This window comes from Devosia sp. 63-57 (assembly GCF_001899045.1).
GTDB lineage: Bacteria > Pseudomonadota > Alphaproteobacteria > Rhizobiales > Devosiaceae > Devosia > Devosia equisanguinis.
Map to the genome: position 1 here is coordinate 1 of NZ_MKUY01000005.1, position 57671 is coordinate 57671.

The following is a 57671-nucleotide window of genomic DNA, read 5'->3' on the forward strand; positions in this document are numbered from 1 at the left end:
ATTTCAGTGGCTTGCTTCGTAACCCGCCGCCGTCTGGCGCCGCGCTCTTCAGCGATGAGCGGGTTATAGGGCCACCCCCCGAACCTGTAAACCCCCATCATGACAAATTCGACAAATTCGCTTCGTCCGGCAGGGTGCAACTGTGGGAAACTCGACTGAAACGCCCGAGATTTAAGGTGGTTCCGGCTGCCTCCACAAATGGGGACGAGGATGCGTTTTTTCAAGCCGCCAGCGTGAACACGGCCTGCCCTGGCGAACTATCTCGGCGAATCTCCCACAATTGCCGCATTTTTCTCCGATCAGCCTCTCTTGCGATGCTATAGAGTCGCCGCGACAGAGCCCTGCACCACGCCGTGCCGGCCTCTGTCACTCTATAATGGTCAAGGATGGCACGTTGAATTCAACGCAGAGACGTCGTCAGGTCGCCATGTTGCGCGCCGCCGGCTTTGAAGACAGCCCGGCTCTGACGGTTCAATCCACGGATGGCGAGATCCCCCAGGGCCGCGAACTCAGTTTCGCCTGGCTCAGCGGCACCGTGATGACTGGCCTGACCTCTGTTCTTCTTATGGGCGCCGCGCTTTATGTGTCCTTCCAGGGGCAAGACACCTTCTCGACCGCCTATGCCGCACTACAACTGGCTGCCCCCCGCATCGAACAGCCGACCGCCACCGACATAATGGCGAAGTCCTCGCGCCTGCGTCCCATCGCGGCCACCCGTTCCGACCTCGAAATCATCGAGGCCGCGATCCGGCAGAATGTCGATGGTCGCGAAATCATCCGCAACCAGCCCTTCACCCGCATCCGTGCCACGCTGGCCACCACGGCCACTTCGCTCTCCGCCGATGCGCCGGCTTATGATCCCGTAGCCATTCTCAACAAGACGCAGCCACTCAAGGTCGCAAGCCTCGATATTGCGACCGATGTCTATGGCACTGATGTCGATGGCGAGGTGGCGGTGCGTCAGGCGGCGATGCCGGCCAATTTCGTGCCGACACGCTCGATCTCGGATCAGTCGGCCGCCGAATTCGTGCGCGGTGTCGCCGAAGCCACTTTCTTCACGGACGGTCCGCCCCAGGCACTGGCTTATGCATCCTTTGGCCTGAGCAATAACAGCCCCACCCCCGGGGTCGCCGACAATCTTCTGACCGGTATTGCCGAAAACGTCACGGTGATGCCGAAGTCGACGCTTGGCGCCGACAAGGGCCAGGGCCGTACCGAGCGTTTCCTGACCGTGCGGGAGGTCGGGCCGCTGGCCGACACCCTGGTGCGCAACGGCTTTACCTCGGCCCAGGTGGTCATGGTGGAGAATACCCTCGCCAATCTCATTCCAGCCGGCGGCCTGCCGGCCGGGATCCGGCTACGTATCCTTTACGGCCCGCTGACCAGCGACCCGAACAGCCTCGTGCCCTATCGCATGTCGATCTACCGACCCGACGGCACGCAAGGCGACCGCCATATCGCCACCGTCGCCCTGTCGGACACGGGTCAATATGTGGTGGGCCTGCAGCCGGACTGGGTGGAGTTTCCCGAGGAAGATGTCGAGCAGATCAATGTGGGCAATCTGCCCACCGTCTATCGCTCCATCTGGGAGACCGGGCGCAAGCACGATCTCGACAATGACACCATCGAGCGCATCATCGGCATGTTCGCCTATGACGTGGACATGACCAAACGCATTACTGCCGGCGACACCATCGAGATCCTCGAGACCGCAGCGACGCCCGATGCCGAGCCGGAACTGCTTTATGTCGGCCTCAATCTGGGCGGCACCAAGCGGCAGCTCTACCGCTTCACCACCCCGGACGGCACCGTCGATTTCTTCGACCCCGATGGCGAGACGGGCAAGCGCTTCCTCAATCGTCGGCCGCTGGAAGGTGGAGGCACGTTGCGCTCGCGCTTCGGCTACCGCATCCACCCGATCTTCAAGACCCGGCGCCTGCATACCGGCGTCGATCTGGCCGCGCCAACCGGCACGCCCATCTATGCAGCGGGTGACGGCGTCATCACCTATTACAAATGGCAGTCCGGCTACGGCAACAAGGTCGAGATCCAGCACGTCAACGGCTACGAGACCGCCTATGGCCATATGTCTCGCTATGCCGATGGGTTGGGCGTGGGGTCGAAGGTCCGGCAGGGCCAGGTGATCGGCTATGTCGGTTCAACCGGCCAGTCGACCGGCCCGCACCTGCATTTCGAAGTCCTCATCAATGGCAATCTCGTCGATCCGCTCAGCGTCAAGCTGCCCAAGGACAATGTGCTGGCCCAGCAATATCGCGGCGAGTTCGAGCAGACCATGGCTCAGATCAACGACTTGTTGGCACGCGATCCCGCCCCTGTCAGCGTCGCTCAGGCCAATTAGGGCCGCGGCAAGCAAAGGCAATGGTCGGGCCCTGTCGTAACCAGGCCCGATCCCGCCGACCTATTCGTCCCTTGGCACATAGACGGCCATTTCATTGCCGCCCGGCTCGCGGAAATGAAACCGCCTTCCGCCCGGATAGTCGAACTGGCTGCGGGTCAGCACGCCACCTGCAGCAATAACGCGGGCCTCGGCGGCGTCGAGATCGTCGGTCCGCACCACCGCCATGGTCACAGCAACGCGCTCCTCTCCCTGATCGATGCCACCATCGATTCCAGCGCCATCCAAGGCGTCGTAATCGGGACCATAGCTGATCATTGCCCAGCCAAAAGCGTCGCGGAAAAAGTCGCTGGTCTTCGCCCGGTTGGTCGAGGGAAATTCTATATAGTCGAGTTTATCGGCCATGCCGGGTCTCCATAACGGGGCGCCGTGTCGGCGCCGTGCGTTGTTCCCGTTATGTTCTAGTCGAGTCTTGCGCGCACGGGAATAGCCGGCGCATAGATTTTCCGCATGGAAGGAAATGGGGCCAGTCTTTCGACCGGCCCCATTGCGGATCAGGCTGCCTCGCTTGCCGCGGCGCCCCCGCCGGGCAGTAACACAATGCCTTCTTCATCGGCATCGACCCGCACCCGCGTGCCGTCGGTGACCTTGCCCGAGAGAATCTCTTCGGCAAGTTCGTCCTGCACCTCGCGCTGAATGACGCGTTTCAGCGGACGGGCACCATAGGCGGGATCATATCCTTCATTGGCGAGCCATTCGCGTGCCCGCGGCGTCAGTTCGAGGGCGATATCGCGATCTTTGAGCAGCTTTTCGAGCCGTCCGAACTGGATATCGACAATCGAGCCCATATGCTCGCGACCGAGACGATGGAACAGCAGGATTTCATCGATGCGGTTGAGGAATTCCGGCCGGAAGGCCGCCTTGACCATATCGAGCACCTTGCCGCGCACCAGCTCCACCGATTCCCCGTCCTTGAGGTCGACGAGATATTCGGCGCCCAGGTTCGAGGTGAGAATGATGACCGTATTGCGGAAATCGACCGTGCGCCCCTGCCCGTCCGTCAGCCGCCCATCGTCGAGCACCTGCAGGAGGACATTGAACACATCCGGATGCGCCTTTTCGATCTCGTCGAACAGGATCACCTGGTAGGGCCGACGCCGCACGGCTTCGGTGAGCACCCCGCCCTCGTCATAGCCGACATAGCCCGGAGGAGCCCCGATCAGCCGGGCCACCGAGTGCTTTTCCATGAACTCGCTCATGTCGAGCCGCACCATGGCGGTCTCGTCATCGAAGAGGAACTGGGCCAGCGCCTTGGTCAGCTCGGTCTTGCCGACACCGGTGGGCCCGAGGAACATGAACGAGCCGATCGGCCGGTTGGGATCCTGCAGGCCTGCCCGGGACCGCCGCACTGCCTTGGCGACGGCAGCGACGGCCTCGGACTGACCGATAACGCGGGCGCCAAGCGAGCCTTCCATGTGCAGAAGCTTCTCGCGTTCGCCTTCCATCATGCGGTCGACCGGAATGCCGGTCCAGCGCGACACCACTTGCGCAATGTCGGTGGGCTCGACGGTTTCCTTGGCCATGAGCGGATCCGGCTTGCCATCGCCATCCGGATCGTCGGCGGTCTTCAAGCGCTTTTCGAGTTCGGGAATGACGCCATAAGCCAGCTCACCCGCCTTGGCGAGATCGCCCTGGCGCTGTGCGATTTCCAGCTGCGAGCGGGCCGCGTCGAGCTCTTCCTTGATCTTGGTCGAACCTTGCAGGCGCTCCTTTTCGGCCATCCACTTGGCCGACAGCACCTGGGCCTGCTCTTCAAGACCCGAGAGATCGTGTTCGAGCCGTTCGAGCCGCGTGCGGGACCCGTCGTCATTTTCCTTCTTCAGCGCCTCGCGCTCAATCTTGAGCTGCATGATCTTGCGATCCAGCTCATCGAGGGCTTCGGGCTTGGAATCCACGGCCATGCGTAGACGCGCTGCCGCCTCGTCCATCAAGTCGATGGCCTTGTCGGGCAGGAAGCGGTCGGTGATGTAGCGGTTGGACAAGGTCGCGGCTGCCACCAGCGCCGAGTCGGCGATGCGGATGCCGTGATGCAGCTCATACTTTTCCTTGAGGCCGCGCAGGATCGAGATCGTATCCTCCACGGTCGGTTCGGGTACAAAGACAGGCTGGAAGCGACGGGCGAGCGCCGGGTCCTTTTCGACATGCTTGCGGTATTCGTCGAGCGTGGTCGCGCCGACGCAATGCAATTCGCCGCGCGCCAGAGCGGGCTTGAGCAGGTTGGAAGCATCCATCGCCCCATCCGCCTTGCCGGCACCGACCAGCGTATGCATCTCGTCGATGAACAGAATGATCTGCCCCTCCGCCGAGGTCACTTCGTTAAGCACCGCCTTGAGCCGCTCTTCAAACTCGCCGCGATATTTCGCGCCGGCAATCAGCGCCCCCATGTCGAGCGCCAGAAGGCTCTTGTTCTTGAGCGATTCGGGCACGTCGCCATTGACGATGCGGATGGCCAGGCCTTCGGCGATGGCGGTCTTGCCGACGCCGGGTTCACCGATCAGCACGGGATTGTTCTTGGTGCGCCGGCTCAGCACCTGGATGGTCCGACGAATTTCCTCGTCGCGGCCGATCACCGGATCGAGCTTTCCCTGGCGCACGTCTTCGGTGAGATCGCGCGCGTATTTTTTGAGCGCATCATAGGCGTTCTCGGCCGAAGCAGAATCGGCGGTGCGGCCCTTGCGGATCGCCTCGATGGCCGCATTGAGGCCCTGGGCCGTCACGCCGGCCGAAGCCAGGATCTTGCCGGCATCGCTGTCCTTTTCGATGACCAGCGCCAGGAGCAAGCGCTCCACCGCGACGAAGCTGTCGCCGGCCTTTTGCGCTGCCTGCTCGGCAGTATCGAAGACCTTGGCCAGCTCGCGGCTCAAATAGAGTTGGCCGGCATCGCCTGAGACTTTGGGAATCTTGTTGAGGGCGGCTTCGACACCGGCCCGCACGGCTTTGGGATCGCCACCGGCCCGTTCGATCAGCCCACTTGCCATGCCCTGGTCGTCATCCATCAACACCTTCAAGAGGTGGACGGGCGCGAACTGCTGGTGGCCCTTGCCGAGGGCGCCGGTTTGCGCGCTCTGAATGAAGCCGCGGGCCCGCTCGGTATATTTCTCGATATTCATGCAACTCTCCTTGTCTCGCCCGCCAGCCGGCCCATCAAGGCACCGTCACGGCGTCGGAAGCGTCGTTGGCAACAACGCCTGACCAAGCAGCGCGCGTTCCCACTGACCGATATATGGGGCGGCACGCGATGAGTTGAAGGGTACGTGACCCAAAAATGCGAAGGCCGGGCACTGGGCCCGGCCTTGAAGATTTGCCTTACTCGGCGGCGTTGGCATTGCTGCCAGCCGTGAGAAATGCCGGTAGTTCGCCGACATCTGGCTGCGGCGCATTGGCAGGGTCGGCAGCGCCTTCCCCACCGGCCGGGCGACGGCGGCGCGGGCGGCGTTCACGCGGCTTGCGCGGCGCAGCTTCACCATCGGCGGGGGCTGCAGCAGCCTCTTCACCAGCGGCGGCGGGCGCAGACGTCGTCTCGGCTGCCACGGGCTGCGGCGCGGGCTGGCTTGCATCGTCTTCGGCTTCATGGGCCTGGACTTGCTGCACCGGCTGCGGCGAGGAGAACCGCGAGTTCAGCTCGGACACGTCATCGTCGAAATCATTATCGTCCTGGCTCTGGCCTTCACGCTGGCCGTTCATGGCCTGCTGGGCAGAGGAGACGATGCGGAAATAGTGCTCGGCATGCTGGAGATAGTTCTCCGCCATCACCGAATCCCCGGACGATTGCGCGTCGCGGGCCAGCTGCAGATATTTCTCGGCGATATGAGCGGCATTGCCACGGACCTTCACGTCCGGGCCGTTGCTCTCATAGTTCCGCGACAGCGGATTAACATGCTTGCGCCCGCCATTGCGGCCACGCTGCCGGTTCTTATTCTGATTATTGGGTCTCATAGGGTCGCTTTGTCGAACTCTAGAAGTTAAGCGTGACATCTGGAGCGGGCCGGATCGTCAAATCCGGTCGGGCCCCGGCCCTGCGGACTGACACAGGCAGCCATACAGGGTGTAAACTGGCTTCATGAAGACCGTATGCGGTCGGCAACGACCTTGTCGGAAATATCCGCCCCACCCTACGCGTCGCTCCGGATCACCGCAGCCGCGCTGCCTCTGGCAGCCACTCAATCATCGGGTATGGTCGCTGCGGCGCCCATGATGCGCCGTTGACAGCGCCTGCAAACTAACCGCTTCGCAGGCTCTTGACCAGCACAAAGTGAAACGCGGCCCTATGGCCTGCTGATCTGGCTCTGCAGATGGTGCGCGCAAACCACACGATCAAGCCCGCCCAGGTCCTTGTGAACCACTATGTCGGCAAGGCCAGCATGCCCGAACAGCTCGGCGACCGATTGGCCCTGGTCATAGCCGATCTCGACCAGCACCTGCCCGCCGGGCCGCAGGAACCTGGGCGCCTCGGCGGCGATGATGCGATAGGGGACCAACCCATCTGGCCCGCCATCGAGCGCCAGCTTCGGATCGAACTGCTTCACCTCAGCGGCGAGCGTCTCGATGACGCCAGAGACGATATAGGGCGGATTGGAGACGATGAGATCGAACGGCGCTTCCCCCGGCGGCACCGCCCCGAACCAGTCACCGCGCGCAAAATCGAGCCGCCAGGCAACGCCATGCCGCTCGGCATTCTGCCGCGCCATGATCAACGCCTCGGGATTAATATCGGTCGCCAAGGCCGAAGCGTCGGACCGGTTGGCAAGGATCGAAATGGAAATGCAGCCCGTGCCGGTGCCCAGGTCGAGCAGCCGCCCGCCCGCCGGCAAGGCGGAGAGCGCCAGATCGACCAGCAATTCGGTGTCAGGACGCGGCTCGAGCGTCGCCGCATTGAGGCCGAAGGCCAGCCCATAGAATTCGCGCTCGCCAATGATACGGGCCACCGATTCACCGGTCATACGGCGCTGCATCAGTTCGGCAAGGCGCAGCGCGTCGGCCTCATCGACCGGCCGCTGTTCGTGGGTGGCGAGCGCCAGGCTATCCATCCCCAGAACATGGCCGGCAAGCAGTTTGGCGTCGAGCGCCGCGGTCTCGAAGCCGAGCCGGCCCAGAACGTCGCGCCAGCCGCGCCACAAGGCCCCGACGCTGATCGGCTCGCTCAGTTGATCGCCTCCATGGCGGCAAGCTGCGCCGCCTGGTTTTCGGTGATCAACGCTTCGATCAGCTCGTCGAGCGCTTCGCCCGAGATGACTTTATCGAGCTTGTAGAGCGTCAGGTTGATGCGGTGGTCGGTCACCCTTCCCTGCGGGAAGTTATAGGTGCGGATGCGCTCGGAGCGATCGCCGGAACCGACCTGGTTCTTGCGATCGGCGGAACGGGCACTGTCGCGCTCCTCGCGCTGGATTTCATAAAGCCGCGCCCGCAGCACCCGCATGGCTTCGGCGCGGTTCTGATGCTGGCTTTTCATGCTCGAGGTCACCACCAGACCGGTGGGCAGGTGGGTGATGCGCACGGCGGAATCGGTGGTATTGACGTGCTGCCCGCCGGCACCGGACGAGCGCATGGTATCGATGCGAATATCCTGGTCGCGGATTTCGATGTCGATGTCTTCGACCTCAGGCAACACCGCCACGGTGGCGGCAGAGGTGTGAATGCGCCCCGAACCCTCGGTGGCAGGTACGCGCTGCACCCGATGCACACCCGATTCGTATTTCATCCGCGCATAGACGCCCTTGCCGGTGACATTGGCGATGATTTCCTTGAAGCCCCCCATTTCGCCGGGGCTTTCTTCCATCACCGTTACCTTCCAGCCATGGCTGGCGGCATAGCGCTCATACATGCGGAAGAGGTCGCCGGCGAACAAAGCCGCCTCGTCGCCGCCCGTACCGCCGCGGATTTCAAGAATGATCGACTTTTCGTCGGCCTCGTCCTTGGGCAGCAGCAGGATGCGGATCGACTGGAACAGCGCTTCGATACGCTCGTCGAGCTCTTCGATTTCGGCGGCCGCCATTTCGGCCATTTCCTTGTCGCCACTCTTGAGCAGGGTTTCGGCCTCGGCGCGATCCTTCACGGCCTTCTTGTAGGCCGTGATCTCGCCCACGATCGGGGAGAGGTCGGAATGCTCCTTGGAGAGCTTGGCGAACTCGTCCTGGCTCGCACCCCCGGACAGGGCCGCTTCAATATATTGGAAGCGCATTTCCAGCGCGTCGAGCTTGTCCTGGGGCAGTGAGGGCATGATGCAGTCTTTCCGGCGGCTATGCGGCTGGCTGTAAAGACCGCGCGGAGCAAGTTCAAGTCTTGTCTGGCCGGCGCGACGCCTGACCGACCGCCGGCATCAACCCAGCGGCAGGTTCTGCTTGGCGGCCCATTGGGTCAGCAGGGCGCGTACGCTCTGGCCATTGGCCCCGGCGCCGAGCGCCTTGGCGATCTCGTCCTGAATGGGCTTGAGCTCGAGATTGAGGATCATTTCCTTGATCGGACCGATCGAGGCCGGCCCCATCGAGAGACGCGTCATGCCGATGGCCATCAATGCCAAGGCTTCCATCGGCTTGCCGGCCAGCTCACCGCACATGGTGACCGGCTTGCCGTGGCGCGCAGCGGCGTCGACGACGAGCCGAATGGCGCGCAGACGAGGCAGGGCGATGGGATCATAGGCCTTGGAGACGCGCGGATTGGCCCGGTCGGCCGCGGTCAGGAACTGCACGAGATCGTTGGAGCCGATGGAGACGAAATCGGCCTCCGGCATGATCTGGTCGAGCTCGAACAAGAGCGATGGTACTTCCACCATGGCGCCGACTTCGAGCTTGGAGGGCACGGGATGGCCAGCGCGCCTGAGGCGGTCGACTTCCTTAGAGATGACCTGCTTGGTCAGCAGGAACTCGAAGGTCTCGGTGACCATGGGCACCAATACCTTGAGCGGACGCCCCTGGGCCGCCTGCAGCAATGCGCGGATCTGGGTACGCAGTAGCCCCGGCCGATCCAGCCCCAGGCGGATCGAGCGATAGCCCATGGCCGGATTTTCCTCCGCCGTGGCGCGCAAATAGGGCAGCACCTTGTCGCCGCCGATATCGAGCAGGCGGAAAACGATGGGGCGATCACCGGCAATGCCCATGGCCTCGGCATAGAGCTCGGCCTGTTCCTTGAGCCGGGGCAAGCGGCTGGCGATCATGAACTGCAATTCGGTGCGGAACAGGCCAACGCCCTCTGCCCCGGTATCGTCCAGCATGGGCAGGTCGGCGACGAGGCCGGAATTATGCAGCAGGGTGATATCAACCCCGTCGCGGGTAACGCTGGGCTTTTCCCGCAGCGCTGCGTAATGCGCGCGCCGCTTGGCGGAGATACGCACCTTGTCGACATAGGTCTGCTCGACCTCTGGCGTCGGCCGCAAATGCACCTGGCCCGCCGAACCGTCGATGATGATGTCATCTCCGGTTTCGCACATGGAAACGATCGATTCGGCCTGGCCGACGGCGACCAGGCCCAGCGAGCGCGCGACAATGGCCACATGGGCGGTGGCACCGCCCTCCTCCAGCACCACGCCGCGCAGCTTCTTGCGGTCATATTCGAGCAGTTCCGCCGGGCCCATATTGCGGGCCACGAGAACAGCATTGTCGGGCAGCTCGCGCTGCGCCGGCTGATGAGTATTGGTCAGAACGCGCAACAGCCGATTGGCCAGATCGTCGAGATCGTGCAGCCGGTCGCGAATATAGGGGTCGGTCTGGCGCAGCATGCGCGCCCTTGTATCGTTCTGAACCCGCTCGACCGCAGCTTCCGCACTCAGCCCGTTGTCGATGGCCTCGGTCAGCCGGTTCACCCAGCCCCGATCATTGGCGAACATGCGATAGGTTTCGAGGATCTCGCGATGGTCCGAACTGGGCTGCATGTCGCCATGGTCGAGCATGGCATCGATGGAGACGCGCATCGAGGCCAGCGCCGCATCCAGCCGCAGCTTTTCCGCATCGGTATCGTCGGCGATGAAATTGGTCACGACCACGCGAGGATCGTGCAGCACCACTTTGCCCAGCGCGATTCCATCGGTGAAACTGACGCCGTTGAACATGCGGGGCCGCCTGAGATCGATATCCGATCCTGGCTTGATCAGATTGTCGAAATCGCTGGTAGCGATCATCTCGGCCAAAATCGTGGCCGTGGTCAGCATGGCCTCGGTTTCGTCCTCGCCATAATGACGCCGCTCGGCGTTCTGGACGGTGAGAACGCCCAGTGTCTGCCCGGCGCGCAATACCGGCACGCCGAGGAAGGAATTGAATTTTTCTTCGCCGGTTTCCGGGCGATAGGCAAAGCCGGGATGGCTGGGCGCATCATCGAGACTGAGCGGCTCTGCCTCGGCGGCGATGAGACCCACCAGCCCTTCGCCCAGACGCAGCGTGGTCAGATGCACCGATTCGGCCTTGAGGCCCTTGGTGGCGAAGAGTTCGAGCGCGCCGTCGTCGCGCAACACATAGAACGAGCAGACATCGGCCCGCATGTTCTCGGCGATGAGGGAGACGATCTTGTCGAGACGAGCCTGCGACGCCAGGGGCTCCGCCATCGTCTCGCGCAATTGCCGCAGGAGCACCCTCGGGCCGCCTATGGTCGTCACCATCGCCTCGTCAGGCAGCCCGCAAAGCCGCCCCCCTTGTCTGAGGACGCGGCCCCGGCTTGCGCGCGGGATCAGGCGTCCTGTCTGTCCAAACCGTAATAGGTGTGCAGAGCCCGAACCGCAAGCTCGGCATATTCTTCATCGATCAATACCGAGGTCTTGATTTCCGAAGTCGTGATCAGCTGGATGTTGATGCCCTTGTCAGCAAGCGCCTTGAACATCGAGGCGGCAACACCGGCATGGCTGCGCATGCCCACCCCCACGACGGAGACCTTGGCGCCGCCGCGCGAGCCGGAAAGGCGCGCATATTCGAAGCGCCCGCCATTGTCTTCCAGCGCCTTGACGGCCTTGTCATATTCGCTGTCCGGGACGGTGAAGGTGATATCGGTGGTGGCGCCATCATCGGCGATATTCTGCACGATCATGTCGACAATAATGCCCTTGTCGGCCAGCGTGCCGAAAATGGCAGCGGCGACGCCGGGGCTGTCCTTGACATCGCGCAGGGTGATCTTGGCCTCGGCCTTGGCGAGCGTCACGCCCGAAACGATCTGCTTTTCCATGATCTCATCCTCATCGCAGACAAGCGTGCCCGGAACGCCGGGGGTCCCATCGGGCGCGATCTGCGGCGCGTCCGGGTCATCGAAACTGGAGCGGACGGTCAGGCGCACCTTGTGCGCCATGGCCATCTCGACCGAGCGGATCATCAGCACCTTGGCGCCGAGCGAGGCCATTTCCAACATTTCCTCGAAGGAAACGCGGGTCATGCGCTGGGCCTTGGGCACGATGCGCGGATCGGTGGTGTAAACGCCGTCCACATCGGTATAGATATCGCAGCGATCCGCGCCCACGGCGGCGGCGACAGCGACCGCGGAGGTATCGGAACCACCCCGACCCAGCGTCGTGACGCGGCCCTGAGGCGAGATGCCTTGGAAGCCGGTGATGACAGGCACCCAGCCCGCCTTCATGCGCTTGTCGAGCTCGGTCGGGTCGATATCGACGATGCGCGCGGCGCCATGGGCGTCGTCGGTGTGGATCGGCACCTGCCAGCCGGCAAAGCTGCGCGACTGAATGCCCATTTCGCTGAGCACGATGGCCATGAGCCCGGCCGTCACCTGCTCGCCCGAAGCGACCACGGCGTCATATTCACGCGCATCGTGGAATTTGCTGGCCTCGTTGACCCAGCCGACCAGTTCATTGGTCTTGCCGCTCATGGCCGAAACCACGACGGCCACCTCATTGCCGGCCTCCACCTCGCGCTTGATGTGGCGGGCGGAATGGCGGATGCGTTCGACACTGGCCATCGAAGTGCCACCGAACTTGACGACGATACGGGCCACTTGCTTCCCCGGTCCTCCGCCGAACCCGGCGGTACGCTTTCAATCGGGCGGGGACATGCCATAAAGCGGCAGCGCAATCAATGGTCATTGCTGGCGCACCCCTCATATGCGGGGTGCCTGCTGGGAAAAGCTGCGGCAGGGTCTAAACTCTTCCGGAGATTAGCCGATGCTGCGTCGCCTCTGTCTTGCCCTGACCTCTTGTGTAGCCCTTGCGGCCCCTGCCGCGGCACAGGATGCCGCCGAACAAGCTTTCATCGATTATCACACAGCGCGCGCCATCGACGCGCAATGCCACTTCCTGCGCTATTTCGAACTCAGCACCATGCGCAATGTGGAACTCAATCTGCTGGCCCCCCTCTGGTTTACCGCGGCCCATGATAGCGGCAAGATCGATGACGGGGAGTATTTGGCTGCCTATGAGAAGCTCGCCGAAGCGGGGCGGGCGAAGGCGGCAGACATCGACTGCGCCGACCAAGCCAAGGCAGCGCCTTTCATCCTCAAGCTGCGCGAACTGACAGCCATCCTCATCTATTCGGATCTGATCATCGCCTTCGACGGCAACGGGTTGAGTGACGAACAGCGCCAGGCCGCGCAAATCTACGAGGCAATGATCTCGCCACTCTACGGCGAGACCTGGCCGCGCTTTGTCGACTATGCCCGTAGCCAGGCGCAGATCAGGTACAATCAGGCCGCCCAGAAGGACGACGACTCAAACCCCCTTGCCGGCATGTGGGATGACGACCCCGAGATGAAGGCAGAACTGGAGGCCTATGGCCTTAGTGACGACGGCGTCTACGTGGAAGCACTGCGCAAGGACGCAACTCGCATCATTGATGCCATGCTGTTCGACCTGACCGCCGGCGAAGCCGGCTACCGGGTGCGCTCGGCCTATCTGCCCAATGACACCGCCATTGACCTAATGGTCGATGGCAATGGTACGACCCGCTATGAACTCATCGACATTCCCGGCGCCTACGAGACGCTCGAGGGGACCGGACCGGTGAACCTGATCTTCGCCTCGACACCAGAGGGTGAATTGCTGGCCATGACCTGGGGAGAGAACGCCAGAACGCTGCTGGCCAGCGGTTCGCTGACAGTGCTCGCCAATCCCAATAAGCTCACCCCCGAGCAAACGACCAGCTTTTCCTACATTCGCAGCCAGGACTGGTTGGACGATGCGAGGGTTTTTACCGCGCAGGTTTCCGAGGAGACCTGCATCGGCGGGCCGTGTTTCGTCTTCCCCAAGGAAGCGCTCGACACCATATTGGCCGGCTCAGCCAACCAGTCCTATCGCTTCTTCGTTTCCAGCGCCGCCAATCCCGCCATGCCGATGCCGGACAACAACCAGATCCAGACCGGATTCACCTATATTCTCCACAACTGGATGACCTACAAGTCCAGCCAATAGGGCTGCGACACGGAGCGCCTTGCCCGCGAGGGGGTGGAGAGGTCATATGGGGACCGCAAGGAGCCTGCCCATGACCGCCACCACCGTCAACGATGCCGAAGTCGCCAAATTCACCGCGATGGCCGAGCAGTGGTGGGACCCCAAGGGCAAGTTCAAGCCGCTGCACAAGTTCAACCCGGTGCGGTTGAGCTATATTCGCGACAACCTCGTGCGCCATTTCGGCCGCGACCCGGCCTCGATCCGTCCCTTCGAGGGAATTTCAATCCTCGATGTCGGCTGTGGCGGCGGTCTGTTGTGCGAGCCACTGACCCGGTTGGGTGCCAAGGTGACCGGCATCGACGCGGCCGAGCGCAATATCCGGATCGCGCAAATCCATGCCGAACAGTCGGGGCTGAATGTCGACTATCGCGCCACCACCAGCGAGGCCCTGGTGGCCGCCGGCGAAAAATACGATGTAGTGCTCAACATGGAAGTGGTCGAGCATGTCGACAATGTCCCGCTCTACATGAAGTCCTGCGCCGACCTCGTGGCCCCCGGCGGATTGATGTTCACCGCCACGCTCAACCGAACTGCGCGGTCTTGGGCCCTGGCGGTGATCGGCGCCGAATACATCCTGCGCTGGCTGCCGCGTGGCACCCATGACTGGAAGAAATTCCTCACCCCCGAGGAGATCAACGCCCAGTTGCGTCGCAACGGGCTTTCGGTGATCGACGAGACCGGCGTGACCTTTAATCCCATTGCCGATAGCTGGGGCCTCTCGCCTGACATGGCGATCAATTACATGATTTTGGCCGAACGGCCTGCCGCCAAATAGGTGCCGGCCGCCACGGGCATGGCGGCCGGCGTCATGTGCCTGACTGGGCAGGTCAGAACACATAGACCATGAGCGTTCCACCCTGGCGCTGCACGCCCAGGACGTGGCCGGCCTGATATTTGGTCCGGCCCAGCGCTGCGTTGATCAGCGCATCGGACGCAACCTGGCTCACCATGCGGTGGTAATCGCCATTCGACGCCAGCCAGCTGGCGATCTGCTGGCGCACCTGGGCACAGACGCGGATCGGGATCAGCTGGATACTGCTGGCGCGGTTCCAGTTATTGAGATTGGACTGGCGGAACAGCGTCACCAACTGGTTGGGATTGCTGCCGGCGCAGGCGGCCGAGCCATTGCTGCTGAAGCCGCCGGAACCGGAGCCGACATGGCTGGAATTCCCGCCATTGCTGCCATTGCCCCCATTCCCTCCATTGCCGCCGCCGGACCCGCCACCGCCGCCATTTCCACCACCGCCATTGCCGCCACCGTTACCGCCGCCGCCATTGCCGCCGTTTCCACCATTGCCGCCATTTCCGCCGCCGCCATTATTGCCACCGCCGCCGGAATTGTTGCCGATATCGACATTGACCAGGCCGTTGGGGCCACCAACATTGACGTTGGCACCGAGCGAACCGAGATTGGCATTGACGTCGACAATGCCGTTGGAGCCGAGCACCGAGGCGTCGACCAGAGGCTTGGAGCCGCCGCCGACATTGGTGGTGACCAGGCCTTCACTGCCGCCGAGGCCGACATTGACCAGACCGCTGCTGCCGGCATTGCCGCTCCCCAGGGTCACCAGCGCGCCGCTATCCGAGCCACCGATGACGCCCAACAGGCTTGAGCTGCTGGAACTGCCACCATCGGAGCCGCCGCCCAGCAGGCCGCCCAAAAGGCCATCTGCGAATGCAGCGGACGGCATCAGTGCCGCCACTACAACAATGGCCGTCAAATTCTTCCGAGAAATCATGACTACCTCCACTTCCGGCGACCAAGCGCCTCCTATGGGGAAATCATTCCGGAGCAGGGCGGACAAAAATATCCGCGCCTCTACTTAGATTTTGGTACAACAGGGATTGGAGTTAATAGATTTTAATCTGGTTAATCTGAATAGAATTTTATCGGTTAACCGATTTTGACTTGCCGGACCGCACAATGATGAGCGTCAGGCGCCATGCAGCTTGGGGAAGGTTTCCGGCCAGTAGGCGTCCTGTTCGAGAACCACATAGAGATGATCGGGGCGGCGCTGCAGCAGCAGGGTGATCGTCGGAACTATACCGTCAAGCCCCGGCTTGGGGGCATCCGACAGAACCAGGCGACCATCGCAGCGATGTTCGATGATGCCGGCCGTGAGTTCGGCATCGGCAACAAACAGGCGCAGGGCGCATTCGCCCAGGGGGACCTGCTCGATATGAACGAGATCGCAGCGCATGAACCGCTCCAGGTTGTCCTGGACCCAGACTGGCCGATCAGCGTTTCGAGAGGCTTAGTCCGGCAATGCGGAATTGTACGGCCCCGCATTGCCGGTTGCTGGCGTCAGACCTTCAGCAGATCGTCCTTGCGCACGGACAGCACCAGGCTGTCGCCTTCGACGCGGTCGATATGCTCGGGAAAGATATAGCGGTCGGAGGCCAGGAAGCCGTCCGCGTCCAGCACGACGAAACCTTCGCGCAGGGCCCGTTCTTTCATCTCGGTGGGCAGCTCGTCATCGGGACGAAAGACATCGGCGATGAGATTGGGCAGGGTGCGCGGGTCGTCTTCGAGCACCGGGCTGACGCCGGCGGCGTCGACATCCGGATGGTCCGGCGCCTCGTCGGTGGCACGGAAACTCTCGACCGTACCAATGGCATGCATGGCGCTGTCATAGACCTTCATGCCTTCGCGAATGTTCTCGGGAATAGCGTGCATTTCGGTTCTCCTCGGTTCGATAGAGGCAGAACGGCAGGAGCAGAGGAGTGTTCCTTCACCTTTTTGTCGGTGCGCCAGCGGACGCAATTGTGATCGCCCTTGTCTGAACCTCGAGGCGTTTCGGGGCATTAGCCCTGGAAACAAATCGAGTGATTGAACATGAAATCGACTGCCTGCGCGCTGCTGGCGTTCGGGGCGGCAGCGCTTTTTGCCTCGCCTGCCCTGGCCCAATCCCAGGGGACCGAGCCGTTTTCCGAGAGCAATGTCTTCGTCATGGGCGGTCCCTTCACGACCGGCTATTTTGGCGATGCCTTCCTGTTCTGGCAGGATCACTATGAATCCAACTTCTTTGCAGGCGTTGGCTACCAGCATTTCATCTATGCCAATGATGCCGGCTTCAAGTTCGGCGTCGAGGCTGGTCTCGGCCTGCGCGCCGGCGACAGGACCTCGGCGGAGCTCTGGGCTGGTGGCGTCGCCCGGTTCGATATGTTCCAACTGGGCGACATCCGCATCACCCCATCCCTTACGGCAGGATTTTCTGTGGTGACCGACACGATCGGCATCGAGACCGAAAGGGCCGAGACCATCAATCGCGGCGTGCCGATCCTCTACTATCTCGGCCCCGAAATCGCCGTTTCGCATGTCGAACATGCGCAACTGGAGGCTTTTGCCCGTATCCAGCACCGCTCGGGCGGTTTTGGCTCGATTGCTCATATCGATGGGTCCAATGCGGCGACGCTGGGCGTGCGCTATAAATTCTAGTGAAGCGAGCCTGCATAGTGTTCTGCGCAAGCGAAATCTCCGCACGGCGCCTGGCGCCTGCGGGTACTGCGGGATGGGGCGAGCTTCGCCTCGGTGCCGGTCGTCCGGCGAAAAATAGATGGTGAGGAAAACCTCGCCCCATCACTGACGAAGACTCTTCGGGGTGGACCGTCCGTGGCTTAAGCGCGTGCCAAACGCTGGAGCCTTGCTCCCGGACCGGGCGCTCGAATCGGTCCCGGATCATCCAACCGCCGAAGGACCATGGGCGACCCCATGATCATCCGCCATTCCCGCACCGACCGTTCGTCGCGACCGCGCAGCATGTGCGGGAATGCTGCGAGTATGGTCCGGCAGTTGGGGAGGGTGGATAAGTTTTTGAAAGCGGCTGAACCCTCGGTAGCCTCAGGCTTGATTTGAGACAGGCGACCAATTCCGCCGAACCACCAGGTTTCATTCTGTGGAGGGGCGCGGAGGCATGACGTCTGGATCATTTCAAACGTGCAGGGATCGAGGCAGGGGTGTGTGGCCCCGGGTCGAGCCCGAGGGCGGTTCGGTGCAGACAGACTGCGTCAGCGCAACCTGGAGGGCTCGCAACTGCATAACCGTACCGTACGGTACGGTACGGAAAATTCTTGCCGCCGGGCTGGAATGGGTCTAAACAGGGCCATTATAGAACCGGCCCCACCGGCAGCTTTCGAGGACTTCGCCATGCCCGCCTATCGTTCACGCACCACCACCCATGGCCGCAACATGGCCGGCGCGCGCGGATTGTGGCGCGCCACGGGCATGAAGAACGAGGATTTCGGCAAGCCGATCATCGCCGTGGTGAACAGCTTCACCCAGTTCGTGCCCGGCCATGTGCACCTGAAAGATCTCGGCCAGCTCGTTGCCCGCGAGATTGAAGCGGCCGGCGGCGTCGCCAAGGAATTCAACACCATCGCGGTCGATGACGGCATCGCCATGGGCCACGATGGCATGCTCTATTCCCTGCCTAGCCGCGACATCATCGCGGACTCGGTGGAATATATGGTCAATGCGCACTGCGCCGACGCCATGGTTTGCATCTCCAATTGCGACAAGATCACTCCCGGCATGCTCAATGCCGCCATGCGCCTCAATATTCCGGTGGTCTTCGTCTCCGGCGGGCCGATGGAAGCCGGCAAGGCGATCGTCAAGGGCAAGCTGCAGGCGCTCGACCTGGTCGATGCCATGGTGATGGCCGCCGATGATCACTATACCGACGAGGAAGTGCAGGCCGTCGAGGAAAATGCCTGCCCCACCTGTGGCTCCTGCTCGGGCATGTTCACCGCCAATTCGATGAACTGCCTGACCGAAGCGCTGGGCCTCAGCCTGCCGGGCAATGGCTCGACGCTGGCCACCCACTCCGATCGCAAGCGCCTGTTCCAGGAGGCCGGGCACCTGATCGTCGATCTGGCGCGCCGCTATTACGAGCAGGAAGATGAGAGCGTTTTGCCGCGCTCCATCGCCACCAAGCAGGCTTTCGAGAACGCCATGGCGCTCGACATCGCCATGGGCGGTTCGACCAATACCGTGCTGCACATTCTGGCCGCTGCGCATGAGGGCGGCGTCGATTTCACCATGGACGATATCGATGCGCTGAGCCGTCGCGTCCCGGTGCTGTCCAAGGTCGCTCCGGCCAAGAATGACGTGCACATGGAAGACGTGCATCGCGCTGGCGGCATCTTTGCCATTCTTGGCCAGCTCGACCGCGCCGGGCTGATCAATCGCAAGGAACCCACCGTCCATGCCACGACCATGGGCGACGCCATCGACAAATGGGACATCTCCCGCACCAATTCGGAAAGCGTGCGCAATTTCTACATGGCCGCTCCAGGCGGCGTGCGCACAACGCAGGCTTTCTCCCAGTCCAATCGCTGGGCGGAGCTGGACACCGACCGCACCAATGGCGCCATCCGCTCGGCCGATAATCCCTTCTCCAAGGACGGCGGGCTCGCCGTGCTCAAGGGCAATATCGCGCTCGATGGCTGCATCGTGAAGACGGCGGGCGTCGACGATTCGATCCTGAAATTCACCGGCCCGGCTCGCGTGTTCGAAAGCCAGGACTCCACCGTCAAGGCCATTCTCAGCAACGAGATCAAGGAAGGCGACGTCATCGTCATCCGCTATGAAGGCCCGCGCGGCGGCCCCGGCATGCAGGAAATGCTCTATCCGACGAGCTACCTGAAATCCAAGGGCCTCGGCAAAGCCTGTGCGCTGCTGACCGATGGCCGCTTCTCGGGTGGTACGTCGGGCCTCTCCATCGGCCATGCTTCGCCCGAAGCGGCCGAAGGCGGCGCCATCGGGCTGGTGCGCGAAGGCGACATCATCGAAATCGACATCCCCAACCGCACCGTCAACGTGCTGGTGACCGATGCCGAACTGGCAGCGCGCCGCGCCGAGCAGGACAGGATCGGCTGGAAGCCAGCCCAGCCGCGCAAGCGTAAGGTGACCACCGCGCTCAAGGCCTATGCCGCCTTCGTCACCTCCGCCTCCAAGGGCGCAGTGCGCGACGTCGACGCCATCAACAAGATGATGGACTGATCCCAGACGTGATCGCCTATCGGATCGACCCGCATCCATCCGATCAGGAACTCGACAGCCTCTGGCGGCGCGCCTGGACCGCGCCGCTGGGACGATCCTATCAGCCGATCCTGGCGCGAAGCCTGGGTCACATCGGTGCCTATGAGGGCAAGCAGCTGCTGGGATTTGTCAACATCGCCTGGGATGGCGGCGTGCACGCCTTCATTCTCGATACCTGCACCGATCCAGATTTCCAGCGCCGTGGCATTGCGACCGAACTGGTGCGGCAGGCCGCGCTCCTCGCGCGCGAGCGCGGCGCCGAATGGCTGCATGTCGATTGCGAGCCGCATCTCGACGCCTTCTATCGCGGCTGTGGTTTTCGGCCCAGCGCCGCCGGCATCATGAAATTGTCGTGACAAGCCCGCCGACCGGTGCTAACACCCGGCTCAGCCACTCAGCGGTCTGCCAAGACAGCTGAACTGGTCAGGTTCGATAGCGGGGATTCCACCCTCCCTATCGAACCGACCCTAATCCCCCCGACATCGCCATCACTCAGAGACTGTCTTGCCGTCGACCACTTTGATCTGCCTTTTGCAGGCGGCAGCGATCTTTTCGTCATGGGTGGAGATGAGGAAGGTCGTCTTTTCCTGTTCATTGATCTCAGCGATCAGGCCCATGACCTGCTCGGCCGATTCGCGATCGAGATTGCCGGTAGGCTCGTCTGCCAAGACCAGTTCGGGCTGGTTCATCAGGGCCCTTGCGATGGCCACGCGCTGCTTCTGACCACCCGACAGGGCGGTGGCACGAAAATCCATGCGATGGGCGAGGCCCACGCGATCCAGCAATTGCTCGCCCCGCCGCCGCGCCCCGGCGGTTTCCCGCCCCTCGGCAATGGCGGTGGGGAAGATGACGTTTTCGAGCGCAGTGAAATCGGGCAGCAGATGGTGGAACTGGAAGACGAAGCCGATATGGCGATTGCGGAACTCGGTCAGCGCCGCATCCCGCGCCCGGGTCAGGTCCTCGCCCAGCATGATGTGCTGCCCGCTCGTCGGCTGCATCAGCGTGCCCAAAATGGTGAGGAGGGTAGACTTGCCCGAGCCGGAGGGACCAAGAAGCGCGGCCAGATCGCCCTCGGCCAATTCCATGTCCAGGCCCTTGAGCACGCGCGTTTCCGCCTCGCCCTCGCCATAGGTCTTGACCAGATCGCGCACGGTAACGAGCGCACTCATTGGCCGATCACCGAAACCGGGTCCACACGCGCCGCGGCGCGGGCAGGCAGGATGGAAGCGAGGATGGCGCCAATGGCGGTGAGCGCGATGGCAAGGCCATAGGCGCCCTGACGCACATCGACCGGCAAGCCGCCGGGCTGCGCATTTTCCGGCACCGGGAAGGGCGAGAGCGCAAGATAACCCAGCCCCGCGCCGATCAGCCCGCCCAGAATGCCGATCAGGGCGCCCTGAACCACGAAGACCAGCACCACGAAGCCGCGGCTGGCCCCGAAGGCGCGCATGATGCCGATCTCGGGCCGGCGCCGATAGGTGGAGAGCAGCAGCGCTGAGGCGACGCCAATGACGATGGTAATAAGCGCAAAGGCCTTGATGAGATTGCCCGAACTGGCCTGGGCCCGGAGCCCATCGAGCAATTGCGCATTGCCCTCGGTCCAGGGTGTCGCCTTGAGCCCGGTATCGGCGGCGATGCGACGGGCAAACTCGGCGGCGCGGTTGAGATCGTCGAGCTTGATTTCGACGCGGCTCAGCCCCTGCGGCAATTCGAACAGGGTTCGCGCGGTCGCGGTGCTGACAAAGGCAGCGCGGGCATCGAGGGCGTCGAGCCCGATGGAGAAGATGCCGGTGACCACCAGGGGCCGCTCGACATTGCGATCCGATTGCAGCCGAATGACCTGGCCGACGCCGATGCCGAGATCATCGGCCAGCGTCTTGCCGATGATGACGGTGGAATTGGTGAGCACGGTATCGCCGGCCACGATGCGCTTGCCCAGATCGGCAATGGCGGACACCTTGTCGGCCTCGACGCCGGTGACGCCGACCGGGGCACGGGACTGGCCGCGAATGACAAAGCCATTGCCCACGATCTGCGGCGACACGGCCTTGACCCCGGCCATGGCCTCGATGGAGGGCAGGAAGGCTTCGGCGGTGCGCAGCGTCTCGCGTTGCCCGCTCGCCCGCTGCTGCACCAAAAGCGTATCGGTTTCGGCCAGCAACAGGCCCGCCTCGCGGCTCGGCGCCTCGATGGTGACGTGGGAAATGTCGCCGACCGTGCGCTGCACCAGATAGCTCGCCAGCCCGCCGATCAGCGCGCTCATGAAGATGAAGACGAAAACCCCCACCGCCACGCCGGCAATCAGCAGGCCCGTTTGCGCCTTGTTGGAAGTGAGATAGCGCCAGGCGATCTTGAAGCCGTAGATCACCGCCCTACTCCGCCGCCGCCATGTCGCCCGCCTCGACGGCGGTGGGATCGAGAATGACCACGTCACCGGCCTTGAGGCCGGACGTGACGATGACACGCTCGGCCGGCCAGTCGTCGAAATCAATCGGTCGTGTGGTCGCGACGCCGTTTTCGATCACCAGGACATGGCTCTGCGTGCCCTCGGTCACGATGGCGCCGCGCGGGATGGACAGCGCGTCGGGCACTTCCTCGACGATGACATTGGCGTTGACCGTCAGCCCCACCGGTAGGGACACCTTGTCGTCAAAGGCGATCTTGATAGCACGGCCACCGGTGGATGCATCCACCGTAGGCGCTGCGAACACCACCGTGCCGTGCTGGGCGACGGTGGCACCGACTGGCTTCAGCAGGGCCTTGAGACCGCTGGTGACGCGGGAGGAATAGAGCTCGTCGACATCGGTTTCGACCACGAGGTCATTGGTGTCGGCGACGACGAAAAGCTGGGTCTGAGGATCGACCAATTGCCCCTGGTCGACGCCGCGCGACAGAACCACGCCCGAGATCGGCGCGGTGATGGTATATTGGGCGCGCTGCTGTTCTACCTGGTCCAGAGCGGCCTGCAGGCGCGCGGTCTCATTGGCGGCGGCAGCCAGCGCCAGCTCGGCATCCTGCAGGCTGGAACGGGTGGTATTGTCGCCCAGGGCCCGGGTGCGCTCGGCGGTGGCGGCGGCCTGGCTCTGCTTGACCTGCTGGGAATCGAGCGCCGCCTTGGCCTGCTGCCATTGCGCCTGCACCAAAGCCGTATCGAGTTCGACCAGCACCTGCCCCGCCGAGACCTCATCGCCCTCGGCAGCACCGATCAGCACCGCCTGCGAGGAGACCGCGGCGCGCACCGTCACCGAGGTGCGGGCGGCGATGCGCCCATTGACCGCGAGCACCTGCGATACCGGTCCTGCTGCCACGGTTTCGGTGGCGACCAGATTGGCCCTGGCCTCCCAGGGGCGTTCGAACCAGGCATAGGCGCCCCCGCCGCCGACCAGCAGCAGCGCAAGCACCAGCCAGCCCCAACGGCGCTTGCGCCGCTTGAGGACGGGACGGGAGGATTTTTCGGGAGTGGCCACAGCACACCAGCCTTTTGACGCTATTGGACCCTATACGGCCCGCGCGCGCCAGCGGATTTGCTGCGGCCAAATTTATGCGTCAGGCGCGGCCGATGGCATCGAGCGCGGCGAAGTCCTCGTCGCTGAGATCGATGGCGGCAGCGGCCACATTGTCTTCCAGATGCTTGACCTTGCTGGTGCCGGGAATGGGCAGCATGATGGGGGAGCGCTTGAGCAGCCACGCCAGGGCGATCTGGCTGCCGCTGGCGCCATGCTTTTCCATGACGGCGCGGGCCTTTTCATGACCCTCCACCAGATCACCGCCGGCCAGCGGGAACCAGGGGATGAAACCGATGCTGTGCTTTTCGCAATAGTCCAGCACCGCTTCGCTCTTGCGATTGGCGAAGTTGTAAAGGTTCTGCACCGTTGTGACCTTGAAATACTTGCTGGCCTCTTCGATGTCGGCCACGCTCACCTCGGAAAGGCCGGCATGGCGGATGAGCCCTTCCTTCTGCATCGCCGCAATCACCTCGAACTGCTCGGCGCGCGGCGTCTTGGCGTCGATGCGGTGCAATTGCCAGAGATCGAGGCGCTCGAGCTTGAGCCGGCGCAGGCTGGTCATGACACCCTGACGCAGGAATTCCGGACGCCCCAGCGGCGGCCATTGATTGGGACCGCTGCGGGTCAGCCCGCTCTTGGTGGCGATGATGGTGCCCTTGTCATAGGGCGCCAGCGCTTCCCCGATCAGCTCTTCGCTGACATAGGGGCCATAGCTCTCGGCGGTGTCGATGAAGTCGACCCCGATCTCGGGCAGGCGCTTGAGCACGCGAATGGCTTCGTCACGATCCTTGGGCGGACCCCAGATACCCTCGCCGGTGAGGCGCATGGCGCCAAAGCCGAGGCGGTTGACCGTGAGATCACCGCCAATGGAAAACCTCCCCGACAGGGATGCGTCGAGCTTGGTCATGTCAGTCTCCTTGAACGGAAGAATTCAGTTGTCTTCGCCCATATCGGGCAGGGGCAGGAAGTCGATGCCCTCTTCGAGCAGGCTCACCACCTCCTCGCGCGTCGCCTCGCCATAGATGCCGCGGGCCTCGACCTCGTCGAAATGCATCTTGCGCGCTTCATCGGCAAAGCGATCGCCGACATAATCGGCTTCGGTCATCACCTTCCTGCGATAGTCGCGCAGCATCTCGCGGAAGCGGGCGAAATCGGGGTGGGCAGCCGAGAGCGGCACCCGCTCTGCATCGCTGCGGGCAATGGCCGGGGCCATCAGTGCCTTTTCGACCGGACTCGCGCCGCACACGGCGCATTCGACCAGGCCCCGCGCCTGCTGTTCGTCAAAGGCAGCGGCGCTCTTGAACCAGGCGTCGAAGCGATGTCCCTTCGAGCACTGAAGCGAATACTGGATCACGGCTCTCGTCGTTCGGTTACGGCGCAGGACCGCGCCAATCGGTTCAGCATATAGGACCGCCGCTCAGCTCTGCAAACCCGGGGGCGAAAAATCCCGCGCATTGGCCAGGGCCGGCACGCGGCCGCGCGCTTCGGTGACTGCGGCGGGATCGATCTCGGCGACCAGCACGCCGGGCCGATCGTGGTCGAGCTCGGCGATAATCTTGCCCCAGGGATCGATGATGAGCGAATGGCCAAACGTGGCCCGGCCATTCTCATGCTGGCCGCCTTGGGCGGCGGCGATGACATAGGAGCCGGTTTCGATGGCGCGGGCACGCAGCAGCACATGCCAATGCGCCTGGCCCGTGGGCACGGTGAATGCCGCCGGCACGGCGATGAGATTGGCCCCGGCATTGGCAAGGCTGTTGTAGAGGCGCGGAAAGCGCATGTCGTAGCAGATAGAAAAACCCAGCACCATGGCGCCGAGCGGCGCTGTTACCGCCTGTTCGCCACCCCTATAGGTGGCGCTTTCGCGATAGGCATTGAGCCCGGCAATATCGGCATCGAAAAGGTGGATCTTGTCATAGGTGGCGCGCTGCGTGCCATCCGGGCCGAACAAGACCGAGCGATTGGCGAAGCGCCCGTCCTCGAGCGGAATGGGCAGCGAGCCGATCTGGACGAACATGGCGTGCTCTTTGGCGAGCCGCCCCACCGCTGCCAATTGCGGATGGTTCTCGAAGGGGGCCGCCACCGCGCGCAGCTGCTCGCGGTTTTCCGGGAAGATCAGCGTCACCTCGGGGGTCAGCGCATAGTCTGCCCCCTGCCCCTTGGCTTCTGCGAGAAGCGGCACGAGCGCAGCAAGATTGGCGTCCGGATCAAGACCGGACTGCATCTGGATGGCGGCGATCTTCATGATGCCTACTGGGCCAGCAAGGGGTCGAGGCCGCCCTGACGATCGAGCGCAGCCATGTCGTCATAACCGCCCACATGGGTGGTGCCGATAAAGATCTGCGGCACGGTGCGCCGGCCATTGGCACGCGCCGTCATCGCCTCGCGCAGGGCCGGATCGAGCACGGTGATCTCGGTATAGTCGACGCCCTTGTCCGCCAGGAGCGCCTTGGCGGCGTGGCAATAGGGGCAGGTTGGGGTGGTGTAGATTTCGACCTTGGCCATTTCGGGCTCCGCCATTGGTTCTCTGTGGTCTTATATGGTCACATCCTGCCCGATGACAACGCGGGCAAAGGTAAGCACATCGACTTGCGTGACGCCGGCTTTGCGCAAGGCGCGCGTCGCCGCCTTCACCGTCGCGCCGGTGGTATAGACATCGTCGACCAGCACAACCCGGCTTCCCCGCAACCGTTCCAGCAGCTGGGGATGGGCTTCGAACGCCCCCTGCACATTGCGCGCCCGGCCGTCTTCGGAAAGGCCGACCTGCTGTCGGGTCCGGCGCTTGCGGCGCACCAGATGCGGATCGACCCTCAGGCCCGCCAAGTGGGCGATCTCGCGCGCGAGAAGCATGGATTGGTTGTAGCGGCGAAAGCGCAGCCGGCTGGCATGCAGCGGCACCGGCACCAGCACCGGCTTGTCGGCCCAGAAATCGGCGCCTGCCCCGACCATCAACCTGGCGCAAAGCCGCGCCAGTTCGGGACGGTCGCCATATTTGAGCCGGCTGACCAGCGTGCCGGCCACCTCGCCATATTGAACGGCAGCCCGGGCCCGCTCGAAGGGTGGCGGGTCGGCCAGCGCTTCAGCCGAACGCGCCTCCGCACCAAGATCGACCTCGAAGGGCAGGCCCAGCACCGGACAATAGGGCGCGGTGATCGGGCGCAGCGCGACAAAGCAGCGGGCGCAGAGCCCATCATCGCCCATCAGCGGTACGCCGCAACCGGCACAGCAGGGCGGGTAGAGCTGGTCGAGAACCATGGTGCCGAGCCGGGCGAGACCCGCACCCAGCGCACCAGCTCCAAACCCGGCTTTGACTTCGCGCGCCCCGCTCTCCATAAGCACCATATTGCCACGTCCAGCCCCTTTGGCCAGCCCCGGCGAAAGCCCAACCATGTCTCAGCTGCCCCGCCTGTTCGACCCCGCCCAGATCGCCCGCAATCTCCAGCGCCGCCCGGCCAGCGACAATTTCGTGCTCGACCTCGTGCTCGACGACCTAGCCGACCGGTTGGGTGCGCATATGCGGGCCTTTTCGCGCGCAGTGCTGATCGGGCCGGATGCCGATCGCCTGCCGAAAACGCTCCATACCGGCACTGGGCCGGTCAACCTAAGCGTGGTCGAGGCCTTGTCCGGTACCGAATTTCCGGATGTGCCTGAGGGGCCGCACGATCTCATCATCTCACTGCTGCACCTGCAGGCGGTGGACGATGTGCCCGGCCATCTGGCGCGGCTGCGGGCGCAACTGGCGCCTGATGGGCTGTTGATGGCGGCCTTTATCGGCGGCGAAAGCCTCACCGAACTGCGCGAGGCCTTCCTGAGTGCCGACCTCGCCATATCGGGCGGCGCCTCGGCCCGCATCGCGCCCATGGTGCAAGTACGCGACGCCGGGGCTTTACTGCAGCGTGCCGGCTTTGCCTTGCCGGTGGCCGATGTCGAAACCCATGTGGTGCGCTATGGCAACCCGTTTGCGCTGATGGCCGAACTCAAGGCGCTGGGCGCCGCCAATCCGCTGGTCGACCGGCCACGGCGCTTTGCCACCCGCACTTTGCTCGCGGCGGCGGCGGAGGCCTATGCCCAGAAGGACGCCGATGCCGATGGGCGCATCCGCGCCACGCTGGAGATCGTCTGGATCGCCGGCTGGGTGCCGCATGAAAGCCAGCAGAAGCCGCTGCGGCCCGGCAGCGCCAAGGTCAGCATGACCCAGATGCTCGGCGACAAGTCCTAGCGCGCGCCGGCCGGCAGATGCGGCAATAGCAGGTCGCGAATGGTCTTGTAGGGCGCCAGCATCAGCACGGCGAGCACCAGCTTGACCAGGAAATCGCCCAGCGCCAGGGACTGCCAGAGCTGCACCTCGGGGCCAACGCCTAGAAGCTGCGCCGGGAACGGCAGGGAGGAATCCTCCATCCCGAAGAATGTGTCGATGCCGGCAAAGGCCGGGGCCATGGCGAGGGTGAAGAAGATGGCGGTATCAAGCGCCGAACTCACCAGCGAGGAAAACATCGGCGCATGCCACCAGGCGCCGTGGCGCAGGCGATGGAAGATCGACACATCGAGCAATTGCGCGACGAGAAAGGCCGTGCCGGAGGCGATGGCGATGCGCGGGGTGGCCAGCCAGATCGACAGCAGCACGGCGACGACGAAGCCGGCGACCACGACCAGACGGGCCTTGGCTGGACCAAAGGTGCGGTTGGAGAGGTCGGTGACGAGGAAGGCGACCGGATAGGTGAAGGCGCCCCAGGTGAGGATTTCGCCCACATGCACGCTGCCCAGGGTCACATCGACCGGAAACTGCACGAGAAAATTGGAAGCGGCGACAATGGCCACCATGGCGACCACGGCCGCGAGGAAACGAGACAGCATCAGACTGTACCTTCTATGAGCCGCGTTCCGGCAAAAGACCGGCGCGGATGATGTCGGGGCACGAAGCACCCCTTCAAAAAACAAAGGCCGCGCGGCACCGGGGCGCCACGCGGCCAAAACTTTAATCCGGAAAGGCTCAGCCGGCGAGGGCGGCGCGCACTTCCTTCTTGATGCCCAGAGCCAGGGGGCTCAGATCGGCGTCGTCCTGCTTGATCAGGAATGCATCGAGGCCACCGCGATGCTCGACCGAGCGCAGGGCAGCGGCGGAGATGCGCAGCTTGACCGGACGGTTCAGCGCGTCGGACAGCAGGGTGACGTTGACGAGGTTCGGGAGGAAACGACGACGGGTACGGTTGAGAGCGTGGGAAACATTGTTGCCCACCATAACGCCCTTGCCGGTCAGTTCGCAGCGACGTGCCATGTGAATATATCCTGTTTGTGTAAAGGTCCTGCGTGGCGGGTGATCCCGCAACGGGCCTCGGTTGTGTTGAATGGGGCGGTCTTTAGAGCCTTAGGCCCGTCCAGTCAAGCAAATGCGGCCTCAAAGGCCCGCGAGCGCCTTGCCAGCGCCTTTTGCTGTCGGCACCGTGGAGCCGATTGTCTGATTCGCCCCGCCCGGAAGCGTCACCGGTGGGTGTATAGCATATGAGCAGATTGCCTTGATCCGATCCACCCTTGCTACCGCCATCGCCTTTCTCGGCCTGGCCCATCCCGCACTGGCCCAGACCAAGGCCAGCGCCAATTATGTCCTGACGCTGGGCGGCATCAATGTGGCGCGCATGCAGGTCGATCTCAACGACACCGGGCGTCGCTACGATCTCGATGTGAATGCCAATGTCGCCGGCCTCGGAACACTGGTGGCCAGCGGCACCGCCAAGGCCAGTGCCAGCGGCAATTCGGCGGGCAATAGCCTGGTTGCCGATAGTTTCGATCTCCAGACCAAGGCCAATGGCGAAACTTTCGACGTCACCGTCAGCTTTGCCAACAAGTCAGTCTCCGCATTTAAGGTCGATCCCCCGGTGCTTGACAGCTGGGATCGGGTGGCGCTGGAGCGCAGCCATCTGACCGGGGTGGGCGACTTCGTCTCCGCCTTCGTCATCAAGGCCGGTGCGCTCGACAAGTCCATCTGCGAGCGGCGCATGAACATCTTTACCGGTGTCGAGCGTTTCAACCTGACCATGAGCTTCGTCAAGACCGACGAGGCCACCTCGCCGCGCACCGGCTATCAGGGTCCGGTGGTGCTGTGTTCAATCAAGTACCAGCCGATTTCGGGGCACTATGCCTCGTCCGAGATGACCACCTATCTTGCCGATACCAGCCGCATCCTGGTCTGGTTCGCCCCCCTGGGCGCAACCGGCTATTTCATCCCCTATCGCGTGCTGCTCGGCACTTCGGCCGGCGACCTTTCCATGGTGCTGGTCAGCGCCAACTCCTGACCCGGCTGTCCCGATTTCGGACGGTCAAAGCCTTTTTTGCCAATTTTATCTGCCCCGGGTCCCGCAAGACCTGGGGCAAATCGTTAGTGGGCACCGTACCCCGCCGGCCTGGAACCGAAAGTGCTTGGCAGGAAAGCCGCCTCGCGGTCCGAAATTTACCCTTTGTTGACGCTAATGAACGGGTTTTAGCCGGTTTTCGGCGCACTGCCGGCGCAGCGTCCGGCGCTTGTGGGTAAGGGTTCGGCACCACACCATATCTGGCGGTGAACAAAGCACGATTGCGCGCCTTGCCGCGATTCTGTCTCTGTTCGTTCCGGTTTTGATCGCTGCGTTAACGGCGCCGACGACCGCAGGTCGAAACTGTCCCGGATCGGGAAGATGTCAGCGCCAAAATCGTGATCGGCATGATCTTGAATGCGAGCCGCGCGGGGCCATTTATTGAGCATGATGAACAGGCTCCTTCCCCGCATTTTTCTCTTCCGCAAGGAAGTCGTGCAGCTCTGGACCGCTTTCTGGGCGCGCGAGACCCCGCTCTATCTCAAGGCGGCGACGCTGTTTGCCGCTTTCTATCTGGTCAATCCCTTCGACATCATCCCCGATGTCATTCCCCTGCTCGGCTGGGTGGACGATATCGTCCTCATCCCGCTGATGGTCAGCTGGATCGTCAGCCGCCTGCCGGTTCCGGCCCGCGCCTATGCCGGCAAGTATGGCAAGACCGTCGACGGTCAAGCGCGGCGGATGTAACCGCCGCTTCTGACACCGATAAGGAAAAGGCCCGGATCGCTCCGGGCCTTTGCTTTTAGGCGCTGGCTTGTACGGCCACGGGGTTGGAAATCAATCCAACCGCACCAGCAGATCTTTGGCGTCGATCTGGTCGCCGGGCTTGATCAGCAGTTCCGCCACGGTGCCATCGACTTCGGCATGGATGGCGGTTTCCATCTTCATGGCTTCGATCGAGCAGAGCACGTCGCCGGCAGAGACCTTCTGGCCTTCCTTGACGGCGAGGGTGGAGATGACGCCAGGCATGGGCGCACCCACCTGCTTGGGGTCGCCCGCAGCGGCCTTGGCACGCACCTTGACCTCGCCGGCCTTCAAACGATCCGGCACGGTAATGGTGCGCGGCTGGCCATTGAGGTCGAAGAAGACGCGAACTTCGCCCTTCTCATTGGTCTCGGCACGACCCTGATAGGTCACGACCAGCGTCTTGCCCTTTTCGATATCGACCAGCAGCTCGTCGCCTTCTTCGAGGCCGTAGAAATAGACCGGCGTCGGCAGCACTTCGGTCGGGCCGTAGCGATCCTGGGTCTTTTCGAAATCCGAATAGACCTTTGGATACATGAGGTAGGAAGCGAGGCGGAAATCGTCGACCGGCTGGCCGACTTCCTCGGCGATCTTCTTGCGTTCCGCTTCGAGATCAATGGGCTTGAGATAGGAACCGGGACGCTCGGTGAGCGCGGTCTTACCCTTCAAGACCTTCTTCTGCAGTTTTTCCGGGAAGCCGCCCGGAGGCTGGCCCAGGTCACCGGCAAAGAAACCGACGACCGAGTCGGGGAAGGCAATGTCCTTGTCCGGATTTTCGACATCGCTGCGGGTGATCCCGGCCGAAACCATGGCCAGGGCCATGTCGCCGACCACCTTGGAAGAGGGCGTCACCTTGACGATATCGCCGAACATCTGGTTGACGTCGGCATAGGTCTGGGCGACTTCGTGCCAGCGGGTTTCTAGACCCAGCGAGCGCGCCTGTTCCTTGAGATTGGTGAACTGGCCGCCCGGCATTTCGTGCAGATAGACTTCCGAAGCGCCGCCCTTGAGATTGCTCTCGAAGGCCGCATACTGGTTGCGCACGGCTTCCCAGTAGAACGAGATCTGCCGGATCGCCTTGGCGTCGAGCTCGGGATCATGGGCATCGCCCTCAAGCGCCGCGACCAGCGAGCCAAGGGTCGGCTGGCTGGTTGTGGAGGAGAGCGCATCCATGGCCGCGTCGACGGCATCGACCCCGGCCGCCACCGCCGCCAGCACCGTGGCAGCGGAGGCGCCAGAGGTGTCGTGGGTGTGCAGGTGGATGGGCAGGCCGACTTCCTGCTTGAGCACCTCGACCAGCTTCTTGGCGGCAGCAGGCTTCAAGAGCCCGGCCATGTCCTTGATGCCCAGGACATGGACACCAGCGGCTTCCAGTTCCTTGGCCAGGCCGACATAGTATTTGAGGTCGTATTTGCTGCGATCGGGATCGAAGAGATCGCCGGTATAGCAGATGGCGCCTTCGGCCACCTTGCCTTCGGCGGCGACCGCGTCGATGGAGACACGCATGTTTTCGACCCAGTTGAGGCAGTCGAAGATGCGGAAGATATCGACGCCGCCCTTGGCCGCCTGCTTGACGAAGAACTGCACCACATTGTCAGGGTAATTGGTGTAGCCCACGCCATTGGAGCCGCGCAGCAGCATCTGCGTCAGGATGTTGGGCGCGCCTTCGCGCACCTTGGCAAGACGCTCCCACGGATCCTCATTGAGGAAGCGCATGGAGACGTCGAAGGTCGCCCCGCCCCAGCATTCGAGCGAGAACAGGTTGGGCAGGCCTCTGCTATAGGCCTGAGCGATGCGGGTAATGTCGAAAGAACGCATGCGCGTCGCCAAGAGCGACTGATGCGCGTCGCGCATAGTGGTGTCGGTGAAGAGGACGCGGCTCTGTGCCTTCATCCAGTTGGCGAGGCCCGTCGGACCATCGCGGTCCAACACCTGGCGGCTGCCGTCGATAATCGTCAACGGCTCGAATTCCGGCACGATGGGGGCGGCAGCATCGGCAGGCGGACGCGGACGGTCGCGCACTTCGGGATGACCGTTCACGGTCACGTCGGCAATATAGGACAGCAGCTTGGTCGCCCGGTCCTTGCGCGGCTTGAAGTTGAACAGGTCCGGCGTCGTGTCGATGAAGCGCGTCGTATAGCGATTCTCGAGGAAGTCGGGATGGGTGATGATGTTTTCGAGGAAGGCGAGATTGGTCGCCACGCCACGAATACGGAATTCACGCAGGGCGCGATGCATGCGGGCAATCGCCTCGTCGGCGGTAGGGGCCCAGCAGGTGACCTTTTCCAAGAGCGGATCATAATAGCGGGTGATCACCGCACCCGAATAGGCGGTGCCGCCATCGAGACGCACGCCGAAGCCGGTGGCACCACGATATGCGGTGATGCGGCCATAGTCGGGAATGAAGTTCTGCTCGGGGTCTTCGGTGGTGACGCGGCACTGGATGGCATTGCCGTTGAGGCGGATGTTTTCCTGCAGCGGGACGCCGGATTCGGGGGTACCAATTACGGCGCCGTCGAGCAGATGGATCTGCGCCTTGACGATGTCGATGCCGGTCACCTCTTCGGTGACGGTGTGCTCGACCTGGATGCGCGGGTTCACTTCGATGAAGTAGAACTTGTCGGTGTCGGCATCCATGAGGAATTCGACGGTGCCGGCGCCGCGATAGTTGGCGGCCTTGCCCAGGCGCACGGCAGCGTCGGTGAGGTCCTTGCGCACCTTGTCATCGAGATAGGGCGCCGGCGCGCGCTCGACCACCTTCTGGTTGCGCCGCTGCACCGAGCAGTCACGCTCGAATAGATGCACGAGATTGCCGTGATCGTCGCCGATCAGCTGCACTTCGACATGGCGGGCCCGCTCGATCAGCTTTTCGAGATACATCTCGTCCTTGCCGAAAGCAGCCTTGGCCTCGCGCTTGCCTTCGGAAACCTCGGACAGCAGCGTCTTTTCGTCCATGATGCGGCGCATGCCGCGACCGCCGCCACCCCAGGAGGCTTTGAGCATCAGTGGATAACCGATCTCTGCGGCCAGCTTCTTGATGGTTTCCGGATCGTCGGGCAGCGCTTCGGTCGCGGGAACCACCGGCACATTGGAGGCCAGTGCCATGTTGCGGGCGGCGACCTTATTGCCGAGATCGCGCATGGTCTGGGCACGCGGGCCGATGAAGATAATGCCGGCATCCTCGCAGGCATCGACGAATTCGGGGCTTTCCGAGAGCAGGCCATAGCCGGGATGGATCGCATCGGCGCCGGAAATGCGGGCGATGCGGATATATTCGTCGATCTGCAGATAGGCTTCGACCGGGCCCTTGCCCTTGCCGATGAGATAGGCCTCGTCGGCCTTGAAGCGATGCAGCGCCAGCTTGTCTTCCTCGGCATAGGCCGCAACGGTCTTGAGACCGAGCTCGTTGGCGGCGCGGAACACGCGAATGGCGATTTCGCTGCGGTTGGCGACGAGGATCTTCTTGATGGGCATAAATTTACATTCCGAGCAGGAGGGGCGAATGGCCTGAAATCAGGCCAGGCTCAGCAAGGCTCGACGAAACGGACCGACGTCCGCCTGAACGCCGAATTCCCAGATCGTCAGTTCCGGCCGAGATACCCGGCCAGATGGCTCATTTCGTAGCCGGCTTCAGCGGCCTGGGCGATGATGTCCTCGGCCGATTGCTCGCCCGCCTGGCTCAAGGCCCAGAGCGTTGTCGAGCGGGTGCCGGACCGGCAGAAACACAGAACCGGACCATCGCTCCCCTCAAGCGCGGCCTTGGTCCTGGCGACGAGGTCTGGATTGACCCCTTCGCGTCCCAGCGGAATGGCGTGATAGGCAAGCCCGGCAGCCTTGGCGGCGGCCTCGATGTCTGTCCCTGCCGGTTGTTCGGGCGATTCCCCGTCCGGCCGATTATTGATGACGGCGACAAATCCCAGGGCTTTGAGCGTTGCCAGATCATCGGGCTCGATCTGCCCGGAAACACTGACGTGATCGTTGATCCGCTTCAAATCCAAAGCCTGCACTCCCTGCCGCCCATTGGCTTCCCGCGCCCGTTATAGCCAAGCGCTTGGCCATGACGCAACAGCCGGAATGCAAAGCTGTCATGAGACTGTCGTTCTACGACCTCAGGCGGCCTCAGCCGTGTGGCGACGGACCAGCGGTTCGGGACGGCCAAGCAGATAGCCTTGAAGACCGGTGCAGCCGGCCGAAGCCAGTTGCCGGCGCTGTTCCTCGGTCTCGACGCCCTCGGCAATCACATCGAGGCGCAGGCTGCGGGCAATGTCGCAGACCGCGGCCACCACCATGGCATTGACGGGATTGACGGCATAGTCGGCCACATAGGTGCGGTCGATCTTGATGATGTCGAAGACGAAGTCGCGCAGATAATGCAGGCTCGCATGCCCTGCCCCGAAATCATCGATGGCAACCCGCACGCCGATCGCCCGCAGCCGGGCAAGATTGTCCATTTCGACACTGCCCTTTGCCAGCGGCGCGTTCTCCGTGACCTCGACGATGATCATGGCCGGATTGGTGGCGGTGTCCTCGAGAATGGAGGTGAAGCGGGCGACGAAGTCCTGCCGCCGCAATTGCACGGGGGACACATTGACGCCCACCGGCGTGCCCAGACGGGGTTGATCGAGACAGGCCTGGCGCAAGACCCACTCACCCAACCGATCGATCAGATTGCTCTGTTCGGCGACCGGTATGAAGCTATTGGGGGCGATCATGCCGCGCACCTGATGGCGCCAGCGCAGCAATGCTTCATGCGACACCACCTGGCCGTCACGGGCGCCGACCACCGGCTGGTAGTGCAGTTCGAGCTCGTCCATCAGCAAGGCGGCGCGCAGCTCGCGCTCGACGAAGCGCCGATGCCGCTCCTCGCCCAGCATGTCGGGATCGAAGGGCACGACGCTGCCCCGCCCCGCCTGCTTGCCCTTGTAGAGGGCCAGGTCGGCAATGGCGATCAGCTCGTTGGGATCGTCGGTATCGAGCGGTGCAAGCGCCACGCCTATCGTCGCCGAAAGCCGGGTCATCCTGCCGCCAATGCTTCGCGGCTCGTCGAGCTGGCGCAGCAGGCGCTGCCCGACGCGGCACAAAGCCGGTTTGTTGTCATGGCCGGGCACCAGGACGCCAAACTCGTCGCCGCCCAGCCGCCCGATGATGGCATCGGGCATCAGCGCGCGGATCTCGCGCACCAGCGCCACCAGGGCCGCATCGCCCGCCCCATGGCCGACGCTGTCGTTGAGGACCTTGAGATTATCCATGTCGACCTGGAGATAACCCATGGCGCCCAGCGCGCCGGCCTGGGCATGACCCGACAGCTGATCGAGGAAGTAGGAGCGGGTAAAGGCACCGGTCAGCGCATCGCGATTGGCGCGGGCCAGCGCATCGGCCATGGCGAGCGCGGTCTCCCCCAGCCGCTGGCGCATCAGACGCTGCGTGATCGCCATCATCACCAGGATCAGTCCCGAAAGGCCCACAATGCCCCAGGCCACACCATCGAGATCGGGTCGGACGATATTGCTGATCCCCAGCACCATAACGGCAATGGCCATGGCGCCCACGATCACTCGCAGGCGGGCATAGGTGGCGTTGACGCGATCAAAAGCGGGACGAACCTTCATGACGCTACCGGCAGGAACAGATGCGCCAGCATTGACGAACAAGTCTGAAGGAATGCTAAATTACTGATATAGAAAGATAAATATGCGTTTCAGGAGAAAATTGGGGCACGACACTACCGCCTGGCCGTGACGCGTGCATGACAGCGCCGCACCCCATTTCAATCAGCCCTCATTGGCGCCCGGCGTATAGCGCGCCAGGGCCTTGATCACCCGCTTGGCAGTAACGCGGCCAATCTGGTGTCCGGTCTCGTCCACCACTCCGACCCACTGGTGCTCGGCGAAATAGGGCAATACGTCTTCGCAGCGCGCCGTTTCGGGCACGGTGAATTCGCAGGGCTCGAATTCGCCCCGCTCCATGATCGAGCGCACATGGATGGCGCGGGCCTTGTTCACCTCGCGCACGAACTCCTCGATATGGTCATTGGCAGGCTTGAGCACGATATCCTCGGGCTTGCCCTCTTGCTGCACCGCACCATCCTTGAGCACCGCGATCCGGTCGGCGATCTTGAGCGCCTCGTCGAAATCATGAGTGATGAACAGAATAGTCTTGCCCAGCGATTTCTGCAGCTCCATCAACTGATCCTGCATGCCCGAGCGGATCAGCGGGTCGAGGGCGGAGAAGGCCTCGTCCATGAGAATGATGTCGGTGTCGAGCGCCAGGGCACGGGCCAGGCCCACGCGCTGCTGCTGGCCACCCGACAATTGCCGCGGCCGGCTGTTCTCATAGCCGGAGAGCCCCACGGTCTCGATCCATTTGGCCGCGCGCTCCAGCCGTTCGGCCTTGGCGACGCCCTTGACCTCGAGGCCATAGGCCACGTTGTCGATCACGGAACGATGCGGCAAGAGGCCGAATTTCTGGAACACCATCGCCACGGTGTTGCGGCGGTAAGTCCGCAACTCGGGCAGGCTCATCTTGAGCACATCGCTGCCCTCGACGAAGATTTCGCCCGCCGTGGGATCGATAAGCCGGTTGACGTGGCGGATCAGCGTCGACTTGCCGGACCCCGACAAGCCCATGACCACGAAAATCTGGCCGCGGGCGATATCGAGCGAGACATTGTCGAGCCCCACCACATGGTTGGTTTCGGCCTGCACCTCGGACTTGGACTTGCCGCTGCGCAACAGCTCCAGCGCCGCTTGCGGATTGTCACCGAAAATCTTGGTGACGCCACGCATGGAAATGGCGAGGTCGGTGGTCGTATCAATGGCGTTCATGTCAACGCGCCTCCGCCAGGCCGATCTTGGCCTGTAGCTGTTTGCCGAAGGATTGGGTGATGCGGTCGAAGATGATGGCGAGAACCACGATGCCCAGACCGGCAAACAGGCCGCGACTGACCTCGAGCCGGCCAATGCCCTGCAGCACCTGATAGCCAAGGCCGCCGGCGCCGATCATCGAAGCGATCACCACCATGGCCAGCGCCATCATCGTGGTCTGGTTGACCCCGGCCAGGATAGTGGGCAGTGCCAGCGGAATCTGCACGCCGAACAGGCGCTGGCTCGGCGTGGTGCCGAAGGAGCGGCTGGCCTCCATCACCGCCGGATCGACCGAGCGCAGGCCCAGATCGGTGAGCCGGACCAGCGGCGGAGCCGCATAGACGATGGTCGCCAACAGCGCCGGGATCTTGCCGGGGCCGAAAATCATCACCGTCGGGATCAGATAGACGAAGCTGGGCAGGGTCTGCATCAGGTCGAGAATGGGCGTGATGATCTGTCGGACACGCAATGAACGGCTCATCCACACGCCGATGGGTATGGAGGCGACGATGACGGTAAGCGTGGCTGAGATCATCAGGGCCATGGTGGCCATGGCATCGCGCCAAAGACCCATGATGCCGAGGAACAGCAGCGAGACCAGCACCAGCGCCGGCAATTTCCAGCTGCGGGTAGCCAGCCAGGCAATACCGACCAGTATGGCCATGATCAGCCAGAAGGGGGTGGCGACAAGCAGGCGCTCGATGCCGTTGAGCAGCATGAGCAGCGGATAGGCGGCCGCTTCCAGTTCGCCGCCCCAGTTGCGCACGACCCAGTTGAGGCCATCGTCGATGGCCCGGCGCAGGGGGCGCGTATCAATCAATTCAGGAAACATGTTTGTTCTCATTGCTGCAGCCGATGAGCCGATAATGTCGGCGTCATCGCCCATGGAGGGCATGGGCTGCGTTGGGCAGGTGGAACGCAGAGCGGCCAGGTCGAGACCCGGCCGCACCGCTCATCACTGCAATGGGCTCAGCCCAGCTCTGCCAGAACCTTTTCGGCCACGGCATCGGGGACCCAGCTGGTCCACACATCCTGCTTGGTGCGCAGGAAGTTTTCCGCCGTCGCGGCAGCGTCGGCCTGGTTCTCGTCGCCATAGACCAGCAGTTCGCTGATTTCGGCATTGGTCAGGCCAACCTTGGAGAAGTAGTCCGCGACATGGGGCGCCTCGTCCCGCACCCAGGCGGCAGCACCCACCACGGCGGGGCTGGACGGATAGGCGGTCACGCCGGCCGGATCCGTGCAATCGGGATCGGTGTTGCAGGCATAAACGTCAGGCTTGGTTTCACCCTGATCGAGCTGCACCGCCGGATATTTTCCGAGAATTGCGGTCGGCCCCCAATAGTAGAACAGGATGGGCTCTTCACGGGTGAAAGCGCGCGCAATCGATGCGTCGAGCGCACCGCCCGAACCCGGCGAGAACAGGTTCCAGCTATCGGCCATGTCATAGGCCTCGTAGAGCGCGGACGTGGAGAGTTCACAGGCCCAGCCCGGCGGGCAGGAATAGAGACGGCCCTTGCTGCTGTCCTCGGGGTCGGGGAAAATATCGGGACGCGCGATCACCGCCTCGGCGGTGGTCAATTCGGGATACTCAGCCTGCGTATAATCGGGAATGAACCAGCCCTCGACCGTACCATCGGTGATGGCGTCGGCCAACTGCACCACTGTACCCTCTTCGATGCCCTTGGCCCAGGCGTCTTCGATAGCACTGGTCCAGAGTTCTGGCGCAACGGCAGGCGTGCCGCGGGTGAGCATGGAGGACGAGGTCGGCACGGTATCGCCAGTGACGATCTCGACGCTGCAGCCAAATCCCTTGTCCAGGATCGTCGCATGAATATGCGCCAGAGCAGCAGCGGAGGGCCAGGTCATCTCGGCAATGTCGATGGTGCGATCGGTACCGCACTGGGCGGCATCATCCTGGGCAGTGGCGGGAAGGCTGGTTGCCGCGAAAAAGGCAACAGCCATCGCGGCGGCAATGCCACCGGATTTGAAAATCATCAGGCTAACTCCTGCTGTTATGGAATGCAGCGGACCATAAACATGGCAGAATTGTGTGTCAAATTTGGCAATATTTGATCAACAACAGACAATCATGCCGTTCTTTTCTTGCATGACAGACTATTCGAACGCCGAATTAAACTGAACGCAACGCCCAGCAACTCGAGTGCCGCACTCGACATGCTGCTGCACAACTAAAAACCAAATCAAAAGAATTTCGAAAAATTCGCGGAACCTTTTTGGCCCTGCGCTTTCAGGGTGCGCTGTTACCCACCCAGCCCTGCCAGATCGACGTCTTTTCGGCGATGAACCGATCGGCAACGCTTTCGGGTGTGGCGCCGGCTTCATTGAGCTGGGCTAGCATGGCATCCATCTCCGCCAGCGGCAGGCTGGCGCGCTGGAAATAGCCGGCCACCACCGGAATATCGGCGAACACCCGCTCGGCCACCGCGATCACCACCATTTCGGTGGGGAAGGCCGAAATCTTGGGATCGGCGCAGTCGCGATCGGCAAGGCACTTGGCGGCATCGGGGTCATAGGCCCCCATGTCGAGCGCCACCACATCAACCTGCGCCAGCACGGCATTGGGTTGCCAGTAATAGAACAGAAACGGCTCGCGCCGACTGACCGCTTCGGCGATCAGCCGGTCCATCTCGAAACGGTTGGCCGGCTCGACGATCTCGACCAGGGCATCCAGCCCATGGGCCGCCAGCAGATTGCGATTGATCACCGAGCAGGCCCAATCCATCGGGCAGGAGATGAAGCGCACCTTGCCCTCTGGCTGCAGCACCGGCAGGTCCATCGTCAATCGCGCTGCGGCCGGCGCCGCGGGCAGGCCTGCAGCCGCATAGGCGGGCATGTACCAACCCTCGAAGCTGGTCTCGACATAGCTCGGGGCCGCACTGCGCACCAATTGGGCTTCGGTGGCGCCATTCCACACATCGGCAATGCGGGTCACCCACATTTCCGGAGCCATGGCCGGTTGCCCGGTCGAGCCCATGGACGAGGCCGTGGCCCCCAGATCGCCGGAGACAATGCGCACCTGGCACTGATAGGCCTGGGTGAGGATGCGGGCGTGGATTTCAGCCAGCAGCGCCGCCGACGGCCAGCTCATCCGGGCGATGCTGAAAGGCTGGCTGCCGCAGGGGCCGGCAGGCGCCGCGCCAGCGACCGGTGCCGGGTCCGCTGCGGCAGGGAGCGCCGGCTCAACACCTGAGCTGTCGGAGGGCGGCGTCAATTGAGACTGCGGGGTCCCGCCGTCCTGGGCCTGATCGAGCACCGTGAACTGAGCATGGGCCGTGCCGAAAGGCGCCGCCGCCATGGCGATCGCGATCAAGGGCGCTGCGAGCCGGCGAACCATCATGCATAATCCCCACCAAATCCGGGCCCAGTCTATGCCGAAAGGGCACCCGTTAAGCAACCGCGACGGCTTGCCGGATTGACGCGCAAATCCCGGTGACTTTTGATCGCAGAATATGCAACAGTCTGGCCCAGCGGGGCGCTCGTCGTGCCCCCTTTAGCCGTTGCGGCGCCGTAAGAATGAGGCTGGCAAGGCCATCGGGCGCGCAACCCATCAGAGGGACGTCTATGTTGCAAATCAAGAAAACCCTGACCCTGGCGGTCGCAGCTTCCACCCTGGCCATTGCGGCTCCGGCCCTGGCCCAGGACAGCGGCGCCACGATCGGTTTCATCGGTGGCTTCACCGGCCCCATCGAATCGCTGACCCCGCCGATTTTCGCCGGTGCGGAACTGGTCGTGAAGCAGGTCAACGAACAAGGCGGCATCCTGGGCGGCGAGCTCAAGCTGCTTTCCGCCGACGGCGCCTGCGACGCGACCGCTGCCGCCGCCGCCGCTGACCGCCTGATCAACACCGACAACGTCACCGGCATTGTCGGCGCCCTGTGCACCGGCGAGACCATCGGCGCCTTTAACGGTTCGGGCCTGTCGGGCAATGTCGTGTTCATCTCGCCGGCCTCTTCGGCTCCGGCCCTGACCACGCTGGACGACAACGACCTCGTCTACCGCACCACCCCTTCGGACGCCCTGCAGGGTGTCAAGCTGGCCAACCTTCTGCTCTCCAAGGGCATCAACGATATCGCCATCACCTATGTGAACAACGACTACGGCAAGGGCTTCGCCGACGCCGTCAGCGCTGCCTTCACCGCCGGTGGCGGCACCGTGGCAGCCAACCTCGCCCATGAAGAAGGCAAGGCCGACTACCGCGCCGAGCTGGGCAATCTGGTGGCCTCGCAGAACCTGGTGATCCTGGCCTATGCCAATGCCTCCGGTAACACCATCCTGCGCCAGGCCGTAGAATCGGGCAATTTCACCACCTATGTCGGCGGTGACGGCATGGTCGGCAACGACCTGCTCAACGGCATCGACGCTGCTGCCGTCGAAGGTCTGATCGCGACCCGCGCCGGTGCGCCGAGCGGCGAGTCGGTCGACATCTACAACGGCTTTGCCAGCGATGCCTTCAAGGCCGACGCCACCTATGCTCCCCAGGCCTATGACGCTGCCTTCCTGATGGCTCTGGCCATCGAGAAGAACGGCTCGGCCAGCCGCGATGGCCTGTCGGCCGCGCTGCGCGACGTCTCGTCCGCTCCCGGCGAAATCATCCGCCCCGGTGAATGGAAGAAGGCCGTCGAGCTGATCAAGGCCGGCACCGACATCAACTATGAAGGCGCCGGTGGTTCGCTTGATTTCGACGCCGCTGGCGACGTCGACGGCATCATCGTTGAGCTGGCTGTTGAAGGCGGTGCCTTCGTCGAGAAGGGCCTGATCGACTGATCTGGCTTTCGTGGAGGACCCGTGACGGGTCTCTCTATGGACAATGACTGCGGAAGGCTCGGGAGTGATCCCGGGCCTTTTCTGTTCAGGCGCTTAGGGGCGTGACGAAAATCTGCGGCCCATCGGTGCGCACGGTGATATCGAGATGCTCGGCCTGCGTGACGTTCAAAACCCGGCGCGGCCGATAAGCACAGATGCAGCTGCCATTGCGGTGGCGCAGGCTGGGATAGAGAATGCCGTCTTCGCCAATGGCCCGCAGCCCCTCGCCATAAGCCTGGCTGGGACCATAGTCGGCATTTCCCATGAGTTCGGGGCGGCTGCCATCGCGCAGATCGACATAGTCGCCCTCAAGCCTGGCGCGATAGGCGCGATAGGTGCGGCGGGCCTCGGCCTTGCCGCGGGCAAAAGCCTCGCGCCGCAGATGATGCGCCACCTCTGCAATCGCAGTTTCCAGCCGCGCCGCCGCATACCAGGCGCCCAGATCCGGCCCGGAAAAGCGGCCCCCCGAAGGCGGAGCGTGCAGAAAAGCCGCCAGCACGATGGAGGCATTGGGCCGGCCATGCACCCAATCGGCCTTCGGCAAGCGGGCCAGGCGCTCGGCCACCAGCCGGTCATTGGTCCAGCCGGCCAGCTCCATCACCGCCTCGAGATCGTCGGGACGGGTGACGGTTTCGAACAGCGCAATGGGCGGAAATTGCGACGGGATCAGCCGGTGGCTCGGCACCGGCGCCGGAGAACGGGGCGTCACCGCCAGACAATGTCCTGGTCGCTGCTGGGCGCGAAGACGGCGTCGATGGCATTGGGCGCCATATAGAGCCCACCCCGCGCCGCATCAAGAAACCGCCGCACCAGCATCAAGCCATCGAGCGTGCCATTGGTGACGAGGGCGATAGGTGCCTGACCGCCGAATACCGGCGCTTGATGCGGGCCTCTCAGCCACTCCACCCCCGCCTCTGGCGTCGCGAACAGCACGCCAAGCGCCTGATGAATGCCGAACACGGCCGAGAGGCGGGTCAAGGTATCGACGTCGAGCGTCACCTCGGCGGCGATGCGCGCCTGTTTCATCCAGTTGTGATAGGTCGAGCGCGAGGGATAGCCAAGCACCAGCCGGCGCTGCTCTTCGCTCAGCCCCCAAAGCTCAGCGATAGCGGCAAAGCTGCGCAGCGCCGGTCCGCTCAGCCGCCGGCGCGTTGCAGGCTCGAAGCGCCCTGCCGGAGCGGGCAGGGCATCGGCAACCGAAAAACCAGCCTGATACATGTCACTGAACCCTTGGGCCATTCACTGTCTCCTTGACATGTAAATGGCCCAAATCAGACATGGTTGCAAGTCAAATGTCCAAAATTGGACTTTAATTATCGCGCTTGACCACTTCCGGGATCAATCCCTTCGGCGCGAAGCGCAGGGCGATGGTAATGACCAGGCCCAGCACGAAAACCCGCATTTGCGCCGAACGGGCCTCGATATCGGGAATGGCCCCCCAGCCGGCATGGCTGGACCAGGTGCTGACAAAGTCGAAGATCGCCTTGGACAGCGGTTCGGAAATGACCCAGATCAGCCAGATCAGCACCGCCCCGAAGATCGCACCCCAATTATTACCAGCGCCGCCCACGATCACCATCACCCAGATCAGGAATGTGTGGTTGATCGGCTGGTAGCTGGAGGGATCGAAAATCTGCACGAAGCTGACCAGCATGGCGCCGCCAATGCCCATCAGCACCGAGCCGAAGACGAAAATCTCGAGCTGGCGGGCCGTAACATTCTTGCCCATCGAGGAGGCGGCAATGTGGTTGTCGCGGATGGCGCGCATCATCCGGCCCCAGGGCCCGGCATAGGCGCGCGAGATCAGCCAGACGACAATCGCCAGCACCAATACAGCCAAGGCCAGATAGCCGGCGCGAGCCGCGATCAGCGCCGTGGCGGTGTCCAGGCCCTGCGCCTGGTAGGCTTGTGGCAGGGGCGTCGGCCATGGAATGGGCGAGACGGTGAGCGTACCGCGGGTCAGCCAGTCCATGTTTTTGATCAGCGCGCGCAGGATCTCGGAAATACCGATCGTGGCAATGGCCAGATAATCGGTGCGCAGGCCAAGGCAGATCTTGCCGATGACATAGGCGATGCCGGCAGCCAGAACCCCACCGAACACCCAGCCCAAGAGTGGATGGGCACCCAGCCCGCCGACCCAGCCGCCACCGGCGGCGCTTTCGATATAGGCCGCGGCCGGATCGAGCTGGCTGCGATAGAGCACATAGGCCAGGAACCAGGCGAGTACGGTGAGCGCCATCTTCCATTTGCCGGTGATACCGACGCGATGGCTCTGCCGCGCGGCGAGCACGATCAACGCGCCCACAAAGAAGGCCAGCAGCGCCCGCCCCAGCATGGCCGGACCTTCCGAGCCCCAGAACACTGCATTGACCGGATAGGATATGAAGGTGACGGCAGCGCCGCCCACCATCAGGAAGCCCATAATGCCGAAATTGAACAGGCCGCCATAACCCCACTGGATATTGAGGCCGAGGGCGATGAGCGCATAGGCGGCCGCTTCCACCAGGCGCGAGGAGGTAAAGGGCGCGCCCATGACCCAGCCGATCACCAGGATGAGCACGAACAGGCCGCCAAACAGCGAGAGGGAACGAGCGATCATGACGAGGCTCCCTTGAAGATACCCGTCGGTCGGACCAGAAGGGTGATGACCAGGATGACGAAAGCCACGGTGAGCTTATATTCCGTCGGCACCAGCGCCAGGGTCGGCGGCAATTGCATCCAGTCGGGCAGGATGGCGTTGAGCGGGCGCAGCACCATGGTCCAGTTGAAGACGGCCAGCGTCTCGGCAAAGCCGATGAGCAGCCCGCCGGCAATGGCGCCATAGGACTGGCCCAGCCCGCCGACGATGGCAGCGGCGAAGATCGGGATGATGATGTTGAAGGCCAGGTCCGGCTTCAGCGTCACATCGAGCGCCAACAGCGTGCCGGCAAGGCACCCCAGCGCTCCGGCAATGATCCAGGTGACCCGCACCACCAGCGCCGTGTTAATGCCCGACACCTGCGCCAGATCGGCATTGTCGGCCATGGCGCGCATCGCCTTGCCCAGCCGCGTGCGGGTGAGGAAGAAGTGCAGCGCCAAAACCGCGATCAGCGTCAGCACGATCATCAGCACCTGCGGCTCGGTGATCACTAGCGGCCGGGTCGAGCCGAGCATGTTGAGGTCGATGCGGAACACATCCTTGGGCTCGTTCTCGAAAAAGGAGTAGGAGCCGGCGCCGAAGAACAGGCGGATAAGGCCCTGGATCATCAGCGTCACGCCGATCGAGGCGATCAGCAGCGTCACCGGCTTGGCACCTCGCTTGCGCAGCGGCGCATAAAAGCCCTTGTCGATCCCCAGCGCCAGGATCGCCGACAGCACCATGGCGATGGGCAGGACGACAAAGCCGGTCGGGATCGGCGTGACAATGCCCCAGGCAGCAAAGGCGCCGGCCAACAGAAAGGCAAAGAAAGCGCCCGAGGTCATCAGCTCGGAATGGGCAAAGTGCGCAAAGCGCAGAATGCCGAAGATCAGCGTGATGCCGACCGCCCCCAGCGCATAGATGCAGCCCAGGACCAGACCGGAGATCACCACCTGGTTGATGAAGAAAATCAGCTCGGTCATGGCTCAGCCCCCCAGGAAAGACTTGGCGACCTCGGGGTCGGCAATCAGTTCCGGCCCGGTGCCGGTGAAACGGTTCTGGCCCTGGGCCAGCACAAATCCCTTGGACGCAAAGGCCAGCGCCTGGCGGGCATTCTGCTCGACCATGAGAATGCCGACACCTTCCTGGTTGACGCGCACAATGGTCTCGAAGATTTCGATGACATAGCGCGGGCTGAGGCCGGCAGAGGGTTCATCGAGCATGAGCAGGCTCGGCCGGCTCATCAGCGCGCGGCCCATAGCCACCATCTGCCGCTGGCCGCCCGAGAGTTCACCAGCCGGCTGGCGGCGCTTTTCCGCCAGCACTGGGAACATTTCATAGACCCACTGCATGGTCTCGGAGAAATCGTCGGTGCGGGTGAAAGCCCCCATTTCGAGGTTTTCCTCGACGCTCATCGAGGTGAAGACATTCTTCTCCTGCGGCACGAAGCTAAGCCCCTTGGGCACCAGCTTGTCGGGCAGGGAATTGGCGATGTTCTCGCCCCCAAATTCGATGGTGCCGCCAGTGACCTTGAGCAGGCCGAAAATAGCCTTGAGCGTGGTCGACTTGCCGGCACCATTGGGCCCGACGATGACGCCGATATCGCTCTTGTCGATGGCCATGTTGACGCCATTGAGAATGGGCGCGCCGCCATAGCCGCCCACGACGTGTTTCAATTCGATCAGGGGCATCAAGCAGCCTCCACCGGCGTGCCGAAATAGGCTTCGACGATGGCCGGATTGGCCCGGATTTCGGCCATCGGGCCCTCGGCGATCTTTTCGCCCTGCGCCATGACGATGACCGGGTCGCACAGGCGCCCGATCAGGTCCATATCGTGCTCGATGACGAAGAAGGTGTAGCCCAGCTCGCGGTTCATGCGCTCGATATTGGCGGCCAGATCGTTGAGCAGCGTCTTGTTGACGCCCGCCGCTACCTCGTCGAGCAGCACCACCTTGGCATCCACCATCATTGTGCGACCGAGTTCGAGCAGCTTCTTCTGGCCACCCGAGAGATTGCCGGCCAGCTCGTTGCGCACATGGCCGAGCTTGAGGAAATCGATGACGTCGAGCGCCTTCTTGCGCACCTCGGTCTCGCGGCTGCGCACCAGGCGCGGCCGGAACCAGGTATCGACGAGATGCTCACCCGGCTGGTCGCCTGGAACCATCATCAGGTTTTCCAGCGCCGTCATCTGGCTGAATTCATGCGCGATCTGGAACGTGCGCAGCATGCCGATGCCGAACAGCTGATGCGGCTTCATGCCGGTCACATCGGTGCCGTCGAAGATCACCTGCCCCTCGTCGGGCACGATATTGCCGGCGACGATATTGAACAGGCTCGACTTGCCCGCACCATTGGGCCCGATGAGGCCGGTGACGGAGCCGCGCCGGACCGACAGCGAGCAGTTGTTGACGGCCACCAGGCCGCCAAAGCGTTTTGTGACGTTGCGAACGTCAATAACCAAGTCGGAGGTCACTAAAACCGTCCCGGATTCCTGAGTGCCATGCCGCCCGGTTTAATCCGGGCAATTTTGTGGCATCTGCTCATAAGAGCACGGAGCGGTCAACAGTAACCGGCCGGTTAGACAGCCGCCAGAACCGCGTCCGCAGTCGATTTATTGTTGGCAAGCGGGACATCGTAGAGTGTTGCCAGCCGCGTCAGCGCCTTCACATCCACGTCATGAGGCTGGGCGGAGAGCGGATCGATGAAAAAGATCAGCACATCCAACCGTCCCTCGCAGATCATGGCGCCCAATTGCTGGTCGCCGCCCAGCGGGCCACTCTTGAGCAGGGTAACCTCGAGGCCCGTGGCCGCCATGACCCGGCTGCCGGTGGTGCCGGTACCCCACAGCTCGTGCAAGGCGAGCTTGTCGCGGTGATGCTCGGCCCAGCGGCAGAGATCGTCTTTCTTGTCGTCATGGGCAACAAGGCCGATACGAACCATTTTTAGCTCTCCTGAAACGCTCAAGACCAGTAGCTGCGAAGCGCTCAAGACGCCAGCCGGCGCACCGGGCGATAGGCTTCGGCGCCAATACGGAACACGTCGATGATCCGATCGAGATCGCTGGCCTGGGCTTCGGTCTGCTCGATGGCGGCATTCGTCTCTTCCACCAGCGCCGCATTATGCTGGGTCATCTCATCCATGGTGCGCACCGCCACCGTCACCTCGTCCAGCGCGGTGGATTGGCTGCGATTGGCCCGGGCGATGGTGTCGATCAGTTCCGCGCTTTCCTGAGTGCCGGCCAGAATGTCGAGCAGCACTTCGGCGGCCTGCGCCACCTTGTGGCTGCCACCGCGCACTTCGGCGGCGCTGGTATCGATCAGCGCCTTGACCTCGGCCGAGGCATTGGCGGCACTCTGGGCCAGGCGGCGCACTTCCACCGCGACAACGGCAAAACCCTTGCCGGCCTCACCGGCGCGCGCCGCTTCCACCGAGGCGTTGAGCGCCAGCAGATTGGTCTGGAAGGCGATATCGTCGATCAGACCGATAATGTTGGAAATCTTGGCCGATGAGGTCTCGATGGCAGTCATGGCGTCATTGGCTTGCTTCATCACCTCGCCGCCCTGGGTGGCACTCTGAGCCACCACCTTGGCCTTTTCGCTGGCGGTAAGGGCGCGGCGGGCATTTTCCATGACGACGGAGGACAATTGCTCGATCGCCGCCGACGTCTGTTCGATGGTCGCGGCCTGCCGTGTCGTGCGCTCGGAGAGATCGTTGGCTCCAGCCAGGATTTCCCCGGTCGCGGTCTTGAGCGACCGCGACGTCTGCTGCAGCCGGCCCACGATATCGGCCAGCCGCTCGGCCACCGCATTGGTGTCGGCCTTGATCTGGTCGAACTCGGCATCGAGCTCGGCGGTCACCCGGCTGGTGAGATCGCCGGCGGCGACGTCGCGCAGCACCGACCCGGTGGCGCTGACCGCCTTGCGGATCTTGTCGCGGGCCCCCTCCTCGAGCGCCCGCGCGTCCTCGGTGAGCTTGCCGAAATAGGCCGAGACCCCGATGTCGATGTCGAGCATCATCGCCTTGAGCACCACCACCAGCGTCTCCGCCATGGCGTCGGCATCGGCGAGCACCGCTTCGGGATCGCGCGGCACAGCGCGGCCGAACAAGCCTTTCTGCGGGGCCAGGGCCTCGGCCATCAGGTCATGCACCAGGCCCTTGACCAGGGTTTCCATGATGAGGCTATAGCCCCCGATATGCCAGCGCGGCTCGAGCCCGATCTGGGCGTGCCGCAGGCCAATGCGGGTGCTGGACTGGAAATAGTCGTCGTCGAACTGACCGCCGGCAATGGCCTGCCAATGGCCGATCTGCTTGCCCTGGGCGCGGTTCATCTGCGCCTTGCCGTCGAAGAAGCTCGCCACCTCGGGCACGGCGGCGAGCAGGCCATAGAAGCGATCGAGCGCCGGCTCCAGATGCGCCTCTACCCGGGCCTGCGACTGGGCCAGCCTTGCCCGCGCCTCCATGTCGAGCCCGACGAAATCCAGGCGTGTTTGCAGGTTGGGTTGGGCCGGAGAAGACATACCGAGAAGCCGATCGCAGTGAGTTTGACGCTGGCCATGGGGCATGGCGCCCCAAGGCCTGGTCCTGTGCTATCGGCTTAGGGTTAAGCGTTTGTCTACGTCCGCCCCGCTAACCGGCGCGCACCAGGCGCACCCCTTGCCCCGCCCGCCGCGCAGTCGAGGCCGAGCCATCGACGCGGAACACTTCGACAATGCCGTCCAACGATACGGCCTGGGCCTCGGTCTGTTCGATGGAGGCATTCATTTCCTCGACCAGCGCCGCATTGTGCTGGGTCATCTCGTCCATCTGGCGCACCGCGACCGCCACCTCGCCCAGCGCCGAGGACTGGCTCTTATTGGCCTGGGCGATGGTGTCGATCAGGGTCGCGCTCTCTTCGGCGCCCGAGAGGATGTCGAGCAGCATTTCGGCCGCGCGTGCTACCAATTGGCTGCCGGTCTTGACCTCGGCGGCGCTGGCCTCGATCAACTGCTTGACCTCCGCAGAGGCATTGGCAGCGCTTTGCGCCAGGCGCCGCACTTCCACCGCCACCACCGCAAAACCCTTGCCCGCATCGCCGGCGCGCGCCGCTTCCACCGAGGCATTAAGCGCCAGAAGGTTGGTCTGGAAGGCAATGTCGTCGATCAGACCGATGATATTGGAGATCTTGCCCGAGGAGGTTTCGATAGCGCCCATGGCGCCATTGGCCTGCTCCATCACCGCGCCGCCATCGGTGGCATTGCGCGCAAGGGACTGCGCCTTGCCGCTGGCCATCGAGGCCCGGCTGGCATTTTCGACCACCGCCGCGCTCAATTGCTCGACCGCTGCCGAGGTCTCCTCGATGGTCGCCGCCTGGCGCGTGGTGCGCTCGGCCAGGTCATTGGCCCCGGCAAGGATTTCTCCGGTCGCGGTGCGCAGCGAGCGGGAGGTCTGCTGCAGCTGGCCGACAATGCCGGCCATTTTCTCGGCCACCGCATTGGTATCGACCTTGATCTGTTCGAATTCGGCATCGAGCTCGGCCGTTACCCGCCCGGTGAGATCGCCCTGCGCCATGTCCTTGAGCACGGCGCCAGTGGCCGCCACCGCCTGCTGGATACGGCCCCGGGCGGCATCATCGGCGTCGCGCGCATCGCCGGTGAGCTTTTCGAAATAGGCGGAAACACCGATATCGATATCGAGCAGCATGGATTTGAGCACTGCCACCAAGATCTCGGACATGGCCTCGACCTCGGGCTGCACCTCGGCCTTGCTGCGTGCCACCGGCCGGCCGAAGCGGCGCTCTCGCGGCTCGAGCGCGGCATCCATCACGTCCCGCACCAGGCCCTTGACCAGGGTTTCCATGATCACGCCATAGCCGCCGATATGCCAGCGCGGTTCAAGCCCGATCTGGGCGTGGCGCAGACCGACCTTGGTGCTGGCCTGCATATAGGCGTCGTCGAACTGTCCGGTGGCAATGGCCCGCCAATGCCCCACCTGCTTGGACTTGGCGCGGTCCATCTGGGGGCGGCCGTCGAAGAACTGCTTGACCGCCGGGACCGTAGCGATCTTGCTGTAGAACCGGTCGAGCGCCGGTTCGAGATGGGCATCGATGGTACCCTGCACGCTGGCGAGCCTGGCCCGCGCCGCCTCGTCGAGGCCGATAAAATCAAGTCTGGATTGCAGAATGTCTTGCGCGTGCGTGGCCATGATGTGCCGCCTCTCTCGCTGCCTTTGGTGTCAGTCTTTCCAATCGAGACTCCCAAATCCGGACTTGGTCAGATGAAAGAAATAACACCACGTTATGGTAAATTTCTCATAAATCCCCCGATTATCGGGGCGTCCGGCTACCCTGCCGCGCGCAAAATCTTGACCCCGGATGACACCTTTGCTTTCACCGCCATGGAGTCAGCGGAGTTGGGGTCGAGCTTGAACACATCGACGATGCGATCGAGCTCGCTGGCCTGCGCTTCGGTCTGCTCGATCGCGGCATTGGTCTGTTCCACCAGCGCCGCATTGTGCTGGGTCATCTCGTCCATCTGCCGCACCGCCACCGCCACCTCATCGAGCGCCCCGGACTGGGCGGCATTGGCCCGGGCAATCTCATCGATCAGCCCGGCGCTTTCCTCGGCACCGATCAGGATATCGCCCAGCCGTTCTGCGGCCCGGCCCACCAATTGGGCCCCGGTGCGCACTTCGCCGGCGCTGGTCTCGATCAGCGCCTTGACTTCCGAGGAAGCGCCGGCGGCACTTTGTGCCAGCCGCCGCACCTCCACCGCAACCACGGCAAACCCCTTGCCGGCATCGCCGGCGCGAGCAGCTTCTACCGAAGCGTTGAGGGCCAGCAGATTGGTCTGGAAGGCAATGTCGTCGATCAGTCCGATAATGTTGGAAATCTTGGCAGACGAGGCCTCGATGGCCTGCATGGCCTGGGTTGCCGAGCCCATGACCGTGCCGCCTTCCGTGGCATTGGTCGCGAGCAGCCGCGCCCGCTCGCTGGCCGAGTTGGCGCGCTTGGCATTGTCCGCGACCGCAACACTCACCTGTTCCACCGCCGCCGAGGTTTCCTCGATGGTCGCCGCCTGGCGGGTGGTGCGCTCGGACAGGTCGTTGGCCCCGGCCAGGATTTCCCCGGTCGCCGTGCGCAGCGCGCGCGAGGCCTGACGGAGATCGACCACGATCCCCTCCAACTGCCCCAGCGAGCGATTGAAGGCCTGGCGCAATTGCTCGTATTGCCCGGTAAAGGCGGTGTCGATACGCCCACCCAGATCGCCCTTGGCCATGCGGGCCAGACTATCGGTCAAGGCGGCGATGATACCTTCGGCGCGTTTGCGCTCGCTGATATCGGTCGCGTATTTGATGACCTTTATCGGCCGGCCCGATGCATCGAAAATCGGATTGTAGCTGGCCTGGATCCACACTTCCCGACCGCCCTTGCCGAAGCGCTGAAACTCGGCGGCGACGAATTCGCCCGCGCGCAGTTGCGCCCAGAAGCGCTTGTAGTCGTCCGAGCGCACATAGGCCGGGTCACAGAACATGGAATGGTGCTGGCCCACCACCTCCTCGCGGCCATAGCCCACCGTGGTGAGGAAATTGTCATTGGCGTCGATCACCGTGCCATCGAGATTGAAGGCGATCACCGCCTGCACCCGGGATATGGCCGATATCTGGGCGGCGTGGTCGGCCGCGCGTTCGGACTGTTCGGTGACGTCGGTGGCGAACTTGATGACCTTGACCGGCCGGCCGGCACTGTCGAGCACCGGATTGTAGCTGGCCTGGATCCAGACCTCGCGCCCGCCCTTGGCCAGCCGCTTGAACACGCCCGAATAGACCTTGCCCTTGGCCAGCTCGCCCCAGAACGTCTTGTATTCGGCGCTCTGCACCACCTCGGGCGGGCAGAACATGGAGTGATGCTGTCCCGCCACCGCCACGAGCTCATAACCCATGGCACGGAGGAAGTTGTCGTTTGCCGTAATGATGGTGCCGTCGAGTTCGAACTCGATAACGGCCTGGCTGCGCATGATGGCGGCCACCTTGGCCGCATCGTCACGCTGTTTTCCGCCCCAGGAAATGCCGCGCATGATACCGTCCCGCAATTTTGCCGCATCCAAGAGGAGGACACAGGCTCACAAGCAAGGCTGCGCGCGAATAGTTAATGAAAAACAATACGAGAAGTAATATTATGAACATAGATTGTTATATGTGGGTAAATATACGTAATCTGATAGATTTGGCAGGTTTTGTTCCATACAAGAAAAACAAAAACCCCGGCACAAACTGTGTTTGCACCGGGGGTCAAAACTATTGCTCGCTTGGCGTCTAAGCCGTCAGAACTCGCTCCAGTCGGCCGAGATCGCGGCATTGCCCTGGCTGAGATAGGCACTGGCGGCCTGCCTGGTCTTGGCGCTGGCCGAGACGGCCCGTGGCCGTGCCGGCGCTTCCGTCATCCGCGGCGGCTCGGCCATGGGCGCGGGCGCCGCATTGGCGTCGGTGCGGAACACGGCGACGATCCGGTCGAGTTCGCTGGCCTGCGCCTCGGTCTGCTCGATAGCGGCATTGGTCTGTTCCACCAGCGCCGCATTGTGCTGGGTCATCTCGTCCATCTGCCGCACCGCGACCGAGACTTCCTCAATGGCCGAGGCCTGCTCGCGACTGTCGCGGGCAATGCCGTCCATCAAGGCTGAATTGGCCTTGGCCGCATCGAGCATGGCCTCCAGTTTGGCGGCGGCCTCGGCCACGAGGCGCGTGCCGGCCCCCACTTCGCCAGACGAGGTCTCGATCAGGGCCTTCACGTCCGAGGAGGCACTGGCGGCGCTCTGCGCCAGGCGCCGCACCTCCACGGCCACCACGGCAAAGCCCTTGCCGGCGTCACCCGCCCGCGCCGCCTCGACCGAGGCATTGAGCGCCAAGAGATTGGTCTGGAAGGCGATATCGTCGATCAGACCAATGATGTTGGAGATCTTGGAAGACGAGGCCGTGATCCGCTCCATGGCCTCGGTGGCCTGGGCCATCACCGCTCCACCCTCTTCGGCAGTATGGCTGACGGTCTGGGCGTTGACATTGGCGTCCCGTGCCCGATCGGCATTCTGCAGCACCGTCGAGGCCAGCTGCTCCATGGCCGCCGAGGTCTGCTCGATGGTGGCGGCCTGCTTGGTGGTGCGCTCGGACAGGTCATTGGCACCGGAGAGAATTTCCCCGGTTGCGGTCTTGAGCGCCCGCGAGGTCTCCTTGAGCCCGCCCACCACCTGGCTCAGCGTCTCGGCCACCGTATTGGTGTGATGCTTGAGCTCGGCAAAGGCACCGCGATAGTCGCCCAGCATGCGCTTGGTCAGATCGGTCTCGGCCAGGGCCCCGAGCACGGTGCCGGTTTCGGCAATCCCCTGGTCGACGGTTTCAACCAGGCTGTTGACGCTGCCGGCAAGGCTATTGAGCTCGGCATCGGGGAAGCTGGCATGCACGCGCTTGGAGAAATCCCCGGCAATGGCGGCATCGACCACCTCGCCGAACGCCGCCTGCAACTCGGTCATCATCTCCTGGCGCGCCCGCTGATCGGAAATGATACGCGCCGCTTCGGCCTCGGTCATCTGGCTGATGCGAAGGCCATTTTCGCGGAACACCTCGACCGCGCGGGCCATGTCGCCGATCTCGTTGCGGGTCGCCTGATAGGGCACCTCGATATCGTAGCGACCCTTGGCCAGCTCATTCATCAGCCCGGTCATGCGGCGGATGGGCTTGGCGATCATGCCGGAGCCGAGCCAGACCAGCGCCAGGATGACGGCCAGCAACACGCCGGCGGCCACCAGCGCCATATTGCGCATCGCATCGACCCCGGCATAGACGGTGGCCGTGGGCACGGTCATGATCATTGTCCACTGGTCGGTGGTGTCGCTGAACTGTACCGGCGCCGTCACCGCGAACTGGCTGACGCCGGTTTCGTCGGTAAAAGTCATGCCGCGGGCCATCAGCTCGGTATCGAGCAGGGCCGCGGCAATATCGGGCTCCAGCGCCTGGCCGGCCAGGCTCGGGTCGGAATTGACCACCCAGCTATTGTTGTTGCTGACCAGCATGACGCTGCCGACGCCGAACGGCTTGAGCGCGGAAATGACGTCGGAAATGGCGTCCAGCGTCAGGTCGGAAGTAAGAATGCCGACGGGCTTGCCACCCTTATGCACCACCACGCTCACGGTGGAGAGCAGGGTATCCTTGCCATTGACGGGATAGGAATAGGGCGGCGTCACCACGGTGCGGTCTTCGCGCATCGGCAGGTCATACCAGCTCTCGGTGCCGTTCTCGGGCGCCATCTGCAGCAGCTCGACATCGACAGCGCCGTTCGAGCGGGTGAAATAGGGAACAAAGCGTCCGCTGGCATCGGAATAGGGGTGGCCGACATAATTGGCGTCCTGACCGTCGAGCCCATTGGAATTAAAGGCCAGCGTCATGCCGATAACCGAAGGCTGCGCCACGATGGCGCCCGAGACCAGCCGGCCCAGCATGTCACGATCGACCGGGGCCGTGGCGATGACGCCCTCGATGGAAGCGGTGAGGCTGCGGGTGGCGGAGATGATCTTGCCCATCTCCCCTTCGGCCAGGTTGGAATATTGACCCAGAAGGGTGCGCGCCCGCTCTTCGGCCTCGCTGCCGGCCGTCTGGTACATCAGAGCCAGGCCGCCGGCGATGATGCCGCCCATGGCCAGGAGGAACATCAGGCCTGCGCCCAGCACCAGCTTCATCCGGATGGACAGATCGCTGAACTTCATTTTACTGCCTCATAACTGGCTACCCTTCTGGGTGCCCTATGGTCACTGTCGCCACGAACGGCGGACCGCTTCCATCGAAGCGGCACGGCCGGACGGTCCTGCTGAGGAAGGCGACGCCGTTCTCAGTCTCACCCAGGTCAAACCGGGTGCATCGTCTTCTGCGTCCGTGATCACGTCATCACGCGCCGCGTTAAGGCGCGGTAAAGCACGATGCTATTCGTGATAAAAACTGCGAAGGGGGCACTTGCGCCCCCTTGTTTCCCTACAGCCGAGTTGAAATCGAGCCCTAGAACTCGCTCCAATCGGCAGAGATCGCCGCATTGCCCTGGATGAGATAGGTCGCTGCGGCGCGGCGGGCCGGGGCCGGTGTCGCATTGGCTCGCTGCGTCGGCGCTGGCGCCGCACGCTGTGCCGGCTTGGCCGCCTCGCTGGTGTCGAGCCGAAAGATATCGACGATCCGATCCAGCTCATTGGCCTGGCTTTCGGTCTGCTCGATGGCGGCATTGGTCTGTTCCACCAGCGCCGCATTATGCTGGGTCATCTCGTCCATCTGCCGCACGGCCACGGTGACTTCCTCGATGGCCGAGGCCTGCTCATTGCTGTCGCGGGCAATGCCTTCCATCAAGCTGGTATTGCTGCGCGCCGCCTGGAGCATCTTTTCGAGCTTGCCGGCGGCCTCGGCCACCAGCTTGGTGCCCGCATTGACCTCGTCGGCTGACTGGCGGATCAGCGCCTTGACGTCGGATGAGGCTTCCGCCGCGCTCTGCGCCAGGCGCCGCACTTCGACGGCGACCACGGCAAAGCCCTTGCCAGCTTCGCCGGCCCGCGCCGCTTCCACCGAGGCGTTGAGCGCCAGCAAATTGGTCTGGAAGGCAATATCGTCGATCATGCCGATAATGTCGGAGACCTTGGAGGAGGACGCGGTGATGCGTTCCATGGCCTGATTGGCCTCGCCCATCACCCGGCCGCCATCCTCTGCGGTCGCGGTCACCTCGGTGGCCATGACACTGGCTTCGCGCGCCCGCTTGGCGTTTTCGACCACGGTCGAGGCTAGTTGCTCCATGGCAGCCGAGGTCTCCTCGATGGTCGCGGCCTGCCGCGTCGTGCGCTCCGACAGATCATTGGCGCCGGACAGGATTTCGCCGGTGGCCACCTTGACGGCGCGCGAGGTCGAGCGCAGCCGCGTCACCACATCGGCCAGCGTCTCGGCCACCACGTTCATATTGGTCTTGAGATCGAGGAAGGCACCGCGATGCTCGCCCACCATGCGCTGGGTGAGATCGGTGCGCGCCAGCGCGGCCAGCACACTGCCGGCCTCCACCAGCCCGGTATCGACGCTGTCGATGAGGCTGTTGAAGTTTTGGGCAATGCGGACCAGGTCCTGGTCGACAAAATCGGTGGTGATGCGGCGGCTGAAATCGCCTTCGAGCGCAGCGGCCACCGCCTCGTCGAACTGGGTCTGGAACACATCCATCATCCGCGCCCGCTCGGCAGCGGCGATGGCGCGGGATTTTTCTTCCTGGCTCAGCGCCGCGACGGTGCGGGCATTGTCCTGGAACACCTGCAGGGTGCGGGCCATGGCGCCCATCTCGTCCTTGCTGTCGAGATAGTCGATCTCGGTGTCGAGTTCGCCTTGCGCCAGCGCCTCCATCGAACGGGTCAGCCGGCTGACCGGGCGGGAGAGGTGTACGGTACCGACATAGCCGGCCACGGCGATGCCGGCGCCCAGGCCAATCACAATAGTGCCCACCAGCAGCATGATCATGTTCTGCTGGAAGCTGCCCATCTCGGCCTTGACCCCGTGGAACAGCTCGAGATCACGTTCGACCACCGCATCGATCTCGCCCTGATAGGCACGGCGATTGGCGCGGTTTTCTTCGTTATTGCCCTGCGCATTGGCCTCGGCCGGCGCGACATCGCGGCCCAGCCTTGCGGTTTCGGTGCGGAAGGCGCGGAACTCGGCGGAGCGGGCGACCACGGCATTGAAGGCCTCCATGCCGCCCTCATCGACCAGCGGCTGCCATTCGGCCAGCAGCGCATCGATGCGGTCGAGATAGGTCATGATACCTTCGGCGAAAGGCGCAGCCTTTTCGGTGTTGGGCGCGGCATAGATGCCCCGGGACTCCATCACCACCGCCGTCACGTAGCGGTTGAGCCGTTCCCCGAGATAGGCCCGATCGGCCAGGTTCTCGAGGCGGCTGGTCTGCTTGTTGTATTCCATC

The 57671-nt window shown here is 63.4% G+C and carries 49 protein-coding genes (1 of these 49 running past the window's edge); 10 read left to right on the plus strand and 39 right to left on the minus strand.

Features of this window, described 5'->3' with window-relative positions; translation table 11 throughout:
* The first annotated feature begins 394 nt into the window (after nucleotides 1–394).
* Nucleotides 395–2359 carry a M23 family metallopeptidase gene (locus BGO80_RS08235; protein WP_286720764.1) on the plus strand — a complete coding sequence of 655 codons (1965 nt, stop codon included), beginning with the start codon at nucleotides 395–397 and terminating at the stop codon, nucleotides 2357–2359.
* Nucleotides 2360–2419: 60 nt separating this feature from the next.
* Here BGO80_RS08235 and BGO80_RS08240 read toward each other — a convergent pair whose 3' ends face one another.
* From BGO80_RS08240 to BGO80_RS08270, 7 genes are all read right to left on the minus strand, one after another.
* Nucleotides 2420–2761, minus strand: coding sequence for a VOC family protein (locus BGO80_RS08240; protein WP_286720765.1), 342 nt, complete (start codon nucleotides 2759–2761; stop codon nucleotides 2420–2422).
* A gap of 149 nt (nucleotides 2762–2910) precedes the next feature.
* The gene (gene clpB / locus BGO80_RS08245) at nucleotides 2911–5526 is read right to left on the minus strand and encodes an ATP-dependent chaperone ClpB (RefSeq protein WP_286720766.1); all 2616 of its coding nucleotides are present in this window, start codon (nucleotides 5524–5526) and stop codon (nucleotides 2911–2913) included.
* A 196-nt stretch (nucleotides 5527–5722) separates the two neighbouring features.
* Nucleotides 5723–6352, minus strand: a complete 630-nt coding sequence (locus BGO80_RS08250; RefSeq protein WP_126150537.1) for a DUF4167 domain-containing protein — start codon at nucleotides 6350–6352, stop codon at nucleotides 5723–5725.
* Between the two features lie 329 nt (nucleotides 6353–6681).
* Nucleotides 6682–7533: a peptide chain release factor N(5)-glutamine methyltransferase gene (gene prmC, locus BGO80_RS08255; RefSeq protein ID WP_286720767.1), complete on the minus strand. Its 852-nt coding sequence runs from the start codon at nucleotides 7531–7533 to the stop codon at nucleotides 6682–6684.
* A 23-nt stretch (nucleotides 7534–7556) separates the two neighbouring features.
* Nucleotides 7557–8633 (minus strand): peptide chain release factor 1, encoded by a 1077-nt coding sequence (gene prfA, locus BGO80_RS08260; protein ID WP_126150535.1) that lies wholly within the window; start codon nucleotides 8631–8633, stop codon nucleotides 7557–7559.
* Nucleotides 8634–8732: 99 nt separating this feature from the next.
* Nucleotides 8733–11000 (minus strand): phosphoenolpyruvate--protein phosphotransferase, encoded by a 2268-nt coding sequence (ptsP, locus tag BGO80_RS08265; RefSeq protein ID WP_286720768.1) that lies wholly within the window; start codon nucleotides 10998–11000, stop codon nucleotides 8733–8735.
* Between the two features lie 68 nt (nucleotides 11001–11068).
* Nucleotides 11069–12334 carry an aspartate kinase gene (locus tag BGO80_RS08270; RefSeq protein WP_126150533.1) on the minus strand — a complete coding sequence of 422 codons (1266 nt, stop codon included), beginning with the start codon at nucleotides 12332–12334 and terminating at the stop codon, nucleotides 11069–11071.
* 166 nt (nucleotides 12335–12500) lie between these two features.
* On the opposite strand from BGO80_RS08270, the gene BGO80_RS08275 reads away from it, so the two are divergent.
* Complete coding sequence (locus tag BGO80_RS08275) at nucleotides 12501–13742, plus strand: hypothetical protein (protein ID WP_286720769.1); 1242 nt, start codon at nucleotides 12501–12503, stop codon at nucleotides 13740–13742.
* Between the two features lie 70 nt (nucleotides 13743–13812).
* The gene (gene ubiG, locus BGO80_RS08280; protein ID WP_502686551.1) at nucleotides 13813–14556 is read left to right on the plus strand and encodes a bifunctional 2-polyprenyl-6-hydroxyphenol methylase/3-demethylubiquinol 3-O-methyltransferase UbiG; all 744 of its coding nucleotides are present in this window, start codon (nucleotides 13813–13815) and stop codon (nucleotides 14554–14556) included.
* Nucleotides 14557–14608: 52 nt separating this feature from the next.
* Here ubiG and BGO80_RS08285 read toward each other — a convergent pair whose 3' ends face one another.
* The 3 genes from BGO80_RS08285 to BGO80_RS08295 all read right to left on the minus strand — a co-directional run bounded on the left by BGO80_RS08285 (nucleotide 14609) and on the right by BGO80_RS08295 (nucleotide 16458).
* Entirely contained in the window at nucleotides 14609–15520 is a 912-nt protein-coding gene (locus tag BGO80_RS08285) for a hypothetical protein (RefSeq protein WP_286720770.1), read from the minus strand.
* Between the two features lie 195 nt (nucleotides 15521–15715).
* Entirely contained in the window at nucleotides 15716–15982 is a 267-nt protein-coding gene (locus BGO80_RS08290) for a hypothetical protein (RefSeq protein ID WP_286720771.1), read from the minus strand.
* 104 nt (nucleotides 15983–16086) lie between these two features.
* The gene (locus BGO80_RS08295; protein ID WP_286720772.1) at nucleotides 16087–16458 is read right to left on the minus strand and encodes a hypothetical protein; all 372 of its coding nucleotides are present in this window, start codon (nucleotides 16456–16458) and stop codon (nucleotides 16087–16089) included.
* A gap of 159 nt (nucleotides 16459–16617) precedes the next feature.
* On the opposite strand from BGO80_RS08295, the gene BGO80_RS08300 reads away from it, so the two are divergent.
* The 3 genes from BGO80_RS08300 to BGO80_RS08310 all read left to right on the plus strand — a co-directional run bounded on the left by BGO80_RS08300 (nucleotide 16618) and on the right by BGO80_RS08310 (nucleotide 20177).
* Nucleotides 16618–17220 carry a hypothetical protein gene (locus BGO80_RS08300; protein WP_286720773.1) on the plus strand — a complete coding sequence of 201 codons (603 nt, stop codon included), beginning with the start codon at nucleotides 16618–16620 and terminating at the stop codon, nucleotides 17218–17220.
* Between the two features lie 708 nt (nucleotides 17221–17928).
* Complete coding sequence (gene ilvD / locus BGO80_RS08305) at nucleotides 17929–19782, plus strand: dihydroxy-acid dehydratase (RefSeq protein WP_126150528.1); 1854 nt, start codon at nucleotides 17929–17931, stop codon at nucleotides 19780–19782.
* An 8-nt stretch (nucleotides 19783–19790) separates the two neighbouring features.
* A complete protein-coding gene (locus tag BGO80_RS08310; RefSeq protein ID WP_502686552.1) occupies nucleotides 19791–20177 on the plus strand; it encodes a GNAT family N-acetyltransferase in 387 nt (128 codons plus the stop codon).
* Nucleotides 20178–20309: 132 nt separating this feature from the next.
* On the opposite strand, the gene BGO80_RS08315 is transcribed toward BGO80_RS08310, so the two are convergent.
* The 8 genes from BGO80_RS08315 to BGO80_RS08350 all read right to left on the minus strand — a co-directional run bounded on the left by BGO80_RS08315 (nucleotide 20310) and on the right by BGO80_RS08350 (nucleotide 26717).
* A complete protein-coding gene (locus BGO80_RS08315; RefSeq protein WP_286720774.1) occupies nucleotides 20310–20990 on the minus strand; it encodes an ABC transporter ATP-binding protein in 681 nt (226 codons plus the stop codon).
* Nucleotides 20987–22189, minus strand: a complete 1203-nt coding sequence (locus tag BGO80_RS08320) for an ABC transporter permease (RefSeq protein ID WP_286720776.1) — start codon at nucleotides 22187–22189, stop codon at nucleotides 20987–20989. The genes BGO80_RS08315 and BGO80_RS08320 overlap by 4 nt, the downstream gene beginning before the upstream one ends.
* 4 nt (nucleotides 22190–22193) lie before the next feature.
* On the minus strand, nucleotides 22194–23288 hold the full coding sequence (locus BGO80_RS08325) for an efflux RND transporter periplasmic adaptor subunit (RefSeq protein WP_286720778.1): 1095 nt from the start codon (nucleotides 23286–23288) through the stop codon (nucleotides 22194–22196).
* Between the two features lie 79 nt (nucleotides 23289–23367).
* A complete protein-coding gene (locus BGO80_RS08330) occupies nucleotides 23368–24234 on the minus strand; it encodes an aldo/keto reductase (protein WP_286720779.1) in 867 nt (288 codons plus the stop codon).
* A gap of 24 nt (nucleotides 24235–24258) precedes the next feature.
* The gene (locus BGO80_RS08335) at nucleotides 24259–24681 is read right to left on the minus strand and encodes a DUF1178 family protein (protein ID WP_286720780.1); all 423 of its coding nucleotides are present in this window, start codon (nucleotides 24679–24681) and stop codon (nucleotides 24259–24261) included.
* A gap of 63 nt (nucleotides 24682–24744) precedes the next feature.
* The gene (locus BGO80_RS08340) at nucleotides 24745–25572 is read right to left on the minus strand and encodes a carbon-nitrogen hydrolase family protein (protein ID WP_286720781.1); all 828 of its coding nucleotides are present in this window, start codon (nucleotides 25570–25572) and stop codon (nucleotides 24745–24747) included.
* A gap of 5 nt (nucleotides 25573–25577) precedes the next feature.
* Entirely contained in the window at nucleotides 25578–25832 is a 255-nt protein-coding gene (grxC, locus tag BGO80_RS08345; protein ID WP_126150520.1) for a glutaredoxin 3, read from the minus strand.
* A 30-nt stretch (nucleotides 25833–25862) separates the two neighbouring features.
* Nucleotides 25863–26717, minus strand: a complete 855-nt coding sequence (locus BGO80_RS08350; RefSeq protein WP_286720782.1) for a ComF family protein — start codon at nucleotides 26715–26717, stop codon at nucleotides 25863–25865.
* On the opposite strand from BGO80_RS08350, the gene BGO80_RS08355 reads away from it, so the two are divergent.
* Nucleotides 26716–27546, plus strand: a complete 831-nt coding sequence (locus BGO80_RS08355; RefSeq protein WP_286720783.1) for a class I SAM-dependent methyltransferase — start codon at nucleotides 26716–26718, stop codon at nucleotides 27544–27546. The two genes, BGO80_RS08350 and BGO80_RS08355, sit on opposite strands and share 2 nt — an antisense overlap.
* Here BGO80_RS08355 and BGO80_RS08360 read toward each other — a convergent pair.
* Together BGO80_RS08360 and rpmB are read right to left on the minus strand one after the other, a co-directional pair.
* On the minus strand, nucleotides 27543–28181 hold the full coding sequence (locus BGO80_RS08360) for a VUT family protein (RefSeq protein WP_286720784.1): 639 nt from the start codon (nucleotides 28179–28181) through the stop codon (nucleotides 27543–27545). The genes BGO80_RS08355 and BGO80_RS08360 overlap by 4 nt on opposite strands.
* Before the next feature lie 136 nt (nucleotides 28182–28317).
* The gene (gene rpmB, locus BGO80_RS08365; protein WP_126150517.1) at nucleotides 28318–28602 is read right to left on the minus strand and encodes a 50S ribosomal protein L28; all 285 of its coding nucleotides are present in this window, start codon (nucleotides 28600–28602) and stop codon (nucleotides 28318–28320) included.
* A gap of 238 nt (nucleotides 28603–28840) precedes the next feature.
* On the opposite strand from rpmB, the gene BGO80_RS08370 reads away from it, so the two are divergent.
* On the plus strand, nucleotides 28841–29617 hold the full coding sequence (locus BGO80_RS08370; protein ID WP_286720786.1) for a DUF3108 domain-containing protein: 777 nt from the start codon (nucleotides 28841–28843) through the stop codon (nucleotides 29615–29617).
* Between the two features lie 447 nt (nucleotides 29618–30064).
* A complete protein-coding gene (locus BGO80_RS08375) occupies nucleotides 30065–30361 on the plus strand; it encodes a YkvA family protein (RefSeq protein WP_286720788.1) in 297 nt (98 codons plus the stop codon).
* Between the two features lie 90 nt (nucleotides 30362–30451).
* Here BGO80_RS08375 and pyc read toward each other — a convergent pair whose 3' ends face one another.
* From pyc to BGO80_RS08410, 7 genes are all read right to left on the minus strand, one after another.
* On the minus strand, nucleotides 30452–33892 hold the full coding sequence (pyc, locus tag BGO80_RS08380) for a pyruvate carboxylase (RefSeq protein ID WP_286720790.1): 3441 nt from the start codon (nucleotides 33890–33892) through the stop codon (nucleotides 30452–30454).
* Nucleotides 33893–33999: 107 nt separating this feature from the next.
* Nucleotides 34000–34416 carry a protein tyrosine phosphatase family protein gene (locus BGO80_RS08385; protein ID WP_126150513.1) on the minus strand — a complete coding sequence of 139 codons (417 nt, stop codon included), beginning with the start codon at nucleotides 34414–34416 and terminating at the stop codon, nucleotides 34000–34002.
* 111 nt (nucleotides 34417–34527) lie between these two features.
* Nucleotides 34528–36027, minus strand: coding sequence for a putative bifunctional diguanylate cyclase/phosphodiesterase (locus BGO80_RS08390; RefSeq protein WP_286720793.1), 1500 nt, complete (start codon nucleotides 36025–36027; stop codon nucleotides 34528–34530).
* A 162-nt stretch (nucleotides 36028–36189) separates the two neighbouring features.
* Nucleotides 36190–37242, minus strand: a complete 1053-nt coding sequence (locus BGO80_RS08395; RefSeq protein ID WP_286720795.1) for a quaternary amine ABC transporter ATP-binding protein — start codon at nucleotides 37240–37242, stop codon at nucleotides 36190–36192.
* Between the two features lies 1 nt (nucleotide 37243).
* Complete coding sequence (locus tag BGO80_RS08400; protein WP_286720796.1) at nucleotides 37244–38113, minus strand: ABC transporter permease; 870 nt, start codon at nucleotides 38111–38113, stop codon at nucleotides 37244–37246.
* A 137-nt stretch (nucleotides 38114–38250) separates the two neighbouring features.
* Nucleotides 38251–39276: a glycine betaine ABC transporter substrate-binding protein gene (locus BGO80_RS08405; RefSeq protein WP_286720797.1), complete on the minus strand. Its 1026-nt coding sequence runs from the start codon at nucleotides 39274–39276 to the stop codon at nucleotides 38251–38253.
* 253 nt (nucleotides 39277–39529) lie between these two features.
* Entirely contained in the window at nucleotides 39530–40639 is a 1110-nt protein-coding gene (locus BGO80_RS08410) for a glycine betaine ABC transporter substrate-binding protein (RefSeq protein WP_286720799.1), read from the minus strand.
* A gap of 224 nt (nucleotides 40640–40863) precedes the next feature.
* Between BGO80_RS08410 and BGO80_RS08415 the strand changes: the two genes are divergently transcribed.
* Complete coding sequence (locus BGO80_RS08415) at nucleotides 40864–42066, plus strand: ABC transporter substrate-binding protein (protein WP_286720801.1); 1203 nt, start codon at nucleotides 40864–40866, stop codon at nucleotides 42064–42066.
* An 85-nt stretch (nucleotides 42067–42151) separates the two neighbouring features.
* On the opposite strand, the gene BGO80_RS08420 is transcribed toward BGO80_RS08415, so the two are convergent.
* The 12 genes from BGO80_RS08420 to BGO80_RS08475 form a co-directional block, all read right to left on the minus strand.
* The gene (locus BGO80_RS08420; RefSeq protein ID WP_286720802.1) at nucleotides 42152–42814 is read right to left on the minus strand and encodes an RES family NAD+ phosphorylase; all 663 of its coding nucleotides are present in this window, start codon (nucleotides 42812–42814) and stop codon (nucleotides 42152–42154) included.
* Nucleotides 42811–43323, minus strand: coding sequence for an MbcA/ParS/Xre antitoxin family protein (locus tag BGO80_RS08425; protein ID WP_286722992.1), 513 nt, complete (start codon nucleotides 43321–43323; stop codon nucleotides 42811–42813). Before BGO80_RS08425 ends, BGO80_RS08420 begins: the two co-directional genes overlap by 4 nt.
* Nucleotides 43324–43414: 91 nt before the next feature.
* On the minus strand, nucleotides 43415–44704 hold the full coding sequence (locus BGO80_RS08430; protein ID WP_286720804.1) for a branched-chain amino acid ABC transporter permease: 1290 nt from the start codon (nucleotides 44702–44704) through the stop codon (nucleotides 43415–43417).
* Nucleotides 44701–45705 carry a branched-chain amino acid ABC transporter permease gene (locus tag BGO80_RS08435; protein ID WP_126150505.1) on the minus strand — a complete coding sequence of 335 codons (1005 nt, stop codon included), beginning with the start codon at nucleotides 45703–45705 and terminating at the stop codon, nucleotides 44701–44703. Before BGO80_RS08435 ends, BGO80_RS08430 begins: the two co-directional genes overlap by 4 nt.
* Nucleotides 45706–45708: 3 nt before the next feature.
* Nucleotides 45709–46413, minus strand: coding sequence for an ABC transporter ATP-binding protein (locus tag BGO80_RS08440; RefSeq protein ID WP_286720807.1), 705 nt, complete (start codon nucleotides 46411–46413; stop codon nucleotides 45709–45711).
* Nucleotides 46413–47195 (minus strand): ABC transporter ATP-binding protein, encoded by a 783-nt coding sequence (locus tag BGO80_RS08445; RefSeq protein WP_286720809.1) that lies wholly within the window; start codon nucleotides 47193–47195, stop codon nucleotides 46413–46415. The genes BGO80_RS08440 and BGO80_RS08445 overlap by 1 nt, the downstream gene beginning before the upstream one ends.
* Before the next feature lie 104 nt (nucleotides 47196–47299).
* Nucleotides 47300–47662: a methylglyoxal synthase gene (locus BGO80_RS08450; RefSeq protein ID WP_286720811.1), complete on the minus strand. Its 363-nt coding sequence runs from the start codon at nucleotides 47660–47662 to the stop codon at nucleotides 47300–47302.
* A 44-nt stretch (nucleotides 47663–47706) separates the two neighbouring features.
* Nucleotides 47707–49239: a methyl-accepting chemotaxis protein gene (locus tag BGO80_RS08455; protein WP_286720813.1), complete on the minus strand. Its 1533-nt coding sequence runs from the start codon at nucleotides 49237–49239 to the stop codon at nucleotides 47707–47709.
* A 109-nt stretch (nucleotides 49240–49348) separates the two neighbouring features.
* Entirely contained in the window at nucleotides 49349–50902 is a 1554-nt protein-coding gene (locus BGO80_RS08460; RefSeq protein ID WP_286720815.1) for a methyl-accepting chemotaxis protein, read from the minus strand.
* Nucleotides 50903–51039: 137 nt separating this feature from the next.
* Nucleotides 51040–52773, minus strand: coding sequence for a methyl-accepting chemotaxis protein (locus BGO80_RS08465; RefSeq protein ID WP_286720817.1), 1734 nt, complete (start codon nucleotides 52771–52773; stop codon nucleotides 51040–51042).
* A gap of 246 nt (nucleotides 52774–53019) precedes the next feature.
* Nucleotides 53020–55449 carry a methyl-accepting chemotaxis protein gene (locus BGO80_RS08470; protein WP_286720819.1) on the minus strand — a complete coding sequence of 810 codons (2430 nt, stop codon included), beginning with the start codon at nucleotides 55447–55449 and terminating at the stop codon, nucleotides 53020–53022.
* Between the two features lie 286 nt (nucleotides 55450–55735).
* Nucleotides 55736–57671, minus strand: partial view of a methyl-accepting chemotaxis protein gene (locus BGO80_RS08475; RefSeq protein ID WP_286720821.1) — the 3' portion only. The gene runs 86 nt beyond the window's last position; the window shows 1936 of its 2022 coding nt (coding positions 87–2022); the start codon falls outside the window, past its right edge; it ends in the stop codon at nucleotides 55736–55738.

Coding starts and splice junctions, on each gene's coding strand:
- BGO80_RS08240 (WP_286720765.1), bottom strand. CDS start 2,761: ATGGCCGATAAACTCGACTATATAGAATTTCCCTCGACCAACCGGGCG.
- clpB (WP_286720766.1), bottom strand. CDS start 5,526: ATGAATATCGAGAAATATACCGAGCGGGCCCGCGGCTTCATTCAGAGC.
- BGO80_RS08250 (WP_126150537.1), bottom strand. CDS start 6,352: ATGAGACCCAATAATCAGAATAAGAACCGGCAGCGTGGCCGCAATGGC.
- prfA (WP_126150535.1), bottom strand. CDS start 8,633: ATGCCCTCACTGCCCCAGGACAAGCTCGACGCGCTGGAAATGCGCTTC.
- ptsP (WP_286720768.1), bottom strand. CDS start 11,000: ATGGTGACGACCATAGGCGGCCCGAGGGTGCTCCTGCGGCAATTGCGC.
- BGO80_RS08275 (WP_286720769.1), top strand. CDS start 12,501: ATGCTGCGTCGCCTCTGTCTTGCCCTGACCTCTTGTGTAGCCCTTGCG.
- ubiG (WP_502686551.1), top strand. CDS start 13,813: ATGACCGCCACCACCGTCAACGATGCCGAAGTCGCCAAATTCACCGCG.
- BGO80_RS08285 (WP_286720770.1), bottom strand. CDS start 15,520: ATGATTTCTCGGAAGAATTTGACGGCCATTGTTGTAGTGGCGGCACTG.
- BGO80_RS08290 (WP_286720771.1), bottom strand. CDS start 15,982: ATGCGCTGCGATCTCGTTCATATCGAGCAGGTCCCCCTGGGCGAATGC.
- BGO80_RS08295 (WP_286720772.1), bottom strand. CDS start 16,458: ATGCACGCTATTCCCGAGAACATTCGCGAAGGCATGAAGGTCTATGAC.
- BGO80_RS08300 (WP_286720773.1), top strand. CDS start 16,618: ATGAAATCGACTGCCTGCGCGCTGCTGGCGTTCGGGGCGGCAGCGCTT.
- ilvD (WP_126150528.1), top strand. CDS start 17,929: ATGCCCGCCTATCGTTCACGCACCACCACCCATGGCCGCAACATGGCC.
- BGO80_RS08315 (WP_286720774.1), bottom strand. CDS start 20,990: ATGAGTGCGCTCGTTACCGTGCGCGATCTGGTCAAGACCTATGGCGAG.
- BGO80_RS08330 (WP_286720779.1), bottom strand. CDS start 24,234: ATGACCAAGCTCGACGCATCCCTGTCGGGGAGGTTTTCCATTGGCGGT.
- BGO80_RS08340 (WP_286720781.1), bottom strand. CDS start 25,572: ATGAAGATCGCCGCCATCCAGATGCAGTCCGGTCTTGATCCGGACGCC.
- grxC (WP_126150520.1), bottom strand. CDS start 25,832: ATGGCCAAGGTCGAAATCTACACCACCCCAACCTGCCCCTATTGCCAC.
- BGO80_RS08355 (WP_286720783.1), top strand. CDS start 26,716: ATGTCTCAGCTGCCCCGCCTGTTCGACCCCGCCCAGATCGCCCGCAAT.
- BGO80_RS08350 (WP_286720782.1), bottom strand. CDS start 26,717: ATGGTTGGGCTTTCGCCGGGGCTGGCCAAAGGGGCTGGACGTGGCAAT.
- BGO80_RS08360 (WP_286720784.1), bottom strand. CDS start 28,181: ATGCTGTCTCGTTTCCTCGCGGCCGTGGTCGCCATGGTGGCCATTGTC.
- rpmB (WP_126150517.1), bottom strand. CDS start 28,602: ATGGCACGTCGCTGCGAACTGACCGGCAAGGGCGTTATGGTGGGCAAC.
- BGO80_RS08375 (WP_286720788.1), top strand. CDS start 30,065: ATGAACAGGCTCCTTCCCCGCATTTTTCTCTTCCGCAAGGAAGTCGTG.
- pyc (WP_286720790.1), bottom strand. CDS start 33,892: ATGCCCATCAAGAAGATCCTCGTCGCCAACCGCAGCGAAATCGCCATT.
- BGO80_RS08390 (WP_286720793.1), bottom strand. CDS start 36,027: ATGAAGGTTCGTCCCGCTTTTGATCGCGTCAACGCCACCTATGCCCGC.
- BGO80_RS08395 (WP_286720795.1), bottom strand. CDS start 37,242: ATGAACGCCATTGATACGACCACCGACCTCGCCATTTCCATGCGTGGC.
- BGO80_RS08400 (WP_286720796.1), bottom strand. CDS start 38,113: ATGTTTCCTGAATTGATTGATACGCGCCCCCTGCGCCGGGCCATCGAC.
- BGO80_RS08405 (WP_286720797.1), bottom strand. CDS start 39,276: ATGATTTTCAAATCCGGTGGCATTGCCGCCGCGATGGCTGTTGCCTTT.
- BGO80_RS08410 (WP_286720799.1), bottom strand. CDS start 40,639: ATGATGGTTCGCCGGCTCGCAGCGCCCTTGATCGCGATCGCCATGGCG.
- BGO80_RS08415 (WP_286720801.1), top strand. CDS start 40,864: ATGTTGCAAATCAAGAAAACCCTGACCCTGGCGGTCGCAGCTTCCACC.
- BGO80_RS08425 (WP_286722992.1), bottom strand. CDS start 43,323: ATGTATCAGGCTGGTTTTTCGGTTGCCGATGCCCTGCCCGCTCCGGCA.
- BGO80_RS08430 (WP_286720804.1), bottom strand. CDS start 44,704: ATGATCGCTCGTTCCCTCTCGCTGTTTGGCGGCCTGTTCGTGCTCATC.
- BGO80_RS08435 (WP_126150505.1), bottom strand. CDS start 45,705: ATGACCGAGCTGATTTTCTTCATCAACCAGGTGGTGATCTCCGGTCTG.
- BGO80_RS08440 (WP_286720807.1), bottom strand. CDS start 46,413: ATGCCCCTGATCGAATTGAAACACGTCGTGGGCGGCTATGGCGGCGCG.
- BGO80_RS08450 (WP_286720811.1), bottom strand. CDS start 47,662: ATGGTTCGTATCGGCCTTGTTGCCCATGACGACAAGAAAGACGATCTC.
- BGO80_RS08455 (WP_286720813.1), bottom strand. CDS start 49,239: ATGTCTTCTCCGGCCCAACCCAACCTGCAAACACGCCTGGATTTCGTC.
- BGO80_RS08460 (WP_286720815.1), bottom strand. CDS start 50,902: ATGGCCACGCACGCGCAAGACATTCTGCAATCCAGACTTGATTTTATC.
- BGO80_RS08465 (WP_286720817.1), bottom strand. CDS start 52,773: ATGCGCGGCATTTCCTGGGGCGGAAAACAGCGTGACGATGCGGCCAAG.
- BGO80_RS08470 (WP_286720819.1), bottom strand. CDS start 55,449: ATGAAGTTCAGCGATCTGTCCATCCGGATGAAGCTGGTGCTGGGCGCA.